General features: G+C 73.9%; 52 protein-coding genes and 2 tRNA genes. 12 read left to right on the forward strand and 42 right to left on the reverse strand.

What is annotated here, in order from left to right:
• Positions 1 to 884 precede the first annotated feature (884 nt).
• Both ACFSHS_RS15665 and ACFSHS_RS15670 read left to right on the forward strand, forming a co-directional pair.
• Complete coding sequence (locus ACFSHS_RS15665; RefSeq protein ID WP_376878021.1) at positions 885 to 1,118, forward strand: helix-turn-helix transcriptional regulator; 234 nt, start codon at positions 885 to 887, stop codon at positions 1,116 to 1,118.
• 125 nt (positions 1,119 to 1,243) lie between these two features.
• A complete protein-coding gene (locus tag ACFSHS_RS15670; RefSeq protein WP_376878023.1) occupies positions 1,244 to 2,389 on the forward strand; it encodes a site-specific integrase in 1,146 nt (381 codons plus the stop codon).
• A gap of 118 nt (positions 2,390 to 2,507) precedes the next feature.
• Here ACFSHS_RS15670 and ACFSHS_RS15675 read toward each other — a convergent pair.
• Positions 2,508 to 2,580: transfer RNA gene (locus ACFSHS_RS15675), tRNA-Asn, on the reverse strand.
• 138 nt (positions 2,581 to 2,718) lie between these two features.
• Between ACFSHS_RS15675 and ACFSHS_RS15680 the strand changes: the two genes are divergently transcribed.
• Positions 2,719 to 2,928 (forward strand): hypothetical protein, encoded by a 210-nt coding sequence (locus ACFSHS_RS15680; protein ID WP_376878026.1) that lies wholly within the window; start codon positions 2,719 to 2,721, stop codon positions 2,926 to 2,928.
• Between the two features lie 7 nt (positions 2,929 to 2,935).
• Here ACFSHS_RS15680 and ACFSHS_RS15685 read toward each other — a convergent pair whose 3' ends face one another.
• From ACFSHS_RS15685 to ACFSHS_RS15710, 6 genes are all read right to left on the reverse strand, one after another.
• A complete protein-coding gene (locus tag ACFSHS_RS15685; RefSeq protein ID WP_376878029.1) occupies positions 2,936 to 3,505 on the reverse strand; it encodes a hypothetical protein in 570 nt (189 codons plus the stop codon).
• A gap of 73 nt (positions 3,506 to 3,578) precedes the next feature.
• The gene (gene dnaG, locus ACFSHS_RS15690) at positions 3,579 to 5,462 is read right to left on the reverse strand and encodes a DNA primase (protein WP_376878032.1); all 1,884 of its coding nucleotides are present in this window, start codon (positions 5,460 to 5,462) and stop codon (positions 3,579 to 3,581) included.
• The gene (locus ACFSHS_RS15695; protein WP_376878035.1) at positions 5,462 to 5,971 is read right to left on the reverse strand and encodes a hypothetical protein; all 510 of its coding nucleotides are present in this window, start codon (positions 5,969 to 5,971) and stop codon (positions 5,462 to 5,464) included. Before ACFSHS_RS15695 ends, dnaG begins: the two co-directional genes overlap by 1 nt.
• A gap of 10 nt (positions 5,972 to 5,981) precedes the next feature.
• Entirely contained in the window at positions 5,982 to 6,611 is a 630-nt protein-coding gene (locus ACFSHS_RS15700; RefSeq protein ID WP_376878038.1) for a YdcF family protein, read from the reverse strand.
• Between the two features lie 91 nt (positions 6,612 to 6,702).
• Positions 6,703 to 7,374 carry a response regulator gene (locus ACFSHS_RS15705; protein ID WP_376878041.1) on the reverse strand — a complete coding sequence of 224 codons (672 nt, stop codon included), beginning with the start codon at positions 7,372 to 7,374 and terminating at the stop codon, positions 6,703 to 6,705.
• Positions 7,371 to 8,975 (reverse strand): sensor histidine kinase, encoded by a 1,605-nt coding sequence (locus tag ACFSHS_RS15710; protein ID WP_376878044.1) that lies wholly within the window; start codon positions 8,973 to 8,975, stop codon positions 7,371 to 7,373. Before ACFSHS_RS15710 ends, ACFSHS_RS15705 begins: the two co-directional genes overlap by 4 nt.
• 174 nt (positions 8,976 to 9,149) lie before the next feature.
• On the opposite strand from ACFSHS_RS15710, the gene ACFSHS_RS15715 reads away from it, so the two are divergent.
• Complete coding sequence (locus tag ACFSHS_RS15715) at positions 9,150 to 9,749, forward strand: hypothetical protein (protein ID WP_376878047.1); 600 nt, start codon at positions 9,150 to 9,152, stop codon at positions 9,747 to 9,749.
• 46 nt (positions 9,750 to 9,795) lie between these two features.
• Here ACFSHS_RS15715 and ppdK read toward each other — a convergent pair whose 3' ends face one another.
• Positions 9,796 to 12,504, reverse strand: coding sequence for a pyruvate, phosphate dikinase (gene ppdK, locus ACFSHS_RS15720; protein WP_376878050.1), 2,709 nt, complete (start codon positions 12,502 to 12,504; stop codon positions 9,796 to 9,798).
• 257 nt (positions 12,505 to 12,761) lie between these two features.
• Between ppdK and ACFSHS_RS15725 the strand changes: the two genes are divergently transcribed.
• Positions 12,762 to 14,852 (forward strand): putative bifunctional diguanylate cyclase/phosphodiesterase, encoded by a 2,091-nt coding sequence (locus ACFSHS_RS15725; protein WP_376878053.1) that lies wholly within the window; start codon positions 12,762 to 12,764, stop codon positions 14,850 to 14,852.
• A gap of 37 nt (positions 14,853 to 14,889) precedes the next feature.
• Here the strand turns inward: ACFSHS_RS15725 and ACFSHS_RS15730 are convergent, their stop codons facing one another.
• The 10 genes from ACFSHS_RS15730 to era all read right to left on the reverse strand — a co-directional run bounded on the left by ACFSHS_RS15730 (position 14,890) and on the right by era (position 23,475).
• Positions 14,890 to 15,327, reverse strand: a complete 438-nt coding sequence (locus tag ACFSHS_RS15730; protein ID WP_376878056.1) for a hypothetical protein — start codon at positions 15,325 to 15,327, stop codon at positions 14,890 to 14,892.
• Positions 15,324 to 16,487, reverse strand: coding sequence for a tRNA dihydrouridine synthase DusB (dusB, locus tag ACFSHS_RS15735; protein WP_376878059.1), 1,164 nt, complete (start codon positions 16,485 to 16,487; stop codon positions 15,324 to 15,326). Before dusB ends, ACFSHS_RS15730 begins: the two co-directional genes overlap by 4 nt.
• A gap of 79 nt (positions 16,488 to 16,566) precedes the next feature.
• Entirely contained in the window at positions 16,567 to 18,003 is a 1,437-nt protein-coding gene (locus tag ACFSHS_RS15740; RefSeq protein ID WP_376878062.1) for a glycine--tRNA ligase, read from the reverse strand.
• Between the two features lie 149 nt (positions 18,004 to 18,152).
• Complete coding sequence (locus tag ACFSHS_RS15745; RefSeq protein WP_376878065.1) at positions 18,153 to 18,671, reverse strand: hypothetical protein; 519 nt, start codon at positions 18,669 to 18,671, stop codon at positions 18,153 to 18,155.
• A 224-nt stretch (positions 18,672 to 18,895) separates the two neighbouring features.
• The gene (locus ACFSHS_RS15750; protein WP_376878068.1) at positions 18,896 to 19,195 is read right to left on the reverse strand and encodes a hypothetical protein; all 300 of its coding nucleotides are present in this window, start codon (positions 19,193 to 19,195) and stop codon (positions 18,896 to 18,898) included.
• A 532-nt stretch (positions 19,196 to 19,727) separates the two neighbouring features.
• Positions 19,728 to 19,994, reverse strand: a complete 267-nt coding sequence (locus ACFSHS_RS15755; protein WP_376878071.1) for an antibiotic biosynthesis monooxygenase — start codon at positions 19,992 to 19,994, stop codon at positions 19,728 to 19,730.
• Positions 19,995 to 20,141: 147 nt separating this feature from the next.
• Entirely contained in the window at positions 20,142 to 20,867 is a 726-nt protein-coding gene (locus ACFSHS_RS15760) for a hypothetical protein (RefSeq protein WP_376878074.1), read from the reverse strand.
• 148 nt (positions 20,868 to 21,015) lie between these two features.
• Positions 21,016 to 21,780, reverse strand: a complete 765-nt coding sequence (locus ACFSHS_RS15765) for an isoprenyl transferase (RefSeq protein WP_376878077.1) — start codon at positions 21,778 to 21,780, stop codon at positions 21,016 to 21,018.
• Positions 21,770 to 22,561, reverse strand: a complete 792-nt coding sequence (gene recO / locus ACFSHS_RS15770; RefSeq protein ID WP_376878080.1) for a DNA repair protein RecO — start codon at positions 22,559 to 22,561, stop codon at positions 21,770 to 21,772. The genes ACFSHS_RS15765 and recO overlap by 11 nt, the downstream gene beginning before the upstream one ends.
• Positions 22,558 to 23,475, reverse strand: a complete 918-nt coding sequence (gene era / locus ACFSHS_RS15775; RefSeq protein WP_376878083.1) for a GTPase Era — start codon at positions 23,473 to 23,475, stop codon at positions 22,558 to 22,560. Before era ends, recO begins: the two co-directional genes overlap by 4 nt.
• A 128-nt stretch (positions 23,476 to 23,603) precedes the next feature.
• Between era and ACFSHS_RS15780 the strand changes: the two genes are divergently transcribed.
• Positions 23,604 to 24,197, forward strand: coding sequence for a hypothetical protein (locus ACFSHS_RS15780; RefSeq protein WP_376878086.1), 594 nt, complete (start codon positions 23,604 to 23,606; stop codon positions 24,195 to 24,197).
• Between the two features lie 189 nt (positions 24,198 to 24,386).
• Here the strand turns inward: ACFSHS_RS15780 and ACFSHS_RS15785 are convergent, their stop codons facing one another.
• From ACFSHS_RS15785 to ACFSHS_RS15840, 12 genes are all read right to left on the reverse strand, one after another.
• Positions 24,387 to 24,719, reverse strand: coding sequence for a cytidine deaminase (locus ACFSHS_RS15785; RefSeq protein WP_376878089.1), 333 nt, complete (start codon positions 24,717 to 24,719; stop codon positions 24,387 to 24,389).
• An 82-nt stretch (positions 24,720 to 24,801) separates the two neighbouring features.
• A complete protein-coding gene (locus ACFSHS_RS15790) occupies positions 24,802 to 26,157 on the reverse strand; it encodes a hemolysin family protein (RefSeq protein ID WP_376878092.1) in 1,356 nt (451 codons plus the stop codon).
• Positions 26,154 to 26,657: an rRNA maturation RNase YbeY gene (ybeY, locus tag ACFSHS_RS15795; RefSeq protein ID WP_376878095.1), complete on the reverse strand. Its 504-nt coding sequence runs from the start codon at positions 26,655 to 26,657 to the stop codon at positions 26,154 to 26,156. Before ybeY ends, ACFSHS_RS15790 begins: the two co-directional genes overlap by 4 nt.
• A 5-nt stretch (positions 26,658 to 26,662) precedes the next feature.
• Positions 26,663 to 27,763 carry a PhoH family protein gene (locus ACFSHS_RS15800; protein WP_376878098.1) on the reverse strand — a complete coding sequence of 367 codons (1,101 nt, stop codon included), beginning with the start codon at positions 27,761 to 27,763 and terminating at the stop codon, positions 26,663 to 26,665.
• A 174-nt stretch (positions 27,764 to 27,937) separates the two neighbouring features.
• Positions 27,938 to 28,759 (reverse strand): enoyl-CoA hydratase/isomerase family protein, encoded by an 822-nt coding sequence (locus ACFSHS_RS15805; protein WP_376878101.1) that lies wholly within the window; start codon positions 28,757 to 28,759, stop codon positions 27,938 to 27,940.
• A gap of 106 nt (positions 28,760 to 28,865) precedes the next feature.
• Positions 28,866 to 29,225, reverse strand: coding sequence for a histidine triad nucleotide-binding protein (locus tag ACFSHS_RS15810; RefSeq protein WP_376878104.1), 360 nt, complete (start codon positions 29,223 to 29,225; stop codon positions 28,866 to 28,868).
• 10 nt (positions 29,226 to 29,235) lie between these two features.
• A complete protein-coding gene (locus ACFSHS_RS15815) occupies positions 29,236 to 29,982 on the reverse strand; it encodes an ABC transporter ATP-binding protein (RefSeq protein WP_376878107.1) in 747 nt (248 codons plus the stop codon).
• Positions 29,979 to 31,811, reverse strand: a complete 1,833-nt coding sequence (locus tag ACFSHS_RS15820) for a branched-chain amino acid ABC transporter ATP-binding protein/permease (RefSeq protein WP_376878109.1) — start codon at positions 31,809 to 31,811, stop codon at positions 29,979 to 29,981. The genes ACFSHS_RS15815 and ACFSHS_RS15820 overlap by 4 nt, the downstream gene beginning before the upstream one ends.
• A complete protein-coding gene (locus ACFSHS_RS15825) occupies positions 31,811 to 32,725 on the reverse strand; it encodes a branched-chain amino acid ABC transporter permease (protein WP_376878112.1) in 915 nt (304 codons plus the stop codon). Before ACFSHS_RS15825 ends, ACFSHS_RS15820 begins: the two co-directional genes overlap by 1 nt.
• 82 nt (positions 32,726 to 32,807) lie before the next feature.
• Positions 32,808 to 33,980, reverse strand: coding sequence for an ABC transporter substrate-binding protein (locus ACFSHS_RS15830; protein WP_376878115.1), 1,173 nt, complete (start codon positions 33,978 to 33,980; stop codon positions 32,808 to 32,810).
• Between the two features lie 232 nt (positions 33,981 to 34,212).
• Positions 34,213 to 34,569 carry a VOC family protein gene (locus ACFSHS_RS15835; RefSeq protein WP_376878118.1) on the reverse strand — a complete coding sequence of 119 codons (357 nt, stop codon included), beginning with the start codon at positions 34,567 to 34,569 and terminating at the stop codon, positions 34,213 to 34,215.
• A 46-nt stretch (positions 34,570 to 34,615) separates the two neighbouring features.
• Positions 34,616 to 35,326: a helix-turn-helix transcriptional regulator gene (locus ACFSHS_RS15840; RefSeq protein WP_376878121.1), complete on the reverse strand. Its 711-nt coding sequence runs from the start codon at positions 35,324 to 35,326 to the stop codon at positions 34,616 to 34,618.
• A 190-nt stretch (positions 35,327 to 35,516) separates the two neighbouring features.
• Here ACFSHS_RS15840 and ACFSHS_RS15845 point away from each other — a divergent pair, with 190 nt between their 5' ends.
• Together ACFSHS_RS15845 and ACFSHS_RS15850 are read left to right on the forward strand one after the other, a co-directional pair.
• Positions 35,517 to 37,760: a carbon starvation CstA family protein gene (locus ACFSHS_RS15845; protein ID WP_376878124.1), complete on the forward strand. Its 2,244-nt coding sequence runs from the start codon at positions 35,517 to 35,519 to the stop codon at positions 37,758 to 37,760.
• Entirely contained in the window at positions 37,757 to 37,969 is a 213-nt protein-coding gene (locus ACFSHS_RS15850; protein ID WP_376878127.1) for a YbdD/YjiX family protein, read from the forward strand. Before ACFSHS_RS15845 ends, ACFSHS_RS15850 begins: the two co-directional genes overlap by 4 nt.
• 86 nt (positions 37,970 to 38,055) lie before the next feature.
• On the opposite strand, the gene ACFSHS_RS15855 is transcribed toward ACFSHS_RS15850, so the two are convergent.
• The 3 genes from ACFSHS_RS15855 to hrcA are packed head-to-tail and all read right to left on the reverse strand — an operon-like array spanning position 38,056 to position 40,987.
• Complete coding sequence (locus tag ACFSHS_RS15855; protein WP_376878130.1) at positions 38,056 to 38,817, reverse strand: 16S rRNA (uracil(1498)-N(3))-methyltransferase; 762 nt, start codon at positions 38,815 to 38,817, stop codon at positions 38,056 to 38,058.
• 1 nt (position 38,818) lies between these two features.
• Positions 38,819 to 39,949, reverse strand: a complete 1,131-nt coding sequence (gene dnaJ / locus ACFSHS_RS15860) for a molecular chaperone DnaJ (RefSeq protein WP_376878133.1) — start codon at positions 39,947 to 39,949, stop codon at positions 38,819 to 38,821.
• A gap of 15 nt (positions 39,950 to 39,964) precedes the next feature.
• Entirely contained in the window at positions 39,965 to 40,987 is a 1,023-nt protein-coding gene (gene hrcA / locus ACFSHS_RS15865; RefSeq protein ID WP_376878136.1) for a heat-inducible transcriptional repressor HrcA, read from the reverse strand.
• Between the two features lie 333 nt (positions 40,988 to 41,320).
• On the opposite strand from hrcA, the gene ACFSHS_RS15870 reads away from it, so the two are divergent.
• Complete coding sequence (locus ACFSHS_RS15870) at positions 41,321 to 41,695, forward strand: type II toxin-antitoxin system VapB family antitoxin (protein ID WP_465252831.1); 375 nt, start codon at positions 41,321 to 41,323, stop codon at positions 41,693 to 41,695.
• A gap of 68 nt (positions 41,696 to 41,763) precedes the next feature.
• On the opposite strand, the gene ACFSHS_RS15875 is transcribed toward ACFSHS_RS15870, so the two are convergent.
• The 4 genes from ACFSHS_RS15875 to hemW form a co-directional block, all read right to left on the reverse strand.
• Entirely contained in the window at positions 41,764 to 43,044 is a 1,281-nt protein-coding gene (locus ACFSHS_RS15875; protein ID WP_376878139.1) for an NAD(P)/FAD-dependent oxidoreductase, read from the reverse strand.
• Between the two features lies 1 nt (position 43,045).
• A complete protein-coding gene (locus tag ACFSHS_RS15880; protein ID WP_376878142.1) occupies positions 43,046 to 43,366 on the reverse strand; it encodes a TraR/DksA family transcriptional regulator in 321 nt (106 codons plus the stop codon).
• Between the two features lie 332 nt (positions 43,367 to 43,698).
• Positions 43,699 to 44,622 carry an oxygenase MpaB family protein gene (locus ACFSHS_RS15885; protein ID WP_376878145.1) on the reverse strand — a complete coding sequence of 308 codons (924 nt, stop codon included), beginning with the start codon at positions 44,620 to 44,622 and terminating at the stop codon, positions 43,699 to 43,701.
• Positions 44,623 to 44,728: 106 nt separating this feature from the next.
• A complete protein-coding gene (gene hemW, locus ACFSHS_RS15890; RefSeq protein ID WP_376878148.1) occupies positions 44,729 to 45,967 on the reverse strand; it encodes a radical SAM family heme chaperone HemW in 1,239 nt (412 codons plus the stop codon).
• Positions 45,968 to 46,015: 48 nt separating this feature from the next.
• Here hemW and ACFSHS_RS15895 point away from each other — a divergent pair, with 48 nt between their 5' ends.
• Positions 46,016 to 46,786, forward strand: coding sequence for an enoyl-CoA hydratase-related protein (locus ACFSHS_RS15895; RefSeq protein ID WP_376878151.1), 771 nt, complete (start codon positions 46,016 to 46,018; stop codon positions 46,784 to 46,786).
• A gap of 116 nt (positions 46,787 to 46,902) precedes the next feature.
• Here ACFSHS_RS15895 and selB read toward each other — a convergent pair whose 3' ends face one another.
• The 4 genes from selB to ACFSHS_RS15915 form a co-directional block, all read right to left on the reverse strand.
• A complete protein-coding gene (selB, locus tag ACFSHS_RS15900; RefSeq protein WP_376878154.1) occupies positions 46,903 to 48,672 on the reverse strand; it encodes a selenocysteine-specific translation elongation factor in 1,770 nt (589 codons plus the stop codon).
• Positions 48,669 to 49,979: an L-seryl-tRNA(Sec) selenium transferase gene (gene selA, locus ACFSHS_RS15905; protein WP_376878157.1), complete on the reverse strand. Its 1,311-nt coding sequence runs from the start codon at positions 49,977 to 49,979 to the stop codon at positions 48,669 to 48,671. The genes selB and selA overlap by 4 nt, the downstream gene beginning before the upstream one ends.
• A 30-nt stretch (positions 49,980 to 50,009) precedes the next feature.
• A tRNA-OTHER gene (locus ACFSHS_RS15910) sits at positions 50,010 to 50,105 on the reverse strand.
• Positions 50,106 to 50,147: 42 nt separating this feature from the next.
• The gene (locus tag ACFSHS_RS15915; protein ID WP_376878160.1) at positions 50,148 to 51,230 is read right to left on the reverse strand and encodes a permease; all 1,083 of its coding nucleotides are present in this window, start codon (positions 51,228 to 51,230) and stop codon (positions 50,148 to 50,150) included.
• A gap of 107 nt (positions 51,231 to 51,337) precedes the next feature.
• Here ACFSHS_RS15915 and selD point away from each other — a divergent pair, with 107 nt between their 5' ends.
• Positions 51,338 to 52,345: a selenide, water dikinase SelD gene (selD, locus tag ACFSHS_RS15920; RefSeq protein ID WP_376878163.1), complete on the forward strand. Its 1,008-nt coding sequence runs from the start codon at positions 51,338 to 51,340 to the stop codon at positions 52,343 to 52,345.
• Between the two features lie 59 nt (positions 52,346 to 52,404).
• On the opposite strand, the gene ACFSHS_RS15925 is transcribed toward selD, so the two are convergent.
• Positions 52,405 to 53,181, reverse strand: coding sequence for an alpha/beta fold hydrolase (locus ACFSHS_RS15925; RefSeq protein ID WP_376878166.1), 777 nt, complete (start codon positions 53,179 to 53,181; stop codon positions 52,405 to 52,407).
• 114 nt (positions 53,182 to 53,295) lie between these two features.
• Here ACFSHS_RS15925 and ACFSHS_RS15930 point away from each other — a divergent pair, with 114 nt between their 5' ends.
• On the forward strand, positions 53,296 to 54,261 hold the full coding sequence (locus tag ACFSHS_RS15930) for a zinc-binding dehydrogenase (protein ID WP_376878169.1): 966 nt from the start codon (positions 53,296 to 53,298) through the stop codon (positions 54,259 to 54,261).
• Positions 54,262 to 54,356: the final 95 nt, after the last annotated feature.

Raw genomic sequence — 54,356 nt, forward strand, 5'->3', positions numbered from 1 at the left:
TCACCCGCACCACTGTGACTCGGCGTCGCCGGACGACCGGAGCATTCTCATCCGCAAGGACAGCGATCAAGATCGCAACCGATTACACCTCTTGCACCAGGCGGTCTCGTAAGTCGTTGTGACAGGTTTACCGGAGGCCCGTTCGCACGCTGGAGGGCATGGGCGACAGCGGATACGCCGACTTCCAAGCGCGGCGACGAGAGCGTGAACGGCAAGGACGAGATCGGGTCGGGCGAGCACGGACCCAGCAGGACCGGACAGTGCCCGTCGAAGGAGCGGCTGACCCTCGCGACCGGCGGAGCGCGGCAACGGCTTGCGCCTGGTGCGGTGGACCCATCACGCCAGGGAGCCGGGGACCAATCCCGAAGTGGTGCTCAGCCACGTGCCGGCACCGAGCCTGGGAACAGACACGTGCGGCGGCCTCCGGACGAGCAGCGGTCCACCTGGTGGAACGACAGGTGGAAGTCCGAGTACCAACCGCGCCCACCCGCCGCGATTGGACGCGGCTGCTCGCCGAGCTCGCGCATCAGTTGGAGGACGGCCGCGTCTACGACCGCGACCTTCCCGGGCTGGCCGGGGCCCTCGGTCGTGTTCTCGATGCCTACAACCTCCGATCCTACGTCCGCGACAGGAACGTCAGAGGCATGCCGCCAGTCTTGCGGGATCACCCTCCGAACAGCTTGTAGGGCTTCGGGGCACGGGCACGGCGACTATTCCGGCGGCGATCTCGTGCTCCTCAAGTAGGCCGGCCCCATCGCAGCGCCCCAGCGACTCGGTCGCTCGGGGAGCACTGGAGAAGTACTGGAGCCTGCTACTGGAGACGAACTGCAGGCCAGGGCGGCAGCGTCGGGCCTGGCGCTGCCGACGTCCAGAAGGGCCTGACCGTGAGCGATGACCGCACCCATGCCGCCCCGACGGTCCTGCTGACCCTCGACGAGGCGGCCGCGTTTCTCCGTACCTCTGTCGCGACTTTGCGGTACTGGCGTCACCTCGGCGTGGGACCGGCAGGCTTCCGTCTCGGCCGGCGCGTGCTCTACCGGCAGGACGACCTGGAGCAGTGGGTGACCGACCGACACGACGCCGCCGCGGCACGCCACGACGGAGCCGAGCCCGCATAGGCATCCAGTTCGTAACGGCCGGCGCCGTCCACAGGCCTCGGCCTGTCCCCAGTTTCATAGCGCGGGCCAGCTCCGGCTCCTGCCTGGGCCGACGCTTAGGCATCCGGCCACCCGGGGAGGAATCCATGCCGAGGCCACCACTCGCCGTGGGGACCTTCGGCGCGATCAACATCCTGGTTGTCGGCAAGGGCCGCGTGCGGGCACAGGCCAGCTTCCGCGACTTCGACGGCCGCCGGCGCTCGGTGAGCCGCTACGGTCGGACCAAGGCCGAGGCGGAGCGCCGGCTGCGGACGGCCCTGCGCGACCGGGGTAACGGCGTCGACGAGGGCGCCAGCGCCGACAGCCGGCTCGCGACCGTGGCCGCCGCCTGGCTCGCCGAGGTCGACGACAGCGACCTCGCCGTGGGCACCAAGCGGCTGTACCGGTTCGCCGTACAGAGCTACGTCATCCCGGGCGTCGGACAACTCCGGCTGCGCGAGATCACCGTGCCCGCCGTCGACCGTCTGCTGACCGCCGTACGCAAGAGCCACGGCGCCGGCGCTTCCAAGGCCGCCCGCTCGGTGCTGTCCGGGATCCTCACCGAGGCCGTCCGTCGTGGAGCCATCCCGACCAACCCGGTGCGCGAGGTGGCGTCTCGGCGGGCGCACCGGCGCCCCGCGCAGGGACCGCGCGCGCTGACGGTCGAGGAGGCGCGCCAGCTGTGCGAGCGGCTCGCCGCGGATGCCGAGGCGGTCGAGCTGGATCTGCCGGACCTGGTCGAGTTCATGCTGGGCACCGGCGTGCGCATCGGCGAGGCGTGCGCGGTCCGCTGGTCGGCCGTGAACCTGGACGCGGCGACTGTGCGCATCGACGCCACGCTGATCCGAGCACCAGGTCGCGGCCTCGAGATCCAGGAGTTCCCCAAGACAACGGCCGGTCGGCGGACGATCGCCCTACCGGCCTTCGTCGTCGACCTGCTCGAGCGCCGGCGGGCCCAGACGCCCACGCCGCAGGGCACGCTAGTGGTGTTCCCGAGCCCGACCGGCCGACTGCGGGATCCGCACAACACGAGCAGCCACCTGCGCCAGGCCCTCGATCGCGCCGGCTTCGACTGGGTGAGCTCGCACGTTTTTCGCAGAACCGTGGCGACCCGCCTGGACGAGGCGGGCCTGTCAGCCCGCCAGATCGCCGACCATCTGGGGCACAACCGGCCGAGCCTGACCCAGGACGTCTACATGGGTCGCGGCCTCGCGAGCCCGGAGGCGGCGACGGCGCTCCAGCAGTCTCGCTAGGCGCCGACCAGAACGGTCTGTAGGCCTGGGAGCGGGATCGACTGCGACGAATGTTCGTCATTTGTTCGTCGCAGCGACTCGCGCGACTAGCCCTTCAAGCCGCTGACCTGGGGTTTTGCTCCCCCGATTGGACTCGAACCAATAACCCTGCGATTAACAGTCGCATGCTCTGCCAATTGAGCTACGGGGGACGAGCGGGTGCGACCCGCTGGCCCGACGAGGGTACCCCACGCCGCGGAAGCTCCCGCGCAGGGCCCGCCCGCGTCTCGCGTTGCACACGACACAGGTAGCGTGATCGCGGCCCCCGCTCGACCGACCCGGAGGTTCCCGTGGCCAAGCTCTCCTTCCTCGCCGGTTTCGGCGCCGGCTACGTCCTCGGCTCCAAGGCCGGCCGCGAGCGGTACGAGCAGATCCGCCGCGGCTGGGAGCACGCCAAGGACGACCCGCGCCTGCAGAGCCTCGCCGGCGTCGCGCAGGCCAAGGCCGACGACGCCCTGTCCTCGCTGCGGGCCCGCATGGGCAGCGAGACGCCCCGCTGAGTCCGGCTCAGTCCGGCTGGTCGGCCGCGACGAGATCCGCCAGCTTCTTCCGCGCGGCCTCGCGGGCCACCGGATCGTTGCGCCGCTCGTCGTCGTCGAAGACCACGGTCCACTCGCGCACCGCCTGACCGGGGACCCGGCGGGCGACCAGCAGCACCCCTCCCCCACCCGGGAGCGGCGACCGCTGGCTGGCCACCACGGTCTGGTCCACGCGACGGCGCACGACCCCGGGCAGGTCACCGGCGTCGGTGAGCACGAAGCGCTGCTCCGGCCGCCGTGCCTGGACGCCGGGCTCCACCTCGACCAGCGCCGTCACGCGGAACGAGCCCCCGCCGCCGGCCGACGCGGTCCAGTGGGCGTGCGCGACCTCGTGCCAGGGCAGCACCGCGGTGTCGGCGGCCGGCGGAACCGTCGACGGCACGACCCGGAGCCCCCGGGACGTGGCGACGAGCCAGCCGCCCTCCCCCGCGAGCGTGCCCCAGGCCAGCACCCGCTCGTCGGGATCGGCCGCGACCTGCGCCCGCACGGGCTCCGGCGCACGCGCGAAGCGGTGCCGCACCCGGTCCAGCAAGCTCATGGCTTCTCCTCGCTGGCGCTCGTCGCCGCCGTTCGCCCGGCTGCTGTGTGCCTGCGTGAGCTCGCGAGCTCGCTCACGGGGTCAGCCCGCCCATCGCGCGTTCCCGCAGTGACCGGGCTTGCGCCTCGAGGGCCACCAGGCGGCCGAACACCTTCGTGTACTCGTCGGGCTCCTCGACCGGGTTCATCCGCTGCAGCTTGCTCTTGAGGTTGGCCACCTGGCGCACCGTCGCCATCTCCTGCAGGCGGGCCAGCACCGCGTTGACGTAGTGGGCGTCGGCCTCACCGACCGAGCGCATCGGCTCGACGGCCAGCGCCGTGAGCTGGGCCCGCGCCGACTCCCGCGAGCAGTGGACGGCCACCTCGTCCAGCCAGGCGGGGCCGGTCACCTGCGCCGCGGCCGCTCCCCCCGCGGCGGCCACCGCGGCGGCCACCGCCGAGTAGTCGGGGTCGGTGTAGGCGTCGAACGGGATCGCGTCGAAGGAGGGGCCGGCGATCTCGGGCACCTGCAGCGCCGCCTTCACCGCCTCCCGCTCCACCTCGATCGCGGCGTCGTCGGGGGTGCGCTGCGGCCCCCGCGGCCGGGGGCGGGGCCGGTCCCCACCCTCGCCGGTCAGCCGGCGCAGACGCTCCATGACGTCGGACTCGTCCGGCAGCCCGAGCAGCCCGGCCAGGCGGCGGGCGTAGGCCGGGCGCAGCGCGTGGTCCTTGATCTGGGCCAGCAGCGGCGCGGTCTTCTCCAGCGCGGCGACGCGACCCTCGACGGTGTCCAGGTCGTAACCGGCCAGCGTGGTGCGCAGGACGAACTCGATCAGGGGCGTCCGCCGGGCCACCAGGTCGCGGACGGCGGCGTCGCCCTGCTCCTGCCGCAGCTCGCACGGGTCACGCCCGTCGGGCTCCACGGCGACGAACGTCTGCGCGACGAACCGCTGGTCCTCGGCGAAGGTCTTCATCGCCGCGGCCTGCCCCGCCGCGTCGCCGTCGAAGGTGTAGACGACCTCGCCGCGGAACTCGTCCTGGTCCATGAGCAGCCGGCGCAGCACGCTGATGTGTTCGCCGCCGAACGCGGTGCCGCAGGAGGCGACCGCGGTGGTCACGCCGGCCAGGTGGCAGGCCATCACGTCGGTGTAGCCCTCGACGACGACGGCCTGGTGCCGGCGGGCGATGTCGCGCTTGGCCCGCTCGATCCCGTAGAGCACGGTGCTCTTCTTGTAGAGCGGGGTCTCCGGGGTGTTGAGGTACTTCGGCCCCGGGTCGTCGTCCATGAGCTTGCGCGCGCCGAAACCGATCACGTCGCCGGTGATGTCGCGGATCGGCCAGGTCAGCCGCCGGTGGAACCGGTCGATGAGCGTGCCCCGGGACGATTCCTTGGCCAGCCCCGCCGTCACCAGCTCCGCCTGGGTGAAGCCCTTGCCGCGCAGGTGCCGGGTGAGGGTGTCCCAGCCACCGGGGGCGAAGCCGCAGCCGAAGTCGAGCGCCACCTGGCGGTCGAAGCCACGCTCGGCGAGGAACTGGCGCGCGGGGGCGGCGTCCGGCGTCCCGAGCTGCTCGGCGAAGAACGCCGCGGCGGCGGTGTTGGCGGCGACCAACCGGGCGCGCTGGCCGACGTTGGCCCGGTCGGGGGCACCGGTGGGCCGGCCACCGTCGTCCTCGTAGTGCAGCTCGACGTTGGCCCGCCCGGCCAGCAGCTCGACGGCCTCGGAGAAGGAGAGGTGGTCGATCTGCTGGACGAAGGAGATGACGTCGCCGCCCATCCCGCACCCGAAGCAGTGCCACAGCCCTCTCGAGGGGGTCACCTGGAAGGACGGAGACTTCTCGTCGTGGAAGGGGCACAGGCCCTTGAGGCTGCCGCCGCCGGCGCGCTTGAGCTGCAGGTGCTCGCCGACGATCTCGTCGATCCTCGAGCGCTCGCGCACCAGCGCGATGTCGGCGGCCCGGATGCGTCCCCGCCCGGCCATCAGCTGCTCCCCCCGATGACGGCGGCACCCGTCGCGGCGGTGATCGCGGCGGTGTTCCGGCGGCTGAGGACGAGTTCCATCCACAGCAGGAAGACCTGGTGGTGCACCGGCAGGTCCGGCTCGGCGGTCAGCGTGGGGCGGGGCGACCACCCCCCGGTGGTGCCGCTCTCGGCCACCGGCTTCCCGTCGACCAGGAAACGGTGGGTGCCTTTCCAGCGCGAGGCGCTGCGCACCTCCACCGGCGTTCCCTCCAGCTCCACCCGCCAGGTGCCCTTCCACAGCGACGTCTGCCGCGCGCGCATCCGCACGACGTCCTCGGAATCACTCGCCCACCGGGCCGTGAGGTCGCCCCGGTGCTTGGCCAGCACCCACGTCTGCGTGCCGATGGTCGCCGTCCCCGCTTCCCTCCAGTTCGATGCCCGCAGCAGGGCGACGACCGCGCCGTCGCGCAGCACGGGGATGACGCCCGTGCCGGTGCCGGCGGAGCCGGGCTTGGCCAGTTCGAGCACGGTCTCCTCCTCAGCCGATCCCGGGTGCGCCGGCGACGCTCTCACCCGTCGCGCGGTAGAGCAGGTAGGCAGCAGTCTCCCGGAGGATGTAGCGGAACTGCGTGCCGCGGGTCTGCACGGCCGGGCCCTGGCGGGTCGGCGAGCTCTCCGCCTCCAGCCCGGCGTCCTCCGCCATCCGCTCGGCGCGCATGGCATGCCACGGGTCGGTCACCAGGACGGCGCGGGTCCAGCCGCGTTCGCCGAAGGCGGTCGAGACCACGCGCATGCTCTGCAGGGTGTCGACGCCCTCGGGCACGGCCAGCAGGGCGCCGTCGGGAACACCGGAGGCGGCCAGGTACTCCCGGCCCGCCTCGGCCTCGGTGAACTCGTCACCGGCGGCCCGGCCGCCCACGGTGACGATCACCGGGGCCACGCCGTCCTCGAACAGGGTGATGGCGTGCTCGAGCCGGGCCTCGAAGATCGACGACGGGACGCCGTTGTACTGCGCGGACCCCAGCACCACGATCGCGTCGGAGGCCGGCCGCGCATCCTGTCGGGCGTTCCACCAGATCGCCAGCGCGGTGGAGGCGATCAGGAGGAGGAACGCCAGTACGGCAGCACCGGCCACCCGGTTCAGCAGGTTCCCGATGCGCACCCCCACCCGTCATGGGTACCACGACGGACCGACGGTCCGGGACGTGCGGGAGGAGTGTGACCCGCCACCGGCGGCCGGTCCCGGCGTCCGCGAAGGACTAGCGGCCGCCGACCCGGACCAGCCCAGTCTCGTAGGCGAGGATCACCGCCTGCACCCGGTCGCGGAGGCCGAGCTTGGCCAGGACGTGCGTCACGTGCGTCTTCACGGTGGTCTCGGCGAGGTACAGGTCGCGGCCGATCTCCGCGTTGGACAGGCCCCGGGCCAGCGCGCGCAGGACGTCCAGCTCCCGCTCGGTCAGCCCGCTCAAGGCCGGCGGGACGGCGTCGGCCGGCAGGGCGGGCTGGCGGACATAGGTCTCCACCAGCCGTCGGGTGACGCTGGGAGCCAGCAGCATCTCCCCCGCCGCGCACGCCCGGACGGCCGAGACCAGGGAGGCCGCCGGGGTGGTCTTCAGCAGGAAGCCCGAGGCGCCGGCGCGCAGCGCGTCCACCACGTACTCGTCCAGGTCGAACGTGGTGAGCACCAGGACCCGCGTCCGCGGACAACGCTCGAGGATCTGCCGGGTGGCGGTCAGCCCGTCGCCACCCGGCATCTCGACGTCCATGAGCACGACGTCCGGCGACAGGGCGGCCGCCGCCGCTACGGCCGACGGCCCGCTGGATGCCTCCCCCACCACCTGGATGCCGGGGTCGGCGTCGAGGATCGCGGTGACCCCGTCGCGCAGCAGGTCGTGGTCGTCGGCGATCACCACCCGCACCGGGGGGCTCACGCCGGCCTCGTCGCCGGCGTCGGGACCCGGGCGTGCACCCGGAAGCCGGAGCCGCCCGGCCCGGGGCCGGCGACGAACTCGCCACCGAGCCGGTGCACCCGCTCCTCGATGCCGACCAGCCCGTAGCCCCGGCGCGGCACGGGCCCGGATCCCGGCCCGTCGTCCACCACCTCCACCTCCACCTCGGCGGACCGCACTCGGACGCGCACCGCCGCACCGGCGCCCGGTGCGTGGCGGAGCACGTTGGTGAGCGACTCCTGCACCACGCGGTAGACCACGGCGCCCACCTCGCCGGCGAGCTCACCGTCGACGTCGGCCCGCACCGCGAGACCGGCGGCCCGCAGCCGCTCGACCAGCGCGGCCAGGTCGTGCCCGTCCGGCCCGAGCGTCGCCGCGCCGAGGACCCCGTGGTCGAGCACCTCCACGAGCCGGTCGAGCTCCTGCAGCGTCTCGGCGGCGGTCCGGCGGACCACGTCCAGCGCGCGGCGTGCGCGCTGCGGGTCGCTCTCGCGGGTGGCCAGCGCTGCGCCCGCCTGCATCACCATGACGCCGACCGCGTGCGACACCAGGTCGTGCAGCTCACGGGCGACGGCCAGCCGCTCGGTGCGGACGGCGGCGCCCGCGGCGGCCGCGAGCTCGCCCGCCCGCCGGTCCCCCCGGGCGCGCGCCGACCGGCCCCAGACGTCGCTGATCCGGACGACGGCACTCCCGACGGCCGCGGCGGACAGCACGAGCATGGAGATGAGGACGTTCTCCGGGCTCCGCACCGCCATGTGCACGCCGATGCCGGCGGCGAGGACGCCGACCGCGAGCAGACCCCGGGGCCCCCGACCGACGGCAGCCCAGGTCAGGCTGCCCGGCGTGAGGAGGAACCAGAAGCCGCTAGCCAGCGGCTGGGTCCAGGTGCCGGCGGCGAAGACGAGCCCGCAGGCGACGGCACCAACCTCCGGGGCGACCCGCCGGAGGACGACCGTCGCCGCGGCACACCCCGACAGGAGCGCCGACACCGCTGCCACCGTCTCCCCCCGCGGGAACTCGTCTCGGTAGGCGAAGTTCTCGGCCACGGCGAGCACCGTGGCCGCGCAGGCGAGGACGACGTCCCCGCGTGAGATCCGTAGGGCGGGAACGGCGGGCGTCGTGGGCTCCGCAGCGACGTCGTCGTGGGCCTCGCGCAGCAGCCCGAGCAGCCGGCGCAACTCCAGGCCGGCGCGGGCGCCGTACTCCTGGACGGCGCGCAGCGCCGCGGCCGGATCGTCGTCCCAGTGCCGGACGGCGTCGTCGGCGGCGCTGCCCATGGCGATGGCTGCCGAACGGACGACGGCCTGTATGTCGCCGGCGAGCCGGGCGCGCTCGACGGCGACGGCGGCGCGGGCGACCTCCGCCTCCGGCATGGAGGCGAGCCGGCCGGCCCGGGTCCGCTCCGCCGCCGCTCGGTGGCCGGCCCGTCCGGCGAGCCGCAGCACCGCCCACAGCGTCAGCAGGATGACGGTGCCGAACACGAACTCCGGCGGCCCGGCCGCGTCGTCGTTCGCGACCGCCAGCGCGGTGCCGGTCAGCACCGTGACCACGGCGAGAGCGTCGAGCACGCGTCCGCGCCTCATCGGCCGACCGTAGCCACGCGAGCGACCGCGTGGCGTCGTCCGAAGGTCGGAGACGGCTCCTTCGCAGGTCCTGAGGAGAACGGCCGTCCGGTCGGACGCCCCGCGGGCCCGGCGTTCCTAGCGTTCGCCGCATCGCGCTTCCACCGGGGAAGCCGCCCGTACGAGGAGCAGGTCATGATGCAGCTGGAGCGAGCGGCGCTGGGCGCCGCGGTCGCGCTGTCGGTGCTGTCCATCGGCGACGCCGTGTGGCGTGCCACCAGCGAGGCGGTTGCGCCCTGGGACACCGAAGGCGGCACCACCTGGGTGGTCGTCGCCACCAACCTCCTGATGGCGGTGACGTTCGCCCTGCTGGCGGCGGTGCTCGTCCGCCACGCACGGCGCATCGACGACGGCAGCGCTGCGCGACGGTGGATCCGCCGACTGCTCGCCGCCGACCTGGCGGTCCTGGCGTCCGGCTTCGTGGTCGTGAACGTCATCGACCCCGAGAGCGTCGGCACGGTCGCCGGCGTCACGTTCCTCGCGATGTTCGCCCTGGGTGCCGCCCTGGGTGCAGCACTGTTGCGGCGTCCGGACGTGCGGCTGCCCGCCGCTCTGATGGTGGCGGCGATCCCGGTCATCGGGCTCACCTTCGCGCTGGAGGCACTGGCCCCGGGCTGGGGCCACCCCGGCTACGCGGAGACCGCGCTGTACCTCGGCATCGCGATGCTGGGCCTCGCCGCCGCGGGTTCCGGCACGAGGACGCCGGACCGGGCGACGGTCGGCGCCCGCCGCTGAGGATGGAGCCGGTGCCGGAGGGGGCGACCCGTCCGGCACCGGCGCGTCACGACCCGGCGCGCTCCGCGCCGAGGGCGGCACGGGCGGCCTCGAGCCGGGCGACCGGCACGCGGAATGGCGAGCAGGACACGTAGTCGAGCCCCACGTCGTGGAAGAAGTGCACCGAGTCGGGGTCGCCGCCGTGCTCGCCGCAGACGCCCAGCTTGAGGTCGGGACGAGCGGCGCGGCCCTTCTCCACCCCGATCTGCACGAGCCGGCCGACGCCGTCGCGGTCCAGCGACTCGAACGGCGAGACGCCGAAGATCCCCTTGTCGAGGTAGGCGTGGAAGAACGCCGCCTCGACGTCGTCGCGGGAGAAGCCCCAGGTCATCTGCGTGAGGTCGTTGGTGCCGAACGAGAAGAACTCGGCGTACTCGGCGATCTCGTCGGCGGTCAGCGCCGCGCGGGGCACCTCGATCATGGTGCCGATCAGCGCATCGATGGGGGTGTCGGCGTGCGCGCACACCTCGGCGAGCACCTTCTCCGACTCCTCGCGGATCGCCTCCAGCTCCTGCACGGCCCCCACCAGCGGGATCATGATTTCCGGCCGCGGGTCGCCGCCGGCCTTCCTCCGCTCGCACGCTGCCTCGGCGATCGCCCGCACCTGCATGGCGAACAGGCCGGGTACGACCAGCCCGAGCCGGACGCCGCGCAGGCCGAGCATGGGGTTCTGCTCGTGCAGCCGGCGGACGGCGGCCAGCAGCCGCAACGTGCCCTCGTCGGCGTGGCCCTTGGCCTCGGCGACCGCCACGCGGACGGACAGCTCGGTCAGGTCGGGCAGGAACTCGTGCAGCGGCGGGTCGAGCAGCCGCACGGTGACGGGCAGCCCGTCCATCGCCTCGAAGATCTCGAGGAAGTCCTGCTTCTGCAACGGCTCCAGGGCGTCGAGCGCGGCCTGCCGCTCCTCGTCACCCTCGGCCAGGATCAGCTTCTCGACCAGCTGTCGCCGGTCACCGAGGAACATGTGCTCGGTCCGGCACAGCCCGATGCCCTCCGCCCCGAAGCGACGGGCGCGGGCGGAGTCCTCCGGGGTGTCGGCGTTGGTGCGCACGCCGAGCCGGCGCACCTCGTCGGCGTGGCTCAGGATCCGGTGCACGCTGCGGACGAGGTCGTCGGCGTCCTCGGACTCCGGGTCGATCTCTCCCTCGAAGTAGCGGACGACGGACGACGGCTCGACCGGCACCTCGCCGAGCCACACCCGGCCGGTCGACCCGTCGATCGAGATGACGTCGCCCTCGTTCACCTCGGTGCCGTCCGGCGCGGTGAACCTCCTGGCCTTGGTGTCGACCTGCAGCTCCTCGGCGCCGCACACGCAGGTCTTGCCCATCCCCCGCGCGACGACGGCGGCGTGCGAGGTCTTGCCGCCGCGGCTGGTGAGCACACCCTGGGCGGCGATCATGCCGGAGAGGTCGTCGGGGTTGGTCTCCCGCCGGACCAGGACGACCTTCTCCCCCCTCTGCGCCCACTCCACCGCGGTCTCGGACGAGAACACCGCCCTGCCGACGGCCGCGCCGGGTGAGGCGTTCATGCCCTGGGTGAGCTGCTTGGCGTCCCCGCCCGAGACGAACCTCGGGAACATCAGCTGCGCCAGCTGGTCGCCGGTCACCCGGCGGACGGCCTCGTCCATGTCGATGAGGCCCTCGTCGACCAGCTGCGTGGCGATGCGGAACGCCGCCGCCGCGGTGCGCTTCCCGACCCGGGTCTGGAGCATCCAGAGCTTGTTGCGCTCGACGGTGAACTCGATGTCGCAGAGGTCCCGGTAGTGCGACTCCAGCCGCGCCATGGTGTCCATGAGCTCGTCGTAGGCGCCCTTGTCGATGCTCTCGAGCTGGGCGAGCGGCACGGTGTTGCGGATGCCGGCGACGACGTCCTCGCCCTGGGCGTTCTGCAGGTAGTCGCCGTAGACGCCCTGCTCGCCGCTGCCGGGGTCGCGGGTGAACGCCACGCCCGTGCCGGAGTCCATGCCGAGGTTGCCGAAGACCATCGAGCAGACGTTGACCGCCGTCCCGGCGTCGCTCGGGATCCGCTCGCGGCGGCGGTAGAGGATGGCCCGCTCGGAGTTCCAGGAGTCGAAGACGGCGTTGATCGCCAGGTCCATCTGCTCGCGCGGGTCCTGCGGGAAGTCCCGTCCGGTGTGCTCCTCGACGATGGCCTTGAACCGCGCGACGACGTCCTTCAGGTGCTCGGCGTCGAGGTCCAGGTCGAGGTCGGTGCCCTGCTCCCGCTTCACCTCGTCGAGCGCGTCGTCGAAGAGCTCGCCGTCGATGCCGAGGACGGTCTTGCCGAACATCTGGATCAGCCGGCGGTAGGAGTCCCAGGCGAACCGCTCGCTGCCCGACTGCCGCGCCAGCCCCTGCACGGACTCGTCGTTGAGCCCGACGTTGAGGACGGTCTCCATCATCCCGGGCATCGACGCGGCGGCACCGGAGCGGACCGAGACCAGCAGGGGGTCGGCCGGGTCACCGAGGGTCTTGCCCATCGCCTTCTGGAGCGCGTCCAGGTACTCGCTCACCTGCTCGGCGAGGTCGGGCGGGGTGGTGCCGTGCTCCAGGTAGTAGCGGCAGGCGTCGGTGGTGATGGTGAACCCGGGTGGCACGGGCAGCCCGAGGTTGGTCATCTCGGCGAGGTTGGCGCCCTTGCCGCCGAGCAGGTCCTTCTGGTCCTTGCTGCCCTCGCTGAAGTCGTAGACCCACTTCGTGGCCGTCCCGCTGTTCACCGGTCACACCTCCGCGCTCGACGTCCGCTGCGTCTGCGGCAGATCGTCGCGCACCAGGACGCCCGGCGGGACAAGTTCGGGGTCTCGATCTGGGACGTTCGGCCACGATGCCGGACTCCGAGAGATCTTCGCGGACCGGTAGGGGGCCGCGAGCCGGCATCCGGACCACCCCTACGGGGTGGCCGCACCGGTAAAGCCGACAGCGGCGGCTGCCGAAGACCACCAGGCCCGACGTCCTCCGCGACAAGAAGGTCCTGATGTCCCGATCACTGTCCGTCCGCGCTCGGATGGGCGCCGGCGTGGCCGCCATGGCGCTGCCGCTCGTGGCCGTCTCCGGGACGGCCATCGGTGGCCTCGAGACCACGCTGGACAGCTTCGCCGACACAAAGGACGAGGCCATCGAGGAGGCGCTCCCGCTGGCTCGGCTGCAGTCACTCGTCGTCCAGGTCGAGCGCGACGGACAACTGGCCGTCCTGCAGCCCGAGGCCTCGCCGCCGGCCGCCTACGAGGCGGCCCGCGACCGCATGGCGGATGCCTTCGCTGCCCTGGGAGGGCAGCAGATGACGGAGGAGGGCGACCTCGCGTCCGTCGCCGAGGTGCACGCCCGCCGCGCCGTGGCGGTGCTCGACGAGGCCGTCCGATCGCCGGCCACGACCGCCGCGGAGCGCAGCACGGCGGCGAGTCGGCTGACCGAGGCGCGCGGGCACGTGGAGGAAGCGGTGACGGCCCTCGAACAGGCGGAGGAGCTGGCCTCCGCCGACATCCTCGACGAGTACGAGGACGCCCATGAGAGCCAGCGCGTGGTGTTGGGCTGGATCGTCGCGGCCGCGGGGATCGGCCTGGTCGTGGCACTGGCGGGCGGGCTGCACCTGACCCGGTCGGTGCTGCGCCCCCTCGGCGCGTTCCGCGAGGCCATCCGGCGGCTCGGCGACGGGATGCTCTCCCACCGCGTGGAGCTGCCGTCCGGCGACGAGTTCGGGACGCTGGCACGGACCTTCAACGCGATGGCCGAGCAGCTCGAACGCCAGCAGCAGGAGCTCTTCCGCTCCGCTCGGCACGACGCGCTGACCGGACTGCCGAACCGGGTGCAGCTGCGCGAACACCTCGACGCGGCGCTGAGCGCCGACGGCGCGACGTCCCTGCTGCTCATCGACCTCGACGGCTTCAAGAGCATCAACGACACGCTCGGACACTCGGTGGGCGACGAGGTGCTCTGCACCGTCGCGGACCGGTTGCGCCGGACGCTGCGGGCCGGCGACCTGGCCGTCCGCCTGGGCGGCGACGAGTTCGCCGTCGCCGTCAGCGGTGACGAGGCGGAGGCCGGGCAGATCGCCACGCGAGTGCTCGACGCCGTGCGGCCCGCGATCCGCCATGCGGACCGGGACCTGTTCCTCACCGCCAGCATCGGAGTCGCGAGCGTGTCCGCCTCCGCGAGCAGCGCGGAGGACCTCCTGCGCCTCGCCGACCTGGCCATGTACCAGGCCAAGAACGACGGCAAGGACGACGTCCGCGTCCACGACGCGCAGCGGCAGGAGGCCATCGAGGACCGGATGCGGCTGGCCACCGACCTGCCCGGGGCGCTGCAGGCCGGTGAGCTCGTCCTGCACTACCAGCCGGTACACGCGATCGACGGGCACGACCTGGTGGCGGTGGAGGCCCTGATGCGGTGGGAGCACCCGACCCTCGGCCTCGTGTCGCCCGGCTCATTCATACCGCTCGCCGAGAAGACGGGTCTCATCGTCCCCATCGGAGCGTGGGCGCTCGATGAGGCCTGCCGCCAGCTGCGCGAATGGCGGACGCTGTTCGGGAACGAGCGCGGCCTGCAGATGAGCGTGAACGTCTCCGCCCGGCAGCTGGCCGACGAAGGATTCGCCGCACTGGTGGGCCAGACCCTCAGCCGGCACGGCATACCGGCCGGGTCCCTGGTCCTGGAGATCACCGAGAGCATGCTGGTCGAGGACCAGCGCTCCGAGGTCAGCCGCCTGGCCGCGCTCAAGCAGATCGGCGTCCAGCTCGCTGTCGACGACTTCGGCACGGGGTACTCGTCCCTCAGCTACCTGCCGCGATTCCCCGTGGACCAGCTGAAGATCGACCGGTCCCTCGTGGAGCAGATCGATCAACCCCGGGGCAAGGCGGTCGCCGCAGGCATCATCGAACTGGCGCGGGTGCTCGGCCTGGAATCGGTCGCCGAGGGGATCGAGGACGAGAACCAGCTCACCGCACTCGCGGCGCTGGGCTGCGCCTTGGGCCAGGGCTTCCACCTCGCTCGCCCGGCCGCTGCGGCCGACATCACCGAGCGGCTGGCCGAAGCGCTGTCCGGCCGGCAGATGTCCGCCCGCTCCTGCTGAGCCGGTTGCCGCCGTGCCGGCCTCCGCCGGGCCGGCGTCAGTCGGCGAGCCAGCGGCCGCAGACCCTTGGGCCGTCCTCGCCGACGACCCGGAGCTCGCTGACCGTCCCGTCGGCCCACTGCACCGTGACCAGCCGGGCCGCGTCGTCCTCGCGGGTGGGGCCGATCTCCGCGGGCCCCGCGCCGAGGTAGGCGCCGGCGACCTCCCCCGGTGACAGCCGCGCGCGCTCCTCCTGGCACAGGAGGGCGTGCGCGGTCTCGGTGTCGTCCTCCGCGAGCGCGGCCAGGAAGACCCCGGCGACCTCCCGCGCCTGCTCCTCCCCCGAGCCCTTCACCAGCACCATGAGCACGACCATGAGGACGGCGAAGGCGGCGGTCCCGCCGAAGATCCACAGCAGCGGCCCGCGTGCCGGGCGGGGCGTCCCGGTGTGCAGCGGAGCCGGGTCGTCGTCGTAGAGGAACGGCCCGGTCGTCATCCGCCGCCCACCAGGAGTTCCGCGCCGGCCGGCGGCCGGGGGTCGTCCCGGTCGGCGAGCCAGCCCTCGGGCAGCGCGACCGGCCGCGGCGGGCTGGTGCGGCCGCGGGGCGCCCCGAGGACGACGGCCGGATAGGGCTGGTCGGGGATGCGCGCGAGCAGCTCGGCGAGCTCGTCCAGGCCGCTCACCATCGCCAGCGCCCGGCGGACGTCGGAGCCCACCGAGAAACCCTTGAGGTACCAGGCGACGTGCTTGCGGAAGTCGGTGCAGCCGTGCAGCTCGCCCTGTTCCTCCGACAGCAGCGTCGCGTGCCGGTGCATCACCGCGGCGACCTCGGCCATGGTCGGCAGCGCGCGTCGCGGCGTCCCGGCGAAGGCGGCGGCCAGGTCGCCGAACAGCCACGGCCGGCCCAGGCAGCCCCGCCCGATGACCACGCCCGCGCAGCCGGTTTCGGCCACCATGCGGAGGGCGTCGTCGGCCTCCCAGATGTCGCCGTTGCCGAGCACCGGGATGTCCACGGCCTCCACCAGCCGGGCGATGGAGGACCAGTCGGCCGTGCCGCTGTAGAGCTGGTCGGCCGTGCGACCGTGCAGGGTGATCGCCGCGGCGCCCTCGTCCTGGGCGATCCGGCCGGCGTCGAGGTAGGTGACGTGGTCGGCGTCGATGCCGATCCGCGTCTTGATCGTCACCGGGACGTCCCTGGCCGCGCGGACGGCGGCCCGCACGATGTCGCGCAGCAGCACCCGCCGCCACGGCAGCGCCGACCCGCCGCCCTTGCGGGTCACCTTGGGCACCGGGCAGCCGAAGTTCAGGTCGATGTGCGCCGGACGGGTGCCGGCGACGCCCTCGTCGACCAGCATCGCCACGGCGCGGCCGACCGTCGCCGGGTCCACGCCGTAGAGCTGCACCGAGAAGGCGTCCTTCTCGTCGGCGGTCGCCCGCACCATCTGCAGGGTCTTCTCGTTGCGCTCGACCAGCGCCCGCGTGGTGATCATCTCGCAGACGTAGAGCCCCGCCCCGAACTCCCGGCACAGGGTGCGGAACGCCGGGTTGGTGATGCCGGCCATCGGCGCCAGCACCACCGCGGGATCGACCGCCAGCGCGCCGAGCTTCAGCGGCGGCAGGGCGGCCGTCGTCGTCGGCTCCAGCGTGCTGGTCACGCCACCCAGGGTAGGCGGCCCCGCTTCCGGTACAGAAAGCTGCGCGGAGGCGCCCAGCTTTCTGTACCGGAAGCTGCGTTCAGCAGACGGGGAGCTTGGCCTTGAGGTAGCTCTCGACCTGGTGCAGCCCGACCCGCTCCTGGCTCATCGAGTCCCGCTCGCGGATGGTCACCGCCTGGTCCTCGAGCGTGTCGAAGTCGACGGTGATGCAGAAGGGTGTGCCGACCTCGTCCTGACGGCGGTAGCGACGGCCGATCGCGCCGGCGTCGTCGAAGTCGACGTTCCAGCTCTGTCGCAGCTGCGCGGCCAGGTCACGGGCCTTCGGCGAGAGGTCGGCGTTGCGCGACAGCGGCAGGACGGCGGCCTTCACCGGAGCCAGCCGCGGGTCGAGGCGCAGCACCGTGCGGGTGTCGACGCCGCCCTTGGCGTTGGGCGCCTCGTCCTCGGTGTAGGCCTCGATGAGGAAGGCCATCAGCGACCGGGTGAGGCCGGCCGCCGGCTCGATGACGTACGGCGTCCAGCGGGTGTTGGTCGCCTGGTCGAAGTAGGTGAGGTCGGCGCCGGAGTGCTCGGAGTGCGTCTTCAGGTCGAAGTCGGTGCGGTTGGCGATGCCCTCGAGCTCACCCCACTCCGAGCCCTGGAAGCCGAAGCGGTACTCGATGTCGACGGTGCGCGTCGAGTAGTGCGACAGCTTCTCCTTCGGGTGCTCGTAGTGCCGCAGGTTGTCCCGGTCGATGCCCAGGTCGGTGTACCAGCGGGTGCGCTCGTCGATCCAGTACTGGTGCCACTCCTCGTCGGTGCCGGGCTCGACGAAGAACTCCATCTCCATCTGCTCGAACTCCCGGGTCCGGAAGATGAAGTTGCCCGGGGTGATCTCGTTGCGGAACGACTTGCCGATCTGGCCGATGCCGAACGGTGGCTTCTTCCGGGACGCGCCCATCACGTTGGCGAAGTTGACGAAGATGCCCTGGGCGGTCTCCGGACGCAGGTAGTGCAGGCCGGACTCGTCCTCGACCGGGCCGAGGTAGGTCTTGAGCATCATGTTGAAGTCGCGCGGCTCGGTCCACGCGCCCTTCGTGCCGCAGTTCGGGCAGCTGATGTCGGCCAGGCCGTTCTCGGGTGCCCGGCCCTTGCGGGCCTCGAACTCCTCCTCGAGGTGGTCGGCCCGGAACCGCTTGTGGCAGCTCTGGCACTCCGTCAGCGGGTCGGTGAAGACGCCGACGTGACCCGAGGCCACCCACGTCTGCCGCGGCAGGATCACCGACGAGTCCAGGCCGACGATGTCGTCGCGGCTCTGGACGACGGTGCGCCACCACTGCTTCTTGATGTTGTCCTTCAGCTCGACGCCGAGGGGCCCGTAGTCCCACGCGGAACGGGTGCCGCCGTAGATCTCGCCCGACGGGAAGACGAACCCCCGTCGCTTGCAGAGGTTGACGACCTTGTCGAGGCGCTGCGGGTCGCGCTTCGGGGTCGAGTCGGCGTTGGCGGCGGACTCGGTGTTCGTGGGGCTGGCCACGGGAGGCTCCATCCGGCTGGCGGTCGGCGGTTGACCCGCCCACGGTAGTTGGCCGCCGCACGGGACCGATGACAGCGGTCCCGACCGGTGCGGAGGTCGGCGTCCGCCGCGGGACGACGCGGCCGCCGATGCCCGGACGACCGCCGGCCTCAGACGCCGCGGAGCAGGAGCAGCCAGGCCACCCCGGCGCCGAGGATGACGAGGACCGGCAGCACGGTCAGCAGCACCCACGGCCACCGGCGGCCGCGGACGTCCGCGGACCGGTGCGCCGGCCCCGCGGCCGCACCGGCGTGGACCAGCCCGTGCGGCGGCTCCGCCGGCTCGAACGCGAGGGTCTTCTGCCGGGCCGGAGCCGGACCACCGAGCTGGTCGGTCGGCTGATCGGCGAGCGCCACGCCCTCGGGACGGGCCGGAACGCCGTCCGGGGGGTCCGGCGGCGGCGAGGAGAGGTCGGAGCCGGAGCGGACCGGAACGCCGTCCGGGGGGTCCGGCGGCGGCCAGGAGAGGTCGGGGCCGGCCGGCTGGGCAGCAGGAGCCGGGGCCGCCCACCCGCGGGGCAGGTCCGGAGCCGGACGGTCGGGCAGCGGCGGCAGCCGGATGTCCCGGGTCGGGTCGGCGATGCTCTCGGAAGGGGACCGAGGCCGGTCGTCGCGCGGGCGGTCGGTCATGACGCCTCCTCCGGGCACCTGGTGCGGCGCCCCCTGTGGCGACCGCCCGTTGTGGAGTGCCCGGGCACGCCTCGCCCAAGCCTGTTGGAGGTCGTCTCTCGCCCGCACCGATCAGGTGCGCGGCGGCAGCGGGTGGCGCTCGAGGTGCTCCGACGACTCGAGGTCCTCCGACGACGTCGGCGATCCGGGGGGTCGATCTCGATCCGGCCCCGGGTGGGCGCCCCTCACGCGGCGCTGAAGCCGCAGATGCTGCGGCCGTAGGGAGCGACGAGCACGGAGACGCGGAAGGCGACGGGTCCGTCGCTCGCGTCTCTGCCCACGAACAGGACACGGTCCCGATCGCCCCTCCGCTCGACCCCGACGATCGACGGGGCCGTTTCCCCGCCGCCGGCGACGCGGTCGAACTCCGCCTGCAGCGCCTGCCCGTCGGGAAACGCGTCGAGGCCGCCCGTGCACAGCATGAGACGGGCCGTATCGCTGTCGCCCTGGACCAGGGCCTCTACCCAGGCCGCGGCGGCCCGCATGCTCGATCGGTCCCCCGCCACCCCGCCGCTTCCCGCGGCCGGCGGAAGAGCGGATTCGGACCGAAGAGACACCGTGGCCGGGGCGGGCACCGCGACGGCCGGGCGGTCCGGGCTGCCGTGGACGGCGAGGACCCCCGCCCCGGCGCCCAGCGCGACGACGGCGAGGAGGAGGACGGTGACGAGACGCGGCCCGCGCCGACGGGATGCGGCGACGTCGGCGGAGTCCGGGGCCGGGAAGGCCGGCGCGGGTCCGGACAGCTCGTGGCCGAACCCGCCGTGAGGATGTCCACCCCCGCCGTGCTGCCACGGGCCGGGCCCTCGACCGGCGTGCGGTCCGGCGTCGGGCCGGACAGCGACGCGGTGCGGTATCGGCAGGGCGGGTCATCGGCGGTCCCTTCTCGCGCGCGGGAGCAGGGTCCTGCTTCCGGCCGCACCGTCGGCTCGCGGCGGCCCGGCACCGTGATCATGGCCGCGCGGCGCAGCGCGTGTTCCCGTTGTCCACAGGTAGGACCCGGGACGGGACGGGAGCCCGTCAGTCGGTCAGGTACACACCCGGCTCGTCGAGGGCGTGCACCCACACCGGCGCCCCGGCGATCTTCACCTCGGCGGCCGACAGGGCCCGGCGGTAGGAGCCCACGCCGTCCCAGCGGGTGACCAGGGCCCACAGCGAGGGGTCGTCGACGGAATGCCCGAGCTCGCCGTCCTGGAAGCCGGGGCGCGCCGACAGGGCGGCCAGCAGCGGCGCCACCGCGGCGGCCAGCGCCTCGCCGTCATGTCCCGCGACTCGAAGCCGCGTCACTGCGAACACCGTGATCTCCCGTCCATCCGGCCTCCACCCGCAGACGTTGCCATGCCGGCCGGCGACCACGGTGCAGTGGCAGCCGTCGAGCGGGGCGGACGCGCCACGGGCCGACGCACCGCCGGGGCGGTGCGTCGGCGAGCCGGCTCAGGCGAAGTCGCAGACCGTGAGGTCCTCCTGGACGTAGACCAGCAGGGTGAACGTCTCGCCGTTGTCCAGGGCGAGGGTGAAGGCGCCGATGTCGGTACCGGTCACGTCGTCGTACTGGATGCTGTCGAAGGTGCCCTCGGTGAACCCGACTCCCCCGAGCGTCTGCTCGTAGAAGTACCGGGCCAGCTCGTAGGCGGGGTCGCCGCCTGCCGCGGCGGCCGTCGCCGCCTGCTGCACCTCGACGCAGGAGAGGTCGTACGCGGTCTGGAAGTCGCCCTCGGCCATGGCCTTGACCCAGGTGAGCGCCACGCCGTCCGAGCCGGGGAAGGCGCCGCCGGCGCTGACCGTGGGCTCGGCCACCTGGGCACCGCCGGGGAGGTCGCCCACCGGCTCCCGTTCGGGCTCGGCGGAGGTCGGGGGGGACGCCGACGAGCTCGACGCCGCGGTGGCGTCGTTCCGGTCGTCGCTCGCCCGGTCGCCGCCGCCGAGCAGGAGCACGAGCAGGACGCCGATGCCGGAGAGCAGCACCGCTGCGCCGAGGATCAGCCAGGGCAGCAGGTTCCCCTGCGGAGGGGGCGGTGCCTGCGGAGGCGGGCCGTAGGGACCGGGGTGCGCGTAGGGGTTCGGCGGGCCGTAGGGGCCGGGCTGCGCGGGAGGAGCGGGCGGACCGTAGGGGTCCGGCCGGCCGTAGGGGTCGCCGTAGGGTCCGGGCGGCTGGGTCATGTCGTGTCGGCTCTCTGGGCGGCGCAGGAAGGCGGTGCTCGCCGGCTGACGGCACCGTAGTGAGGAGCCGCTCCCCCGCCAACGGGATACGGCGCGCGTCCCCCGCAGGAACCCGCCCCGAGCCTCGGGCGGTGAGGCAGGACGCTTCTCAGGCGCTGCCGAACCGTCGCTGCCGCGACGCGTACTCCTCGCACGCGGCCCACAGATGCCGCCGGTCGAAATCGGGCCAGAGCGTGTCGAGGAAGACGAACTCCGCGTACGCCGACTGCCACAGCAGGAAGTTGCTGGTCCGGTTCTCCCCGGAGCTGCGGACGAACAGGTCGACGTCGGGCATGTCCGGCTCGTCGAGGAACCGGGCCACCGTCGACTCGTCGATCCGGTCGGGGTTCAGCCGGCCGGCGGCCACCTCGCGGCCGATGGCCGCGGCGGCGTCGGCGATCTCGGCGCGCCCCCCGTAGTTGACGCACATGGTGAGCGTCAGGACGTCGTTGTCGCGGGTCAGCTCCTCGGCGACCTCCAGCTCCCTGATCACGCTGCGCCAGAGCCGGGGACGACGGCCCGCCCAGCGCACCCGCACACCCAGCTCGTGCATCTCGTCCCGGCGGCGGCGGATGACGTCGCGGTTGAAGCCCATGAGGAAGCGGACCTCCTCCGGGCTGCGCCGCCAGTTCTCGGTGGAGAAGGCGTAGGCGCTGATCGCCTCGATGCCCAGCTCGATGGCGCCTTCGACGCAGTCGAACAGCGAGGACTCCCCCGCCTCGTGCCCCGCCGTCCGCGGCAGGCCGCGCTGCTTGGCCCAGCGGCCGTTGCCGTCCATGACGATCGCGACGTGGCCGGGGATCCTGTCCTTCGGCAGCTCCGGCGGGCGGGCCCCGGAGGGATGAGGGTTCGGGGCCTTCACCTCACGCCTCACGCAGCAGGCTCGCTTCCCGGCGCGACGCCGTCGGATCGGAGCGATCGACCAGCGGCAGCGAGCGCAGCCCGCGCTCGAGGTGCCACTGCAGCAGGGCCGCGACCAGGCCGCTGCCCTCGCGGCGGTTGGTGCCCTGGGACGCCTCGGCCCGGTTCCAGTCGCCGGTCAGCAGGGCGTCGAGCAGCTCGATGGTGACCGGGTTCGGCATCGCCGAGCCGGTGGGCCGGCACGCCGGGCAGACAGTGCCCCCGGCGGGGACGGAGAAGTGGCGGTGCGGGCCGGGTTCGGCGCACCGCGCGCAGTCGGTGAGGGCCGGTTCCCACCCGGCCACCGACATGGCCCGCAGCAGGAAGGCGTCGAGCACCAGGCCGGCGGGGTGACTGCGCTCGGCCAGGGACCGCAGCGCGCCCACGACCAGCAGGAAGAGCCGGAGCGAGGGCTCCTTCTCCTCCGACGTCAGCCGGTCGGCGGTCTCCAGGACGGCGGTGCCGGCGGTGTAGGCCGGGTAGTCGTCGACGACGTCGTTGCCGTAGGAGCGGATGGACTCCGCCTGGCTGACGATGTCGAGGTTGCGGCCGGTGTAGAGCTGCAGGTCGACGTGGCTGAACGGCTCCAGCCGGGAGCCGAACTTGCTCTTGGTGCGCCGCACGCCCTTGGCGACCGCGCGGACCTTGCCGTGCCGGCGGGTGAGGACCGTGATGATCCGGTCGGCCTCCCCCAGCTTCTGGGTGCGCAGGACGATGCCATCGTCGCGGTAGAGCGACTTCGGTGTCGTACTCAATAGCCCAACCTGTTCAGCTTCTTGGGGTCGTCCTGCCACTCCCCGAGCACGGTGACGTGCAGGTCGAGGTGGACGCGGGCGCCGAGCAGCGTCTCCATGCCCTGCCGCGCCTCGGTGCCGATCTGCTTGATGATCGAGCCGCCCTTGCCCAGCAGCATCGGCTTCTGGCTCGGCCGCTCGACGTGCAGCAGGGCGTGCACCTCGACCAGCTCGCCGTCGGGCCGCTTGGGGTCGGGCCGCCGGTCGAGCTCCTCGATCGTCACGGCCAGGGAGTGCGGCACCTCCTGGAAGACCTTCTCCAGCGCCGCCTCGCGGATCAGCTCGGCGATCTGGCGCTCGGTGTCCTCGTCGGTGGTCTGCTCCTCCGGGTACAGCGGCGGGCCCTCGGGCAGCAGGCCGATCAGCAGGTCCTCGAGCAGCTCGACCTGGTCACCGCGCACCGCGCTGACCGGCACGACCTCGGCGGCCTCCACCAGCTGGCTGGCGGCCATCAGCTGCTCGGCGACCTGCTTCTTCGACGCGGCGTCGGTCTTGGTCACCACGACGACCACCGGTGCCTTCACCTCCCGCAGCTGGCGGGCGATGAACCGGTCACCGGTGCCGACGGGCTGGTCGGCCGGGATGCAGAACACGACCACGTCGACGTCGGACAGCGTGTCCCGGACGACGTCGTTGAGCCGCCGGCCGAGCAGGCTCTTGGGCTTGTGCAGCCCGGGGGTGTCGACGAGCACGAGCTGCCCGCCCGGCCGGTGGACGACGCCGCGGATGGCGTGCCGGGTGGTCTGCGGGCGGTTGCTGACGATGCCGACCTTCTCGCCGACCATCGCGTTGGTCAGCGTGGTCTTCCCGGCGTTGGGGCGGCCCACCAGGCAGGCGAAGCCGCTGCGGTGCGGCGACTGATCGGGGCTGCTCACGGACCCAGTCTCCCACCGGCGTCCGACACGACCGGCCCCGTCCCCGAGGTGTTGCCGGCGCCGCCCGGGTCCGGCGGCACTCCAGGAGCACGCGCACCACCCGGCGAGGCGGCTGGGATGATCGGGACATGACGCGGCACCAGGGACTCGGCGGGCGCGCGGCGGGCGAGCGTCGCCTGCACGAGCAGCAGCTGCGCGGCTACGGCTTCCTCGCCGGCCGCGGGCCGCGTCCGTCCGCCACGGTCGTGCCCGCGCCCCTGCGCTACTGGCAGTACGACCCGCCGCGTCCGGTACCGGTCGGCGTGGTCCTCGGCATCGTCGCGATCTGGCTGGGGGTCTTCGCCTGGGGCGGCGGCTGGACGGCGATGGTCGACGAGGCACCGCTCGCCGTGGGCGCCGGGCTGATCGTGCTGGTCCTCAACGTCGGCCGGCTCACCGTGACCGACCACGGGGTCTCGACCGACGTCCCGGCGACCCGGACGAAGCCGGAGTCGATCGTCCCTCTCGTGCTGGTCCGCGAGGTGCGGGTGGGCGCCGTCCCGCCAGGCTGGCCAACAGCCGCCGGGCGCGGCGGGTGGCTGCCGGGACGCACCCGCGTCGCTGTCCGGCACCTGGCCGACGACGGTGCGACCGAGCAGGCGTGCACTCGCTGGATCCGCGATCCCGAGGCGTTCGCCGAGGCGCTCGACCACCCGCTGCAGGCGCCGACGCGGCGCAGCTAGCCCCCGGCACGACCCGGCACATCCCGGACCGGGGAGTCGGTACAGCGGCTGTACCGGCCATGTCCGCGCCGCCCTGGCCGAACGGACGCTTCCGCGCGCAGGGCCGGCCGACAGCTCGGCGTCCGCGACCGCACGGCTGCGGCACGTCCCGCCCATCAGCGCTGCGTCGGCCTCGACGGCTGACGGCGCTCAGACGGTGGTGCGCAGGCTCCCGTCGGGGCCGGCGAGGTGCACCGGGGCGGACGGCGTGAGGTCGCGGACGGCGGCCAGCCCGTCGGCCTCCACGGCCTCGTCGGCCGACACGACCGCCGCGGCCTCCAGCCCCTCGACCCCGCTGGAGACGGCGGCGGCGACCGCGGCCTGCAGCGCCGACAGCTTCAGCGACGGCAGGGACACCGTGGCGGCCAGGTATGTGCGCCCGTCGGTGTCGCGGACGGCCGCGCCCTCGGGCGCACCGGTCCGGCCGCGGGCGGAGCGGGCGAGCGTGACGAGCTTGGCGTCCTCGGACTGGAGATCAGGCACAGAGCAATCCTCGCCGACCGGAAGCGGCCCTCCTGCAGGGGCCCGCCGCGAGCGTGCCAGCGGGGGGCAGGAGGGTCCTTCTTCAGCCTTCCACGGGGGCCGGCTCCTCGTAGCGGGTGGCCCCCCGCCCCGAGGCGGCGGGGGACTCGGCGTCGTCCTCGGCCTGCTCCGCGACGCGGCTGACCAGGAGGGTGTCGATGCGGTTGCGGCGTCCCCCCGTGCTCTCGGCCACCAGCCGCAGCCCCGCCACCTCGGCCGAGGCGCCCTCGATCGGCACCCGGCCCAGCTCGCGGGCGAGCAGGCCGCCGACGGTCTCGACGTCGTCGTCCTGGGGCAGGTCCACGTCCGGGAACACCTCCGCGAGGTCCTGCACCGGCAGCCGCGCGGTCACCCGGACCGAGCCGTCGGCCAGCTCCTCCACCGGCGGGCGCTGGAAGGCGTCGTGCTCGTCGGCGATCTCACCGACGATCTCCTCGAGGATGTCCTCGATGGTGACCAGGCCGGCGAAGCCGCCGTACTCGTCGACCACGATCGCGATGTGGATCCGCTGCGCCTGCATGTCGCGCAGCAGCTCGTCGACCGGCTTGGACTCCGGGACGAACGTCGGCGGGCGCATCAGCTCCTCGACCCGCGGGCCGTTGCGCTCCTGGGTGTTCTGCGAGCGCCGGATCAGGTCCTTGAGGTAGACCACGCCCACGACGTCGTCGACGTTCTCGCCGATCACCGGGATGCGGCTGAAGCCGCTGCGCAGGGCGAGCGCCAGGGCCTGGCGCACGGTCTTGGTGCGCTCGATCCACACGACGTCGGTGCGCGGGACCATGACCTCGCGGGCGATGGTGTCGCCGAGCTCGAAGACGGAGTGGATCATGTTGCGCTCGCCGGACTCCACGACCCCGCGCTCCTCGGCCAGGTCGACCAGCTCGCGCAGCTCCACCTCGGAGGAGAACGGGCCGTCGCGGAACCCCCGGCCGGGCGTGATCATGTTGCCGATCAAGATGAGCAGGGTCGCCACCGGGCCCAGGACCCGGCCGAGCAGCCGGACCACGCCCGCGGTGCCGAGCGCCACCCCGTAGGCGTGCTGACGGCCGAGGGTCCGCGGGCCGACGCCGACCAGCACGTAGCTGACGACGGTCATCACCCCGGCGGCGGTGAGGAACGTCCGCCAGCCACCTGCCCACAGGTCGTACAGCACGACGGTGACCAGCACCGCGGCCACCATCTCGCAGACGATGCGCAGCAGGAGGAGCAGCGCGACGTGGCGGGCCCGCTCGGCGACGACCTCCTCCAGCGCGTCGGCCCGCTTGAGGCCCTCGCGGCGCATCTCCTCGACCCGGGCCTTGGACACGCGCTGGAGCGCGGCGTCCATGGCCGCGAAGAGACCGGCGAGCGGAACGAGGCAGATCGCGACCACCAGCAGCGTGATCGCACCGGAGCTCATCGGGGACCGGGCTCCCGGGTCGCGGGCTCACCGGTCACCGGCTCGCGCGGAGCCGCGCGCCAGCCGTCGATGAGCTTCTGCTGGAGACCGAACATCTCCTTCTCCTCGTCGGGCTCCATGTGGTCGTACCCGAGCAGGTGCAGGACGCCGTGGGTGGCCAGCAGGACCAGCTCGTCGTCCATGGAGTGGCCGGCGGCCCGTGCCTGGCGGACGGCCACCGCGGGGCACAGGACGACGTCACCCAGCAGCGCCGGACCGGGCTCCGGGTCGTCGGGCCGGGCGGTGTCCAGCTCGTCCATGGGGAAGGCGAGGACGTCGGTCGGCCCCTTCTCCCCCATCCACCGCTCGTGCAGGCTGCTCATGTAGTCGACGTCGACGCAGAGCACCGACAGCTCGGCCATGGGGTTGACCTGCATCTCACCGAGCACGAACCGGCAGACGCCGGCCAGCTCGGCCTCGTCGACCGCGATCTCGGACTCGTTGGCCACCTCGACGGGCACGCCGGTCAGCTCCCCTGCCGGCGCGGTCGGGACGTCCGGGCCGGTGCGCCGGCACCGGGTCGGTCGGAGGCCTGCCGGGTGGCGTCCCAGCGCTCGTAGGCGTCGACGATGTTGCCGACCAGGCGGTGGCGGACGACGTCGGAGCTCGTGAGGTTGGAGAAGTGCACGTCCTCGATGCCGTCGAGGATCTCGCGGACGATCTTCAGGCCGCTCGGCGCGCCGCCGGGCAGGTCGACCTGGGTGATGTCACCCGTGACCACGATCTTGGAGCCGAACCCGAGCCGGGTGAGGAACATCTTCATCTGCTCGGCGGTGGTGTTCTGCGCCTCGTCGAGGATCACGAAGGCGTCGTTGAGCGTGCGACCACGCATGTAGGCCAGCGGGGCGACCTCGATCGTGCCCGACGCCATGAGCCGCGGGATCGACTCCGGGTCCACCATGTCGTGCAGCGCGTCGTAGAGCGGCCGCAGGTACGGGTCGATCTTCTCCGACAGCGTGCCGGGCAGGTACCCCAGCCGCTCGCCGGCCTCCACGGCCGGACGGGTCAGGATGATCCGGTTGACCTGCTTGGTCTGCAGCGCCTGCACGGCCTTGGCCATCGCCAGGTAGGTCTTCCCGGTGCCGGCCGGGCCGATGCCGAAGACGATCGTGTGCTCGTCGATCGCGTCGACGTAGCGCTTCTGGTTGAGCGTCTTGGGCCGGATGGTGCGGCCCCGTCGGCTGATGATGTCCAGGCTCAGGACGTCGGCCGGCCGCTCGGAGCCACCGCTCCTGAGCATGGAGATGACCCGGCGCACCGAGTCCGGCCGCAGCTGCTGGCCGGTGCCGAGCAGGGCGATCAGCTCGTCGAACACGCTGACGGCGAAGGCGTTGTCGGCCGGCTGGCCGGTCACCGCGATCTCGTTGCCGCGCACGTGCACGTCGGCGTCGACCTCGGCCTCGACCAGGCGCAGCAGCTCGTCGGCCGACCCCAGGAGGGCGACCATCGAGACGGACTCGGGAACGGTGATCGTGGCCCGGACGGCGGCGGGCCGGTCGCCCGGGTGGGCCGGTATGCCGGGGTGGCCGTCCGCCGCTGCGGCCTGTGCCGAGGCCTCACGCGACATGGGGGCTTCTGGCACGGGGACGTTCGGGGAGGTGTCGGGCAAGAACCCTCGACCCTGCCTTCCTGCGACGGCGATGGGATCGCACTGCACTGCGGACCGGTCGAGTCTACCCGCGTGGCGGATCCTGAATCGCCGGTTCGCCCTCCGGGGGCACCGCTGCCCGCACCGGCTCGGTCACCGTCCGGAGTAGCTGGCCTTCCCGGGGCCGTCGGTGAGGAACGAGGCGACCGCCCCGCGCAGGTCCTCGGTGGCGAACAGCCCCCCCGAGACCTCCGGCACCAGGGCGTCGGCCGCGCGGGCGCCACCGCGCACCGCGGCCGCCACCAGCTGCTTCGTGGCGGCGTGGGCGACCGTCGGTCCGGCGGCGACGCGCTGGGCGTACTCGCGGGCGGCGGCGGCGAACCCCTCGTCAGGCAGGACCCGGTTGACCACGTTCCACCGCTCCAGCACCGCGGCCGGATACCGCTCCCCGGTGAAGATCAGCTCCCGCGCCCGCGCCGGTCCCGCCCGCTCGGCGAGCCGCTGCGGCCCGCCCATCGACGGCGTCAGCCCGACGACGATCTCCACCAGGCCGAACGACGCCTTCTCGGCCGCCAGCAGCACGTCGCACGCCAGCGACAGCTCGAACGCCGCCGTGAGCGTGAGCCCGTGGGCGGCGAAGACCGTCGGCACCGGCAGGTCCTCGAAGGTCTGGGCCACCCGCAGCAGCCGCGCCCAGAGCCGGGCACCCTCCTGCGCCGGCTCGGGCCCCTCGGCGATGTCCCGGAAGAAGGTCACGTCGACCCCGCCGGAGACGACCTTGCCGCGAGCCTCGACGAGGACCGCCCGGGCGCGGCCCTCGGCCGCCGGGTCGGTGAGGGTGACCAGCTGGGCGGCCACCTCCTCCAGGGCGTCGAACACCGGCCCGTCGAACAGGTTGAGCGGCGGGTTCTCGAGCACGACCACGGCGACGTCGCCGTCCCGCTCGATCCGGACGGGGGCGGGGGTCTGCGTCACGGGTCCACCCTGTCAGCCCGCCCCCGTCGCGGCCAAAGCGGCCACGCCGGCCGGGGCGTCGGCCGGGGCGTCGGCCGGGGCGTCGGCCGGGGCGTCGGCCGGGGCGTCAGCCCGGGGGCCAGCCCAACCCGCGGCCGCCCAGCACGTGGAGGTGGACGTGGTGCACCGTCTGGCCCGCCTGGGGACCGGTGTTGGTGACCACGCGGTAGCCGGGCTCCGCCCCGCCGTCGGTCACCAGGCCCTCCTGGAGCGCCACCGCGTGCGCCCCGGACACCACCTCACCGAGCAGGGCCGGGTCGGCGGCGGCCAGGGCGCCGATCGTCGGGTGGTGCTCCTTGGGGATCACCAGCACGTGGGTGGGCGCCTGCGGGTTGATGTCGCGGAAGGCGAGCACCCGGTCGGTCTGGTGGACGACGTCGGCGGGGATCTCGCCCGCGACCATGCGGCAGAACAGGCAGTCCGTCACGGCCTCGACCCTATTCCGGCGGGCCGCCCCGCCGCGCCGAGCCGCCGTCGACGCCGAGGTATGCCTCGACGATGCGCTCGTCGGCGAGCAGCTCCGCGGCCGGACCGGAGCGGACCACCGCCCCGCTCTGCAGCACGTACCCGTGGTCGGCCGCCCGCAGCGCGCGCCGGGCGTTCTGCTCGACCAGGACCACGGTGGTCCCGGAGGCCCGGATCTCCTCGATGACCCGGAACACCTCGTCGACGATCTTGGGGGCCAGCCCCATCGAGGGCTCGTCCATCAGCATGACCGTCGGCCTGGCCACCAGCGCGCGGGCGATGGCGAGCATCTGCTGCTCCCCGCCCGACAGGGAACCGGCCGGCAGCGCGCGGCGCTCGGCCAGGACCGGGAAGCGGTCGTACATGGCGTCGATGGTGGACTGCGCCGTGCCGCCGGCGTGCCACGCGCCCATCCGGAGGTTCTCGTCGATGGTGAGGGTGGCCAGGATCTGGCGCCCCTCCGGCACCTGGACCAGGCCGCGGGCCACGAGCTTGTGCGCCGGTGTGCGGGTGATGTCGGCACCCTCGAACGTGATCCGGCCGCCCGCCGGCCGCAGCATGCCCGAGACGGCGTTGATGACCGACGACTTGCCCGCCCCGTTGGCGCCGACGAGGGTGACCAGCGACCCCCGCGCGGCCTCGAAGGACACGCCGCGCACGGCCTCGACGCGCCCGTAGCTGACCCGCAGGTCCGCCACGGTCAGGATGGGGTCGCTCATGTCGCGTTCCTCGGGGTGGTCTCCGGCGGCTCGAGGGTTCCGGCCGCGCCCGGGTCCACGTTGATGACGGCACCCGACCCGGCTGCGTCGGCCCCGCCCCCGGTCGGGTCGGGCAGGGTTCCCTCGGCGATCGAGCCACTGGCGGGTTCGTCGTCGGCGGTGCCGAGGTAGGCCTCGATGACGGCCGGATCGGCGGCGATCGCGTCCGGGGAGCCGCTGGCGATCACCTCGCCGAAGTTGAGGACGACCACCCGGGTGCAGGTCTCCAGGACCATGCCGACGTTGTGCTCGATGAACAGGATCGTCAACCCGTCCGCGGCCAGCGACCTGATCAGGTCCGACAGCCTCGCGGCCTCGACCCGGTTCATGCCGGCGGCCGGCTCGTCGAGGATGAGGAGCGAGGGTTCCGAGGCCAGCGCCCGGGCGATCTCCAGGCGCCGCTGGTCGCCGTAGGACAGGGCCGAGGCGCGGGAGCCGGCCAGGTCGGCCAGCCCCACCCGGCGCAGGCACCGGGCCGCCTGCGCCAGCGCCGCCTGCTCGTCCCGGCGGGCCGAGGGCAGCCAGAGCAGGCGGCGCAGGAACGTGGGGCGGCTGACCAGGTGCGCCCCCACCAGGACGTTCTCCAGTGCCGACAGGCGGTTGAACAGCTTGGAGTGCTGGAAGGTGCGGCTGACCCCCGCCGCGGCCACCCGGTGCACCGGGGTCCGGCCGACCGGGACGCCCAGCACGGTGGCGGAGCCGGAGCTCGGCGGCACCAGACCGCTGATCATGTTGACCAGCGTGGTCTTGCCGGCGCCGTTGGGACCGATCAGGCCCACGACCTCGCCGCCGTGCACCTCGAGGTCCACGTCGCGCACGGCGTGCACCCCGCCGTACTCCTTGCCGAGGCCGGTGAGGGAGACCACCGTCTCCCCCGCCGCCGGGTGGCGCCGGGCCGCGAGGTGCGAGGGGCGGCCGCCGTCCTCGTCCTCCTGGAGCCCGGCCGGCAGCCGCGTCCGCCGCGGGATCAGGCTGGCCAGGCCGCCGGGCAGGAAGAGGATCACGACGAGCAGCAGCAGGCTGGCCAGGAAGGGCCGGATCCACCCCGCCTCGACCCCCACGGCGCGCTGGATCTCCGGGATCATCGTCTGGAAGCCGCTGCCCAGCAGCGGGCCCAGGAACATCGTGGAGCCACCCACCACCGCGGTGACGAGGCCCTCGACGGCGGCGGTGAAGTCGAAGTCGTTGGGGGCGATCAGCCGCACGTAGTAGGCGAAGAGGACGCCGTACAGGCCGGCCACCGCACCGGCGGTGATGAACGCCGACAGCCGGTGCCGTCCCACGTCGATGCCCATGGACCGGGCCGCGAGCTCGTCCTCGCGGATGGCCTCCAGGGCCCGGCCGTACCGGGAGGGCCCCATCCGCCAGAACCAGTAGGCGACGAGGGCCAGGACGATCCAGGCCGTCCCGACGTCGAGGATGCGCGGCACCGCGAGCCCCTGCGCGCCACCGGTCCACTCCTGGTTGAGCAGCACGACGCGGACCGCCTCGGCGAAGCCGAGGGTGGCGATGGCGAGGAACACGCCCCGCAGGTGCATCGTGGGGAGGCCGAGCACGACGGCCGCCAGCGCGCCGACCCCCATGCCGATCCCCACCGCGATCAGCAGCGCGGGGAGCTCGCCCACGTCCGTTCCACTCGGGGCGAGGCTGGCGGCGGAGAACGCCGCCAGGGACGCGAAACCGGCCTGGCCCAGGCTCAGCTGCCCGGCGATCAGCACGGCGTAGAAGGAGTAGGCGAAGATCGCCCCGAGCGCGATGAAGGTGAGCGTGGTCGCGTACTCGAGCAGCATCAGACCTCCCTGACCTTCCGGGCGCCCAGCAGCCCCTGCGGGCGCAGCAGGAGGATGAGGAAGAGCAGCCCGAAGGCGATGACGTCGCGCCACGACGAGCCGACGTACTGGACGGCGAACACCTCGGCCAGCCCCAGCAGCAACCCGCCGATGAGCGCCCCGGGCAGGGAGCCCATGCCCCCGACGATGATGACGGCCAGCCCCTTGAGCTCGATGGCCGACCCCATGCCGAGCTGGGCGGTGTTCACGTTGATGGCGAACAGCACGCCGGCGACCGCCCCCAGCGCCGAGGAGATGGCGAACGTGACCGCGGTGATCCGGTCGACGTTCACGCCCAGCACGCGGGCGGCCGTCGGGTTCTCCGCCACGGCGCGCATCCCGCGCCCCAGTCGGGTCCTGGTGACCATGTAGGTCAGCCCCACCATCAGCGCCAGCGAGACGGCCAGGATGACGACCTGGACCAGCGTCACCTGCGCGCCGGCGACCTCGAAGCGGGTCTCGGGGAACGCCCCGGCCGGGAACCGGCGGGTGTCGGGCCCGTACCGCCACTGCAGCAGGGCGATCACCATGCCGGCGAGGGCGATGGAGGAGATCAGCCCCGCGAAGTGCGCATCGGCGCGGCCCTTGAGCGGCCGGAATGCCAGCCGCTCGATGAGCAGGCCGACCACGGCCCCGAAGACGAACACGATGGGGAGGGCCGCCCAGAGCGACAGCCCGCCGCGCTCCACCAGCTCGATCCCCACGAAGGCCGACGCGGCGAACACCGCGGGATGGGCCAGGTTCAGCCGGTCCAGGATGCCGAACACCAGGGTGAAGCCGATGGCGAACAGCGCGTAGATGGACCCGATGAAGATGCCGTTGAGCAACTGCTGCACAGCGGTCCTCGTCTCGTCGTGGAAGCGGGCCCCGGCCACCCGGTTCGGTCTGCGCCGGATCCGGTTCCGGTGTCCGGGGGTCCTTGCCCGGTCGGTTCCCCGACCGGGCAAGGATGCCCGATCACTCGAGGACGGCGAACTTCCCGTCCTGGACCACCTGCACGACGGCCGGGTGGACGGCGTCGCGGTTCTCGTCGATGGAGAACTCACCGAGCACGGTCGGGACGTTCTCCAGCTCCCCGAGCGCCTGCTTGATGTCCTCCCGGTCCGCGGAGCAGTTGGCGCGCACCGCCTGGTCGACGAGCATCAGGCCGGCGTACGCCTGAGCGGCGAACTGGTCGGGCGCCGCGTCGTACTTCGCCTGGAAGTCCGCCAGGAAGGCCTGGTTCTCCGGATTCTCGGAGGCGGAGTTCCAGGCTGCCCCCACGACGACGCCCTCGGCGGCCTCGCCGGCGTCGGCCATCAGGCGCGGGTTGTTGAACCCGTTGCCGCCGATGATCGGCACGTCGATGCCCAGCTCGCGGGCCTGGGTGACCAGCGGGATCGCCGCCTCGATCAGCGCGGAGACCACCAGCGCGTCCGGCTCGCTCTCCTGGGCCTGGGTGAGCAGCGCACGGAAGTCGGTGTCGGACTTGGAGAAGGTGATCGTCTCGGTCACCTCGACGCCCTCGTCCTCCAGCGCGTCGGCGAAGGCCTCGTAGCCGGACTCGGTGAACGCGTCGTCGTTGCTGTACATCACGACGACGTCCTCCAGCCCGAACTGCTCCGTCGCCGTGGCGATCGTCTGGGGGATGACGGCCTGCTCGGTCAGCGAGTTGCGGAAGATGTAGTCGCCGATCTCGGTCACGCCGGCCGCGGTGTTGGAGATGCCGAGCACCGGGACGCCGGCCTCCTGGGCGATCGGGTCGGCCTGCACCGCGGTGTTGGAGAGCGTCGGCCCGATGATGAGGCTGACGTCCTCGGAGACGAACTGGTCGAACAGCGTGATCCCCTGCCGCGGGTCGGTCTGGTCGTCCTCGATCCGGAGGTCGTAGGTGACGCCGCCCTTCTCGGCCAGCTGCTCGGCGGCCAGCTCGAGCCCGCGCTGCTGCGACTGGCCGTAGCTGGCCGCGGCACCGGTCAGGCTGAGCACGGCTCCGATGGGGACCTCGCCCTCGATGGTGCAGGAGTCCCCGGTGCCCTCGCCGGTCCGGCCGGCGGCTTCTCCCCCGCCCTCTCCGTCGCCGGAGCCGCAGGACGCGAGGACGACCGTGGCCGTCGTGGCCACGGCGATGGTGAGGAGCTTGGTGCCCAATGTGTCTCCCGTTGTCGGGCCGGCCGCCGCCCGGTGCCCCTGCGCCTCCGACGAGCACGGGTGCCGGCGACTGTCCGGCACCCGTCCCGCGGCGGAATGCGGGCGGCCGACCGGTGGAGTCGGCCTGTTGCAGCCGCCACCCTAGGCACACCGGACGGTTCCCCGGCCGCCGGACCGGCCCACTGTGCCCGGAACGTGACCGCGCCGAGTGCCGCCCGCTCGCCGTCGTCGCTCAGCCGGGCGGCTGCCCGGTCCACTGGAAGAGCCCGACGCGGTTGCCGGCGGGGTCGCTGACGTGGGCGATCCGCGCCGGCCCGTGCGGCCGCGGCGCGAGGACGACCGCACCACCGCCGGCGGTCACCCGGTCGACCGCGGCGTCGACGTCGTCCACCTGCACGTAGAACACCGCGTAGCTGCCCGCGGTCGCCGTCCCGTCCCAGATCGCGCCGCCGATCCCGCCGTCGGGCGGCACCAACGCGTAGCCGGACGGGTCCGGGTCGCCGACGGGGAGTCCGAGGGCGCCCCGGTAGAAGGCGCGCAGCCGGCCGGCGTCGGGTCCACTGATCTCGAAGAAGGTCGTCGCTGTCATGCGGCCACCGTGGGACCCGACGGCGACAGCGTCCTGTGGGTGATTCTCAGGAATCCCGGCCCGCCAGGCCGATCGGCCGCACCGACGACGGCAGTCCGGCGGCGACGACGTCGAACGGTCGGGCGGGCGCCCGCCGGCCGGTCGGCCGCACCTGCGTGATCCGGTCCGCGCGGAACGACCGGGGCGCGTCCCGCAGGCGGCACCAGCCGACGAGGTACCAGGCCCGGTCGTTGCCGACGATCCCGACCGGCTCCACCACGCGCGTCGAGGTGCGACCGCCGCCGTCGGTGTAGGTCAGCTCCACGAGCTCGCCGGCGAGGACGGCCTGCTCCAGCGACGCGGGCAACCGCTCGGGGGCGTCGCCGGGGGCGCTCATCAGCCGGACGCGGTCGGCATGCCCGCGCGCGGCGGCCGCCTCGGGACCGGACATGGCGCCCACCAGCTTCTGCATCGCCGACCGGGCCGCCCCGCCGAACGGGATACGGCCGGCTCGCTCGAGGGCGAGCGCGACGGCCAGCGCCTCGGCCGCGGTGAAGTTGAGCGGGGGCAGGGTCATCCCCGCGTCGAGGGCGTACCCGCCGCCGCGGCCGGGGGTCGCGAAGATCGGTACGCCCGCCTGCTGGAGGGCGGACAGGTCACGCTCCACCGTGCGCACGCTGACCTCGAAGTGCGCGGCGAGCCAGCGGCTGGACCGTGGCCGCGGCGCCACGGCGCGGAGCTCCTCGACGAGCGCGTAGAGACGGTCCGTCCGGTTCATCGGCGGGAGGATGGCACGCCCGCGCCCTCTCCGGATCCCTTCCTGAGCCCTCTCCCGGGCTCTGCCGCGTGCCTCCGCACCGCGCGCGGGACGGCGGTTCGCGCGCACCGGGAGCCGGAACGGCGGCGGCTCCCTAAGCTGCCAACCGGCAGGCGCGACAGGGCGCCGGCACGAGTGCGAGGGGGCGCTCATGTCCGGAACGATCACCACCGACGCCGGCGGCGGGAGCTCGCCGGCCGGTCCGGCCACCGGGGGCCGTCGGTCGATGCAGACCGTCCTGATCTGGACGGCGGTCGCCGTGGTCGGCGCGGTCTGCTGGGGTGTGCTCGCCCTGGCCCGCGGCGAGACCATCTCAGCGCTGTGGCTGCTCTTCGCCGCGCTGTGCTCGTACGCGATCGCCTACCGGTTCTACTCCCGGTTCATCACCTACAAGGTGCTGCGCGCCGACGACAAGCGGGCCACCCCCGCCGAGCGCCTGCAGAACGGCCGGGACTTCGACGTCACCGACCGGCGGGTCCTCTTCGGCCACCACTTCGCCGCCATCGCCGGCGCCGGTCCGCTCGTGGGGCCGGTGCTCGCCGCCCAGATGGGCTACCTGCCGGGCACGATCTGGATCGTCGTCGGCGTCATCTTCGCCGGCGCCGTCCAGGACCTGACCGTCATGTTCTTCTCGATGCGCCGCAACGGGAAGAGCCTCGGCCAGATGATCCGCGAGGAGATCGGCATCGTCGGCGGCGTCGCCGCGCTGATCGCCGTCTTCGCCATCATGATCATCATCCTGGCGGTGCTCGCGCTCATCGTGGTCAACGCCCTGGCCGAGTCCCCGTGGGGTGTCTTCTCCATCGGGCTGACCATCCCGATCGCACTCTTCATGGGCATCTACCTGCGCCGGATCCGACCAGGGCGGGTGCTCGAGGCCACCGGCATCGGCGTCGTCCTGCTGCTGCTGGCCATCGTCGGCGGCGGTTACGTCGACGGCACCGGCCTCGGCGATGCGCTGACCCTGTCGAAGGAGTGGCTGGTCCTCGCGCTGGTCGTCTACGGCTTCGTCGCCTCGGTGCTGCCCGTCTGGCTGCTGCTCACCCCGCGCGACTACCTGTCGACCTTCATGAAGATCGGCGTCATCGTCCTGCTCGCCATCGGCCTGGTGCTCGCCCGGCCGGTGCTGCAGGCCGACGCCGTCACGAACTTCGCGCGCGAGGGCACCGGGCCGGTCTTCGCCGGCTCCCTGTTCCCGTTCGTGTTCATCACCATCGCGTGCGGAGCGCTGTCGGGCTTCCACGCGCTCATCTCGTCCGGGACGACGCCGAAGATGGTCGCCAAGGAGAGCCAGGTCCGGCTCATCGGCTACGGCGGCATGCTGATGGAGTCCTTTGTCGCCGTCAGCGCGCTCATCGCGGCCGTCGTCATCGACCAGGGGCTCTACTACGCGATGAACAGCCCCGCCGGAGCGACGGGAGGGACGGTCGAGTCCGCTGCCGCGTATGTGCAGGGCCTCGGTTTCGACACCACCGCGCAGGACCTGGCCGCCGCGTCGGCGGCCATCCAGGAGGACACCCTGGTCTCGCGGACCGGCGGCGCACCCACCCTCGCCATCGGCATCGCACAGATCTTCAGCCAGGCGTTCGGCGGCGGCGGCATGGCGTTCTGGTACCACTTTGCGATCATGTTCGAGGCGCTGTTCATCCTCACCGCCGTCGACGCCGGCACCCGGGTCGGACGCTTCATGCTGCAGGACACGATCGGCAACGTCTGGAAGAAGTTCGGCGACCTGTCGTGGCGGCCCGGCAACATCATCGCCAGCGCGGCGGTCGTCGGCCTGTGGGGATGGTTCCTCTACACCGGGGTCACCGACCCGCTGGGCGGCGTCAACCAGCTCTTCCCGCTGTTCGGCATCGCCAACCAGCTGCTCGCCGCGATCGCGCTGACGCTGTGCACCGTGCTCCTGATCAAGCACGGCAAGCTGCGCTACGCATGGGTGACCGGGATCCCGCTGGCCTGGGACCTGACCACGACCATGACGGCGAGCTGGCAGAAGATCTTCTCGGGCGACCCACGGGTGGGCTACTTCACCCAGCGGCAGAACTACGCGGAGGCGCGGGACGCGGGTGAGCTCCTGGCGCCTGCCCAGACCCCCGAGCAGATGGACCAGGTCATCACCAACTCCACCGTCAACGGCGTGCTCCAGGCCTTCTTCGCCTTGCTGACGCTGGTGGTCGTGGTGAACGCCGTGGTCGTGATCGCCCGTGCCATCCGCCTGGGGCAGCTGCCGACCACGGAGGAGCCTGCCGTGCCGTCGAAGCTCGTCGAGCCCTCCGGCCTCTTCCCCACCGCTGAGGAGAAGCGGGCCATCGCCGAGCACGAGCGCCTGGTCGGAGCCGGCGCGGGTACCCACGGGACGTTCGACAGCGGCGGCGACGGGAGGCGGTCGTGACCGGCACGGCCTACGCCCGGGGCGGCCGCGCGGTCGCCCGGGGCCTGCGGCACGTGCGCTGGTACCTGCGGGAGCTGACCGGCGAGGCGCGGTGGGACGACTACCTCCGGCACTGCGCCGAGCACGGTCACACGCCGATGAGCCGGCGCGACTTCGAGCGCGCGCGGGCCGACGCGGTGGAGAGGAACCCGATCAGCCGCTGCTGCTGAGCGCGACGGAGTGCGCCGGGGCCCCTTTTCCATGCTCGGAAAGGGGCCTCAGCGCACTCCGTTCAGGCCCAGCGGGGGCGGATGGTTCAGGCCCAGCGGGTCCGCATGGAGAGCGCGGCCAGGGTGGCGGCGCCGGCCGTGGAGGTGCGCAGGACCTCGGTGCCCAGCCGGACCGCCTCTGCGCCGGCGGCGCGGAAAGCGACCACCTCGCCGTCGGTGAGGCCGCCCTCCGGCCCGACGATGACGGCAATCGTGCCCTCGCGCGGGATGTCGAGCTCGGACAGCGGACGACGGGCCTGCTCGTGCAGCACGACGGCGAGGTCGACGTCGCCGAGCATGCCGCAGACCTCGCGGGTGGTCATCGGCTCGGTCACCTCGGGCACCCGCGGACGGCGGGACTGCTTGCTGGCCGCCCGGGCCGCCGCCCGCCACTTCGCCACGCCCTTGGCGACGCGGTCCTCCCGCCAGCGGGTCACGCAGCGGGCCGCCGTCCAGGGCACGATCCGGTCGACGCCCAGCTCGGTGGCCAGGTCGACCGCCAGCGGGCCCCGGTCGCCCTTCGGGAGCGCCTGCACCAGCACGAACTCCGGGTCGGGCTCGGGCACCTCGAACCGGGCCCGGACGGCGATGCGCAGGCCCTGGGCCCCGGCGGAGACGACGTCGCCCTCGGCGACCATGCCCCGACCGTCGCCGACCCGCACCCGCTCACCGGGTGCCAGCCGCAGGACGTCGACGGCGTGCCGGCCCTCTGCGCCGCCGAGGAGCAGCTCGGCGGTGTCGGGCAGGTCGTCCAGCAGGAACAGCGGAGCGCCGTCCAGCTCGGGGGCGCCGACGTCCGGGGTGCTCACCTCAGCGCCCGTTGAACGCGTCGCGGACCCGGGAGAACAGACCACCCTGCGCCTCGCGGTGGGAGTCGGCCCGGTCCTCCCCGCGCAGGGCGGCGAGCTCGCGCAGCAGCTTCTCCTGCTCCGCGTCGAGACGGGTCGGCGTCGCCACCTCCACGTGGACCACCAGGTTGCCCCGGCCGGTCGCCCGCAGCCGCGGCGCCCCGTGCCCCCGGAGGGTGAGCACGCTGCCGGACTGGGTGCCGGGGCGGATGTCGATGTCCTCCTCGCCGTCCAGCGTCTTGAGGCTCAGCGTCGTGCCGAGCGCGGCCGAGGTCATCGGGAGCGTCACCCGGCAGTGCAGGTCCTCGCCGTCCCGGGTGAAGACCTCGTGCGGCCGCTCGTGGATCTCCACGTACAGATCACCGGCCGGGCCGCCGCCGGGGCCGACCTCGCCCTGCCCGGTGAGCCGGATGCGCATGCCGTCCTCGACGCCCGCGGGCACCTTGACCTGCAGGGTGCGCCGCGCCCGGACGCGCCCGTCGCCGCCGCACTCGCGGCACGGGTCGGGGATGACCTGGCCGGTGCCCGCGCACGTCGGGCAGACACGGCTGGAGACGACCTGGCCGAGAAAACCTCGCTGCACGCTCTGCACCTCGCCGCGCCCGGAGCAGGTGACGCAGGTGGTCGGGTGCGTGCCGGGCGCCGTGCCGGCCCCGGTGCAGACGGTGCACAGGACGGCGGTGTCGACGGTGATGTCCTTGGTGGTGCCGAAGACCGTCTCGGCCAGATCCAGCTCCACCGGGATGAGCGCGTCCCGGCCGGCGCGGGTGCGGCTGCGCGGCCCGCGCGTGGCCGCCCCGCCGAAGAAGGCGTCCATGATGTCGCCGAGGCCACCGAACCCGGCCGCCCCGAAGCCACCGGCGCTGCTGCCGCCGGTGTCGAACGGGTCACCCCCGAGGTCGACGATCCGGCGCTTGTCCGGGTCGGTCAGCGCCTCGTAGGCGCGGGTGACCTCCTGGAAGCGCTCCTTGGCCGCGGGGTCGGGGTTGACGTCGGGATGCAGGTCCCGGGCCAGCCGCCGGTAGGCGCGCTTGATGTCGCTGTCACTGGCACCGCGGGCCACGCCCAGCACGCCGAAGTAGTCCGTCGCCATCGAGAAGTCTCAACCTCAGCTCTCGGCCAGCAGGTGGCCGACGTAGCGGGCCACGGCACGGACCGCGGCCATGTTTCCTGGGTAGTCCATGCGGGTCGGCCCCACGACCCCGAGTCCGCCGAGGGCTCGGTCGCCGGAGCCGTAGCCGACGGAGACGAACGACGCCCCGGCGAGCGCCTCGTGGGCGTTCTCCTCGCCGATCCGTACCAGCACCGTGCTCGCGTCCACCTGACTCATCAACCGCAGGACCACGACCTGTTCTTCCAGGGCCTCCAGCAGCGGCCGGACGGAGCCGGGGAAGTCGAGCGCGTTGCCCCGCGCCAGGTTGGCCGTCCCGCCGATGACCAGCCGGTCCTCGCTCGGCTCCACCAGCGTCTCCAGCAGGGTCGCGCTGACCGTGGCGACCAGCCCCCGCAGGTGGGGCGGCGCGGTCTCCAGCAGGTCGGGGACCTTGCCACCGGCGTCGACGAGCTTGACGCCGCCGAACGCGGTGTTGAGCAGGCTGCGCAGCTCGGCGACGGCCTCGGAGTCGACGTCCACGGGGCAGTCGACGATCCGCTGCTCGACGCGCCCGGTGTCGGTGATGAGCACCAGCATGAGGCGGGCTGCGGCCAGGTGCACCACCTCGAGGTGGCGGACGGCGCTCCGGGACAGCGTCGGGTACTGCACCACCGCGACCTGGTGGGTGAGCTGGGCCAGCAGGCGGACGCTGCGGCTGAGCACGTCGTGCAGGTCGACCGCCCCGTCGAGGAAGCGCTCGATCGCCCGCCGTTCGGCCACCGACAGGGGCTTGACCGCCGAGAGCCGGTCGACGAACAGGCGGTAGCCCTTGTCCGTGGGCACCCGGCCGGCGCTGGTGTGCGGCTGGGTGATGTAGCCCTGCTCCTCCAGCACCGCCATGTCGTTGCGGATCGTCGCGGGGGACACGCCGAGGTCGTGCCGCTCGGCCAGGGCCTTGCTGCCCACCGGGTCGTTGGTCGAGACGTAGTCCTGGACGATGGCCCGGAGGACCTCCAGGCGGCGTTCGTCGTGCGCCACGGTGACACCTCCCCGTACCGGTCGACGCGCCGTGCGGGCCTCCGGCGCGGGTCCGGAACTGGCACTCGCACGGCCAGAGTGCCAGGCCAGCATACGTCCGCCGGGCCGCCCCGTCGCGTGGCTCGCGGATCGAGGACCCCCGGGAGGACCCCGTCCTCCTGGCCTGTCGCAAGCTCGCGGCGAGTCCCCGGACGGAGCCCCGAACTGCCCGCACCCTCGCGGAGAGCCTCTGGGCGGGGAGCCACGGTGGTGGCGGCGCGGGGCGGACCCGGCCGCTAGGGTGGATCCGTCGGCGCCCCCGTCGAGGGGCAGAGAGCGGAGGTCGGTTCCCTGATCTTCAAAGCGGTACGTGACGGCCGCCCGTATCCCGACCACGGCTTGTCCCCCCGGGACTGGGCGATGATCCCGCCCCGCCAGGTGCGGATGGACACGCTGACGACGACGAAGAAGGAACTGGCGCTCGACGCGCTGCTCGCCGACGACTCGACGTTCTACGGCGACCTCTTCCCCCACGCGGTGCAGTGGCACGGCGAGCTGTACCTGGAGGACGGGCTCCACCGCGCGCTGCGGGCCGCGCTGCAGCAGCGCAACGTCATCCACGTCCGGGTGCTCGACCTCGACGCCCTCACGCCCGTCGAGGCGTCGACCGGTCCGGCGACCGCGTCCATCCCGACGCAGCCGCCGGTGCCCAACCCCCGCCGGCTCTGACCGCTCCGGGAGACGTGGATCCGCGCACGGTCGCGGCCGCGATGCCGCAGTGACGCCTGGCGAGACTGTCAGCGCAGCGGGTCGAACGGCCGCAGCTCGGCCGGGGTCTCGTCCTTGAGCACGGCCTGCGCCATCAGCATCCCCGTGACCGGCCCCTGCACCATGCCCCACATCCCGTGCCCGCCCGCCACGAACACGTGCGGCGACGTGGTGCGCCCCAGCAGCGGCAGCCCGTCGCCGGTGCAGGGCCTGGAGCCGACCCACTCGTCGCGCCGGTCGTCGAGATCGGCGCCGGAGAGGAAGGGCCGGACGGCGTCGGCGACGGCGGCGATGCGCCGGGGATCCAGCGGCTCGTCGGGGCGGCGGAACTCCATCATCCCGGCCACGCGCAGCCGGTCCCCCAGCGGCGTGCACGCCACCCGCTGCGCCGGGAAGTACAGCGGTCCGGCCGGCATGCGCTCGACCGGCACGCTGAAGCTGTAGCCGCGGCCGGCCTGCACCGGCTGCCGGACGCCGAACCGCCGGGCCAGGGCGCCCAGCCAGGCACCGGTCGCGACGACGACGGCGTCGTGCCGCCGCTCGTCCGCGCCGGTCGTCACGGCGACGCCGTCGCCGGTGTCGCGCAGCTCCCGGACGCCGCTGCCCTCCGCGATCACCCCGCCCTGGGCGCGGACCGCGTCCGCCAGCGACCGGACGTACTCCGGCGGGTTCAGGTAGCGCTGCCCCCTGATCCGCACCGCCGCTCCGGCCGAGGCCGTCAGCGTGGGCTCCAGCGTCCGGGCCTGCGCGCCGGAGAGGACGTCGAACGCGACGTGCGGCTGTCCGGCGGCCTGGATGGCCCGCAGTTCGGCCAGCAGGCCCTCCCGCTCCCCCTCCGACCGGTGGACGGCCAGGAACGGCTCGCTGGCACGTGTGCCGGCCGTGACCCCGCCTGCGGCCAGGGCGTCGAAGGCACCGAGCGCCCGTTCGTTGAGCGGCCCGTAGGCGGCCATGCCCCGGCGCCACTGCCGGTGCGTGCTGTGCCGGGCGAACGACGCGAGGAACCGCAGCAACCCGACGTCGGCCCGCAACGGCACGTAGACCGGCGACCGGGGGTCGAGCACCGCCCTCAGCCCGTACCGCAGCACGGCGGGTTCGGGCAGCGGCGCCGCGAGGGAGGGCGTCAGCCAGCCGGCGTTCCCCCACGAGGATCCGGCGGCGACCCGGTCCCGCTCGTAGACGGTGACGCGGGCGCCGCCCTCCTGCAGGAACCAGGCCGTGGCTAGCCCGACCATCCCGGCACCGACGACGGCGACGTCACGGGGCGCGCGGCCCCGGGGGGTGGACGCCGTCCGTCGACGTGCCCGCACGTCAGCGCGCCCGCGTGCAGGCGACGCAGGTGCCGGCGAAGGGGCGCAGCTCCAGGCGCTCCTCGGGGATCTCGGCCTGGCAGCGGGTGCACCGGCCGTAGGTGCCGGCGGCGATGCGGGCGAGAGCGGCGTCGATCTCGCCGATGGTGAGCAGCAGGTCGGCGCTGCGGCGCTGCGCCACCGGGTCGGGCACGGACTGGGCGCACTCGGCGAGGGCCGCCTCGCGTTCGCGGACGCAGTCGGCCCGGTGCTGCTCGAGCAGGGTGCGGAACCGGTCGTGCGCACCGGTGGACGAGGTCTGGGTGTCGATGCTGGCGGACATGGGGAACTCCTTGGGGCAACGCGAGGGGGACGCGGTCACCGGTGGTGGCGCGTCAGGACGGGCGGTCGCGACTCGCGGGGCGAGTCAGGCGGCGTGCGGCGGAGCCCGGTCCTGGCTGCGGCGGAGGACGTCGAGTCCGCGCAGGCCGCGCGCCCGACGGTTCATCGCCAGCGCAAGGAGCATCCCGCCGGAGAGTGCGGGGCTCGCGCCGGCCGCGGGGACGCCCGGTGGCGAGCCTGCAGCAGCGAACGCGTGCACGCCCATCGCCGACCACCCCCTTGGCATCCCGGCGCCGTTGCCGGAACGCGCACCATAGCCCAGATCGGGCCCGGCTACCCCGTCCTTTCGGGTGACCGGGACGCCGGATTCGTGACCGATCCGCGCGGTGGCGGCACGGCGCGGCCGGACGGGAACGTGCCGAGGCGGGCGACGTCGTAACCGTGGGGATAGCTGCGGATCTGAGGGAGCTGCCGGGCGAAGTACGGCTGCCGCCGGGGAGGCAGCAGCCGCACCACCCGGCCCCGGGTCCGGAGGGCGGCGCGCACGAGGGCACGCAGCGTCGGGTGGGGGCGCGGGAAGCCGAAGGCGTCGAGGAGCGGCGCGTCCATCACGGCCAGGGAGATCCGCCGGACCACGGCGGGCGGAAGATGGTCGTTCGGCGGGAAGGTGGCCAGCAGGGCGAGGGTCGCCTCGGCGACGTCGCGCGCGCCGCCGTCGGCACCGAAGTGTTCCCGTTCGTAGGCGTCGAGGAGCCGGGCGAAGGCCTGCCAGGTGCCCGGGACGTCGCGGATGCCCATCTGCCGGCCGAGGTGGCGGTAGTACTCGGCGCTCGCGACCCGCTCGGTCTCGGTGGTGCGCCGCCAGCCGTAGGCGTCGATCCACCGGATCGGCAGGACGACGAACGTGGCCAGCACGTACCGCAGGTCGTCGTTGCTGATCGGGTGGGCCCGGTGCATCTGGTTCATCCGGCGGATCGCCGTCCGGCCGGCGTCGCTGTCCGTGCCGTGTTCCAGGACGGCGTCCAGGAGCAGCACCGTGTCGTCGTAGCGCTTCTGCGTCCGCTCGGTGAACTCGCCCGTGCGCGCGAGCAGCCCGCCGATGCTCGGGACGGCGTAGGTGCGGAAGAGCGCGAAGCTCAGCGCCTGGGTCATGTCCCAGGGGAACTCGTGGGCGGACATGAGCCGGTAGATCGCGGCGAAGTCCGTGCGGGGGTCGAGTTCCTCGATGCGCCGGCGGATCGCGAACCGTCGTCCCATGCGGGCGCAGTATGCCCCGGTGCCGGCGCCGGCGGCCCGGTCCCCATCTCGAGGCCGGGAAGGGTGCGGCGGCCGGGCCCTCCTCACGGTGAGGAGGGCGGGGACCTCAATCGGTCAGGTCGCGGACGACGGCGTCGGCGAGCAGCCGCCCGCGGTCGGTGAGGACGGCGCGGCCGGTGGCGTGCGCGGCCGGATCGAGCAGTCCGCGGGCCACGGACTCGGCCGCCCGCAGCCGGCCGGCGTCCGACAGCAGCCCGAGGGCCAGACCCTCGCGGAGCCGCAGCCCCAGCATCACGGTCTCCAGCGCGCGGTCGTCGTCGTCGAGCAGCTCGGCGTCCTGGGCGGGGCTCAGCCCGGCGGTGAGCCGGTCGGCGTAGGCGGCCGGGTGCTTGACGTTCCACCACCGCAGGCCGCCTACGTGGCTGTGCGCGCCCGGCCCGACGCCCCACCAGTTGGCGTTGGCCCAGTACAGCTCGTTGTGCCGGCAGCGGGCGGCGTCCGAGGTGGCCCAGTTGGAGACCTCGTACCACTCGAAACCGGCCTTCCGCAGCGTGGCGTCGGCCTGCTCGTAGCGGTCGGCCAGCACGTCGTCGTCCGGCATCGGCAACTCGCCGCGGGCGATGCGGCGGGCCAGCCGGGTGCCCTGTTCCACGATGAGCGCGTACGCGCTGACGTGGTCGACCGGGCCGGACAGGACGGCGTCCAGGGAGGCCGCCCAGTCGGCGTCGGTCTCCCCCGGGGTGCCGTAGATCAGGTCGAGGTTGACGTGCTCGAACCCCGCGGCGCGCGCGTCGCGGGCTGCCTCGACGGCCCGGCCGGGGGTGTGCCGCCGGTCCAGCACGGCGAGGACGTGCTCCGCGGCCGACTGCATGCCCAGGCTGACCCGGGTGAAGCCCCCCTCGCGCAGCCGGCTCAGGTAGCCGCGGTCGACGGTCTCGGGATTGGCCTCGGTGGTCACCTCGGCGCCGTCGGCGACCGGGAACAGCCGGTGGATCTCGGCGACGACGGCGGCGAGATCCCCCGCGGGAAGGAGGGTGGGCGTTCCGCCGCCGACGAAGACGGTGGAGACCGTGGGCAGGTCGGGACCGAGCGTGGCGGCGGCGCGGCGGAGCTCGGCGATCGCCGTCCCGGCGTACTCGGCGCGGTTGGCGCCGGGCCCGAGCTCGTCGGAGGTGTAGGTGTTGAAGTCGCAGTAGCCGCACCGCGTCGCGCAGAAGGGCACGTGGACGTACAGGCCGAAGGGCGTGCTGCCCAGGTGCTCACGGGCGCTCTCGGGCAGCCGGTCGGGGCGGGGCGATCCCGCCGGCAGCCCGGGGGCCGGCAGGAGCGGCAGGGCGGTGTTCATCCGTTCCCAGTGTGCCGCGCCCGCGCGACCGACCGGCAGGATGCGGGTGTGACGTCCGATCGAGTGGTGCAGGTCGAGCTGGCGCGCGGGGTTGCGACGCTGACCCTCGACTCCCCCGGCAACCGCAACGCCCTCTCCCGCGCGATGCGCGCCCAGCTGCGCACGGCGCTGACCGGCGCGCTCGCCGACGACGCCGTCCGTGTCGTCGTCCTCGACCACACCGGCCGGGTGTTCTGCTCCGGGATGGACCTGGCCGAGGCGGCCGGCGGCGGAGCCGGCGACCAGGGCGTGCGCGAGTTCCCGGAGCTCCTGGAGCTGGTCTGGTCGTCGCCCAAGCCGGTGCTCGCCGTCGTCCGGGGGCCGGCCCGTGCCGGCGGGGTCGGTCTCCTGGCCGCCTGCGACGTCGTCGTGGCCGGCGCGTCCGCGACGTTCGCCTTCTCCGAGGTGCGCCTCGGCATCGTCCCGGCGGTGATCTCCGCCGTCGTGCTGCCGCGGATGCTGCCGCACGTGGCGCACCGGCTGATGCTGACCGGCCAGGTGTTCGACGCGGACGCCGCGGCGGCCGGGGGGCTGGTCGACCTGGTGGTGCCCGACGCCGACGTCGACGGTGAGGTCCGGGCCCAGCTGGTGCACCTGACCGCCGGCGCGCCGACGGCGCTGGCGGAGACCAAGCGCCTGCTCCGGGCACGGATCCCCGAGCTCCGGTTCGACGAGCTGCTCGAGCTGTCGGCCCGGTTCTTCGCGAGCGAGGAGGGCCAGGAGGGCATCGCCTCCTTCCGCGAGAAGCGCCCCGCGCGCTGGGTCCCCACGGCCGAATAGCCCCAGCCCGGAGGCTCATCCCGGAGGCTCATCCCGGAGGCTCATCCCGGAGGCTCATCCCGGAGGCTCTGCCTCTGCCCACCATGGTGGGCAGAGGCAGAGCGTCGTCGTGACACCTATCGGAGACGGCGGGTGTTGTCGGGGAGCCGGACGGTCGCGCCCTGGGCGTCGAGCCACTCGGCGAGCGGGACGGCGACCCGGCGGCTGGTGCCCCACGCCTGCCGGGCCGCGCTGAGGGTGAACGGCTGGGCGATCCCGGCCAGTCGCCGCCGGGCCTCGTCGGCCACCCCCGGGGCGAGGTAGACGCCGTCGGCGATCCGCACCAGCTGACCGCTGCGCACGGCCGCCGCCAGCTCCCGCACCCCGAGCCCCGCGGCGGACAGCTCGGGGGCCTCGGGGGCCGCGAACGGGTCCTGGGCGAGGCGCGCCCGGATCACGTCGACCGCGCGTTGCACCTCCGGGGGCAGCGCCGCGGTCCCGTCGACCACCCGCCCCTCGCGCAGCACCAGCGGCGGCCGGACCACGGCGCCGACCAGGTCCACGTCGGGCAGCTCCAGTGCGCGGCGCACGACCTCCAGCGGCGGGCCGGCCTCGAGCGGGCGGAGCCTGCGGTACCGCGCCACGACGTCGGGCAGCCGGCCGGCGAGCTCGTCGGCCAGGCCCGCGGCGAGCAGCCACGAACCGTGCGCGGTGGCACCGGCGGGCACCGGCCAGCCCATCGCGGCGAAGTCGTCGGCCCGCACGATGCGCCGGCGGGCGAGATCGGCGGCGGCACCGTCGGCCCCCTGCGGCTGGGCGGTCAGCTCTGCGGCACGCCGGCGGGCGGCTCCGCGCCGGCGCAGCTCCGGTGGGGCGACGTCGCGGACGTCGGCGCCGACCACCCGCCGGGCGCCCGGGTCGCGCAGCAGCAGCCGGTCGCCGATCCGCAGGGGCAGGGGCGACGCGAGCCGCAGCCGCGCCACCGCTCCGTCGAGGGGCCGCAGCCGGGCGCCGACCGTCGCCGAGCCGACGTGGACCACCGGCTCCGACGGCAGCCGCTCCCCCGGCTCGGCGGTCAGCGTGACGTCCACGACGCCGGTCCGGCGGAAGGCGCCCGGCGTCAGCAGGGCGTCGCCGCGGGAGATCTCCTCGACCGAGACCGCGCGCAGGTTGAGCGCCACGCGGGCGGTCGCCGACGCCCGCTCCACCGGGGCGCCCAGGGACTGCACCCCGCGCACGACCACCTCGCGGTCGCCGAGCAGCAGCCGGTCGCCGCCGGCCACGCTCCCGGCGGCCAGCGTCCCGGTGACGACGGTCCCGGCGCCGCGGATGGTGAACGCGCGGTCGATCCAGAGGCGCACCGGCGCGGTGGGATCCGGCGGTGGGAGGCCGGCGAGCAGGGCGTCCAGGGCCGCACCGAGCTCGGGGATGCCGACGCCGGTCAGGGCACTCACCGAGACCGCCGGCGCGTCGCCCAGCGACGTCCCCGCGAGCCGCTCCCCGACGTCGGCCACCACCGGCTCCGGGTCGGCGAGATCGGACTTGGTCACCGCCAGCAGCGCGTGCCGCACGCCCAGCGCGTCGAGGACGGCGACGTGCTCGGCGGTCTGCGCCGACCAGCCGTCGTCGGCCGCGACGACGAGCAGCGCCGCGGGGACCGGGCCCACCCCGGCGAGCATGTTCCCCACGAACTTCTCGTGACCGGGCACGTCGACGACGGCGACCCGGCGACCGGACCGCAGCGTCGTCCACGCGAAGCCGAGGTCGATGGTCAGCCCGCGACGCCGTTCCTCGGCCCAGCGGTCGGGCTCCATGCCGGTGAGGGCGCGGACCAGGGCCGACTTGCCGTGGTCGACGTGCCCGGCGGTGGCCACCACGTCCATGTGGTTCACGTCCGCGCGGGTCACGACGCGGCGACCGCCAGCACCGCGGCGGCGAGGTCGTCGTCGGCCGAGGGCGGGAGGCTGCGCAGGTTCAGCAGGGTGCGGTCACCCTCCACGTAGCCGACCACCGGTGGCGCACCGCGACGCAGCGACCCGGCGAAGGACGCCGGGAGCGACACGGCGGCGCTGGGCAGCGGGTGCTCGGGCGCTCCTCCCCCGCCGACCCTGGCCTCGGCGTCGACGGCGACCGCGTCCACCCCGACGGTGGCCAGCCGCGTGGCCAATGCCCGCGCCCGCGCCCGCAACCCGTCGAGGTCGGCGGCGAGCATCTCCTGGACCGGGGGCAGCGGGCCGCGCAGGGTCGCCTCCAGCGCGGCCAGCGTGGTCTTGTCCACCCGCAGGGCGCGGTACAGCGGGTGCCTGCGCAACCTCTGGACCAGCTCCGCGCGGCCGAGGACGAGACCCGCTTGCGGGCCCCCGAGCAGCTTGTCGCCACTGGCCAGCACCACGTCGGCACCGGCGGCGAGGGCGCTCTGCAGGTCCGGTTCGTCCGGGAGCAGCGGGTGCGGCCGGAGGAGTCCGGAGCCGATGTCGGCGACCAGGGGCGTGCCGGTGCCGGCGAGGGCGGCGGCGAGTTCGCCGACGGCGACCTGCCGGGTGAACCCGCGGACGACGAAGTTGGACGGGTGGACCTTGAGGACCGCGCCGGTCGCGGACCCCAGAGCACCGCGATAGTCGCCGAGCGTCACGCGGTTTGTCGTCCCGACCTCGCGCAGCCGGGCGCCGGTCGAGGCCAGCAGCTCCGGGATCCGGAACCCGTCACCGATCTCGACCAGCTCGCCGCGGGCGAGCACCAGCTCCTTGCCCTGCCCCAGCGCGGTGGCGACCAGGGCCAGCGCGGCAGCGCAGTTGTTCACCACGATGGCCGCCTCCGCGGCGGGGACGGCGGCCAGCAGGGCGGCGATGGCCGCTTCGCCGCGGGGCCCGCGCCGGCCCGAGGCGAGGTCGAGCTCGACGTCGGTGGTGCCGGCCGCTGCGGTGATCGCCGCCACGGCGGCGGGCGACAGCGGGGACCGGCCGAGATTGGTGTGCACCAGGACGCCGGTCGCGTTGAGCACCGGCCGCAGGCTGCTCGCGGTGCCCGGCAGCGCGGCCAGGACTGCGGGAACGGCGTCCGGGGGCGCGAGCTCGCCGTCCCGGATCCGCTGCTGCACCTGCTGGACGGCGCCCTTGACCAGGCCGCGTCCCAGCCGCTCACCGGCGGCGGCGAGCCGGGGGTCGGCGAGCAGGGAGTCGGTGCGCGGCACCTGCCGGCGGGGATCGGCGCTCATCGATTCCGCAGCCTAGGCGGGGGAAGGAGTTGGCGGAGGCGGACGGGAATCGAACCCGCCTGACCGAGCTGCTCGGCCACGTCGGCTTTAGAGACCGCGGGGGTCACCAGACACCCTGACGCCTCCACGACCCAGCCTAGGCGGCGACCGCCGGCGCCCGCGCACCGGTCAGACGAGCGCGGGCACGAGAGCCGCACCGAGCAGGCCCACCGCGGCGGTGACACCGATGGTCCCGGCGAGCACGCGGCGGGGAAGGACCGACCGCACCATGAGCACCGACGGAAGGCTCAGCACCGGCAGGGTGATGAGCAGGACAGCGGCCGCGGCCGGCGGCGCCCCGGCGGCCAGCGCCGCGGCGACGACGGCGATCTCGGCACCCGTAGGGACGGGCAGCAGGAGACCGGCGACCAGCAGCGCCAGCACGAGCGCCAGCCCGCCCGGCACCTCCCCGCCGAGCGGGAACAGCACGGCGCGGAAGGTCCCGAGGAGGAAGACGACGAGAGCGAACTCGGGCAGGAGACGCACCGACAGACCGGTGAGCGTCCGCGCGAACCGGACCGGCAGGGACCCGTCGGCGACGTCGTCCGGGTCCTGCATCACGACGTCCGGCAGGCCGGGAGCCGCAGCGCGGCGCTCCGCCCACCCGGCGACCGCGATGCCGCCGGCCACCACCGCCAGGCCGCCCGCGAACCGCAGCACCGCCCACGGCCAGGGCAGCACCGCGAGGCAGAACACGAGGACCACCGGGTTGAGCGCCGGGTTGCCCAGCCAGAACGCCACCGTGGCGGGCAGGCTGGCCCGCAACCGGCGCAGGCCCACGGCGAGCGGCGCGGCGCAGCAGGAGCACATCAGTGTCGGGATCGACCACAAGCCGCCCCGGACGCCCGACCCCACCCCGGCCGAGGTTCCGAATGCCCGGCGCAGCCACTGCGCCGGCAGGAGCACCTGGACCACCGCGGCCAGCAGCAGTCCGGTGACCAGGGCCTTCCACACCGCCTGCAGGTAGGCGACGGTGAACTGCCAGCCGGCCGCCAGGGAGGGCTCCGGAGCGGTTTCCCCCTCCCCTGTGACGATCGACGTCCCGAGGCTGTCCGCGCCGAGCACCGCGGGCACCTTGTGCAGGTAGGGCTGGTACTTCGCCCAGGTGAGCAGCGCCAGCGCGAGGGCGATGACCGCCACACCGGCCACGAGGGGACCACGCCCGCCGGCCGCGCGACCAAGCGCGCCGCCGGCTCCTTCGGTGTGGTTCACGGCTCCCCCTCTTCGCCGGGCCGAGGGGTCAGCATGCGGTTCGTCCGGAGCCGGCGCGACCCGGGGGTGCCGGTCTGCGCGGACGACTCGCGCCTAGATTCGTCCACGTGACCACCGCGCCGCCCCGTGTCCGGCTCACCCAGTACGCCCACGGCGGAGGATGCGCCTGCAAGATCCCGCCCGGCGAGCTCGAGTCCGTCGTCGCCGGACTCACGGCCGCCGGACCGTCGTCTCCCAACGCGGAGCTGGTCGTGGGCCTCGACGACGGGGACGACGCCGCCGTGGTGCGGATCCCCGGCGGGCAGGGGCTGGTGCTCACCACCGACTTCTTCACCCCCGTCGTCGACGACGCCCGCACGTTCGGCCGGATCGCGGCGGCGAACGCGCTGTCGGACGTCTACGCCATGGGCGGCACCCCGGTCGTCGCCGTGAACCTGCTGGGCTGGCCGCGGGAAGTGCTGCCCGCCGAGCTCGCCGCCGAGGTGCTGCGGGGTGGGCTCGAGGTGGCCCAGGAGGCCGGCTGCCACGTCGGGGGCGGGCACTCGATCGACGACCCGGAGCCCAAGTACGGCATGGCCGTGACCGGGCTGGTCGACGTCGACCGGATCATCCGCAACGACACCGCGGTCGCCGGGACGCCGCTCTCGCTCACCAAGCCCCTGGGCGTCGGCGTGCTCAACAGCCGGATGAAGGCCACCGGCGAGGTGTCGCAGGAGGCGGTCGCCTCCATGACGGCGCTCAACCGGGACGCCGGGCGCGCCGCCGTGGCGGCCGGGATCCGCGCGGGCACCGACGTCACAGGGTTCGGCCTGCTCGGCCACCTGTACAAGATGGCCCGCGCCAGTGGGGTGACCGCGGTCGTCGACGCGGCCTCCGTCCCCTACCTGGCCGGCGCCCGCGAGGCCCTCGCCGACGGGTACGTTTCGGGCGGCACCCGGCGCAACCTCGACTGGGTGCGCCCGCACACCGACCTGTCCGCCGTGTCGGAGGACGAGGCCCTGCTGCTCGCCGACGCCCAGACCTCCGGTGGCCTGCTGCTGGGTGGCGAGGTATCGGGCGCCCCGGTGATCGGCGAGTTCGTCCCGCGCGGGGAGTTCGTGGTCGTCGTCCGCTGACAGCCGCGGGAGCACCGCAGCGCTGACAGCAGCGGGCCCTGGCCCGCCCGTGCCTGCGGTCAGGACCCGCCCATGGCGGCCGCGGCCTCCCCCGCGAGCTGAGCGACCGCGCCCGGGTGGTTGTACGGCACGGCGTGCGCCCCCGGGAGCGTGCGGGCGCGACCCCGCGGAGCCGCCGCGGCCAGCTGCTGCACCCACTCCTGCGAGGCGAAGTGGTCGTGCCGGCCGCGGGCCGCGATCACGGGGGCCTGGATGCGGCCGATCTGCTCCTCCGGCCGGTCGCGCAGGGCCGAGGTGAGGTACTCCCGGAACCGGCGCCCGCCGCGCAGGTAGTCGGGCACGGTGTAGCGCAGCTGTCCGGGTGGCTCGAAGGCCGACGTCCACATGTGCCGTGCGAGGAGGGCACCGGGGCGTCGGGCGGCAGGCTCGAACGTCGGCCCGACGAGGACCAGGGCCCCGACGCGGTCCGGGGCGTCCAGCGCGGCGTGCATGGCGACCTGCGTCCCGGTCGAGTGCCCGACGAGGACGGACGGGGAGGGCGGCAGGGCGCTCAGGAGCCGGGCGGTCACCGAGTCCAGGTCGCTGGGCAGGTCTGCGGTCCTCTGCTGCCCGAAGCCGGGCAGGTCCACCAGCGTCGCCCTGGTCCACGCACCGCAGGCGTGCAGCAGCTCCAGCATGTAGCCCACCGCGCCCAGACCCGGGACGAGCACGACCTCCGGTGCACCGGTCCGCGGCCGGCCCGACACCAGCGTGCGCAGCGGCCGCCCGTCTGACTCCGTCCACTCCTCGACGTGCAGCGGGCGGCGGGCGTCGTCGTCCGGGGATGTCTGTGGCATGCCGGCGCTGTAACCCGGATCGACGACCGCCGAACCCGGACGCGACGACGGCCGGCCCGGTCGGCTCCGGTGGCCCCCGTCGCACGCGCATCCACCCTCCGTTAGCGTCCGATCATGCTCGCCGCCTTCGTGTCGACGCCCGCGCCCGAGGACCCGTTGTCCGTGCTGGAGGTCGGTGACCGCCCCGAGCCCGAGGTCCCCGAGGGCTGGACGACGGTCCAGGTCAAGGCCGTCTCGCTCAACCACCACGACCTGTCCAGCCTCAAGGGCATCGGCCTTCCCCAGGAGCGGATGCCGATGATCCTGGGCACGGACGCCGCGGGCCTCGACGAGGACGGCAACGAGGTGGTCGTCCACGGGGTGGTCCCGAGCCCCGGGTGGACCGGCGACGAGACCCTGGACCCGAAGCGGACGCTGTTCTCCGAGCTGCACCAGGGCACGATGGCCGAGAAGGTCGCCGTCCCGAAGCGCAATCTGCTGCCCAAGCCCGCCGGCCTCTCCTTCGCCGAGGCCGCCTGCCTGCCGACCGCCTGGCTCACCGCCTACCGGATGCTCTTCGTCCGCTCCGGCCTGCGGCCCGGCCAGACGGTGCTCGTGCAGGGAGCCAGCGGCGGTGTCGCGACGGCCTTGATCGTGCTCGGCCGGGCGGCCGGCTACCGGATGTGGGTCACCGGCCGCAGCGAGGAGAAGCGGGCGGCGGCCCTCGCCCTCGGCGCCGACCAGGCGTTCGAGACGGGAGCGCGGCTGCCGGAGCGGGTCGACGGCGTCATGGAGACCGTCGGTGAGGTCACCTGGTCACACAGCATCAAGTCGCTCAAGCCCGGCGGCGTCGTGGTGATCTCCGGTGCGACCACCGGCTTCAACCCCGGCGCGGAACTCAACCGGATCTTCTTCACCCAGCTCTCGGTGATCGGCTCGACGATGGGAACCCGGGCCGAGCTCGAGGCGCTCATCCAGATGTGCAGCGTCACCGGCGTGCGACCGCTGATCGACGTGGAGCTCCCGCTCACCGAGGCCCGGGAGGGCTTCGAGCGGATGCTCGAGGGCCGCACCGCCGGGAAGATCGTCTTCACGCCCTGAGCGAGGTGGATGGTCCCGTGCGCGCAGTCGACCGGGTCCTGGCGGCACTGGCGGCCGCCGGTGTCCAGGCCGACGTCCGCCGGTTCGAGGAGCCG

The organism is Blastococcus deserti (assembly GCF_042682525.1).
GTDB lineage: Bacteria > Actinomycetota > Actinomycetes > Mycobacteriales > Geodermatophilaceae > Blastococcus_B > Blastococcus_B deserti.

Coding starts and splice junctions, on each gene's coding strand:
- ACFSHS_RS15670 (WP_376878023.1), top strand. CDS start 1,244: ATGCCGAGGCCACCACTCGCCGTGGGGACCTTCGGCGCGATCAACATC.
- ACFSHS_RS15685 (WP_376878029.1), bottom strand. CDS start 3,505: ATGAGCTTGCTGGACCGGGTGCGGCACCGCTTCGCGCGTGCGCCGGAG.
- dnaG (WP_376878032.1), bottom strand. CDS start 5,462: ATGGCCGGGCGGGGACGCATCCGGGCCGCCGACATCGCGCTGGTGCGC.
- ACFSHS_RS15710 (WP_376878044.1), bottom strand. CDS start 8,975: ATGAGGCGCGGACGCGTGCTCGACGCTCTCGCCGTGGTCACGGTGCTG.
- ACFSHS_RS15715 (WP_376878047.1), top strand. CDS start 9,150: ATGATGCAGCTGGAGCGAGCGGCGCTGGGCGCCGCGGTCGCGCTGTCG.
- ACFSHS_RS15725 (WP_376878053.1), top strand. CDS start 12,762: ATGTCCCGATCACTGTCCGTCCGCGCTCGGATGGGCGCCGGCGTGGCC.
- ACFSHS_RS15730 (WP_376878056.1), bottom strand. CDS start 15,327: ATGACGACCGGGCCGTTCCTCTACGACGACGACCCGGCTCCGCTGCAC.
- ACFSHS_RS15745 (WP_376878065.1), bottom strand. CDS start 18,671: ATGACCGACCGCCCGCGCGACGACCGGCCTCGGTCCCCTTCCGAGAGC.
- ACFSHS_RS15750 (WP_376878068.1), bottom strand. CDS start 19,195: ATGCGGGCCGCCGCGGCCTGGGTAGAGGCCCTGGTCCAGGGCGACAGC.
- ACFSHS_RS15760 (WP_376878074.1), bottom strand. CDS start 20,867: ATGACCCAGCCGCCCGGACCCTACGGCGACCCCTACGGCCGGCCGGAC.
- ACFSHS_RS15780 (WP_376878086.1), top strand. CDS start 23,604: ATGACGCGGCACCAGGGACTCGGCGGGCGCGCGGCGGGCGAGCGTCGC.
- ACFSHS_RS15790 (WP_376878092.1), bottom strand. CDS start 26,157: ATGAGCTCCGGTGCGATCACGCTGCTGGTGGTCGCGATCTGCCTCGTT.
- ACFSHS_RS15800 (WP_376878098.1), bottom strand. CDS start 27,763: ATGTCGCGTGAGGCCTCGGCACAGGCCGCAGCGGCGGACGGCCACCCC.
- ACFSHS_RS15815 (WP_376878107.1), bottom strand. CDS start 29,982: ATGAGCGACCCCATCCTGACCGTGGCGGACCTGCGGGTCAGCTACGGG.
- ACFSHS_RS15820 (WP_376878109.1), bottom strand. CDS start 31,811: ATGCTGCTCGAGTACGCGACCACGCTCACCTTCATCGCGCTCGGGGCG.
- ACFSHS_RS15835 (WP_376878118.1), bottom strand. CDS start 34,569: ATGACAGCGACGACCTTCTTCGAGATCAGTGGACCCGACGCCGGCCGG.
- ACFSHS_RS15840 (WP_376878121.1), bottom strand. CDS start 35,326: ATGAACCGGACGGACCGTCTCTACGCGCTCGTCGAGGAGCTCCGCGCC.
- ACFSHS_RS15845 (WP_376878124.1), top strand. CDS start 35,517: ATGTCCGGAACGATCACCACCGACGCCGGCGGCGGGAGCTCGCCGGCC.
- dnaJ (WP_376878133.1), bottom strand. CDS start 39,949: ATGGCGACGGACTACTTCGGCGTGCTGGGCGTGGCCCGCGGTGCCAGT.
- ACFSHS_RS15880 (WP_376878142.1), bottom strand. CDS start 43,366: ATGTCCGCCAGCATCGACACCCAGACCTCGTCCACCGGTGCGCACGAC.
- ACFSHS_RS15885 (WP_376878145.1), bottom strand. CDS start 44,622: ATGGGACGACGGTTCGCGATCCGCCGGCGCATCGAGGAACTCGACCCC.
- hemW (WP_376878148.1), bottom strand. CDS start 45,967: ATGAACACCGCCCTGCCGCTCCTGCCGGCCCCCGGGCTGCCGGCGGGA.
- selA (WP_376878157.1), bottom strand. CDS start 49,979: ATGAGCGCCGATCCCCGCCGGCAGGTGCCGCGCACCGACTCCCTGCTC.
- ACFSHS_RS15925 (WP_376878166.1), bottom strand. CDS start 53,181: ATGCCACAGACATCCCCGGACGACGACGCCCGCCGCCCGCTGCACGTC.
- ACFSHS_RS15930 (WP_376878169.1), top strand. CDS start 53,296: ATGCTCGCCGCCTTCGTGTCGACGCCCGCGCCCGAGGACCCGTTGTCC.